Origin of the sequence: Pelotomaculum propionicicum, from assembly GCF_048984525.1 — a bacterium.
Classification (GTDB): Bacteria; Bacillota; Desulfotomaculia; order Desulfotomaculales; family Pelotomaculaceae; genus Syntrophopropionicum; species Syntrophopropionicum propionicicum_A.
The window spans coordinates 57,672-115,342 of record NZ_JBMGJC010000009.1; the positions used below are offsets into that span (position 1 = coordinate 57,672).

46 protein-coding genes, 1 pseudogene and 1 riboswitch (2 of these 48 cut by a window edge) are annotated in these 57,671 nt (G+C 51.3%); of the genes and pseudogenes, 22 read left to right on the top strand and 25 right to left on the bottom strand.

Features of this window, described 5'->3' with window-relative positions:
- Nucleotides 1-1,352, bottom strand: the 5' portion of a protein-coding gene (locus ACOBQJ_RS11240) for a PAS domain S-box protein (RefSeq protein ID WP_421071861.1). Its footprint begins 2,689 nt before the window's first position; the window shows 1,352 of its 4,041 coding nt (coding positions 1-1,352); its start codon is at nt 1,350-1,352; its stop codon lies off the left edge, out of view.
- Nucleotides 1,353-1,986: 634 nt separating this feature from the next.
- On the opposite strand from ACOBQJ_RS11240, the gene ACOBQJ_RS11245 reads away from it, so the two are divergent.
- The 3 genes from ACOBQJ_RS11245 to ACOBQJ_RS11255 are packed head-to-tail and all read left to right on the top strand — an operon-like array spanning nt 1,987 to nt 4,150.
- The gene (locus ACOBQJ_RS11245) at nt 1,987-2,766 is read left to right on the top strand and encodes an ATP-binding cassette domain-containing protein (protein WP_421071862.1); all 780 of its coding nucleotides are present in this window, start codon (nt 1,987-1,989) and stop codon (nt 2,764-2,766) included.
- 24 nt (nt 2,767-2,790) lie between these two features.
- Nucleotides 2,791-3,501, top strand: coding sequence for a GTP-binding protein (locus ACOBQJ_RS11250; protein ID WP_421071863.1), 711 nt, complete (start codon nt 2,791-2,793; stop codon nt 3,499-3,501).
- A 1-nt stretch (nt 3,502) separates the two neighbouring features.
- Nucleotides 3,503-4,150 (top strand): (Fe-S)-binding protein, encoded by a 648-nt coding sequence (locus ACOBQJ_RS11255; RefSeq protein WP_421071864.1) that lies wholly within the window; start codon nt 3,503-3,505, stop codon nt 4,148-4,150.
- A gap of 65 nt (nt 4,151-4,215) precedes the next feature.
- Here ACOBQJ_RS11255 and ACOBQJ_RS11260 read toward each other — a convergent pair whose 3' ends face one another.
- On the bottom strand, nt 4,216-5,109 hold the full coding sequence (locus ACOBQJ_RS11260) for a YitT family protein (RefSeq protein ID WP_421071865.1): 894 nt from the start codon (nt 5,107-5,109) through the stop codon (nt 4,216-4,218).
- Between the two features lie 208 nt (nt 5,110-5,317).
- Here ACOBQJ_RS11260 and ACOBQJ_RS11265 point away from each other — a divergent pair, with 208 nt between their 5' ends.
- The 8 genes from ACOBQJ_RS11265 (at nt 5,318) to ACOBQJ_RS11300 (ending at nt 11,959) form a co-directional block, all read left to right on the top strand.
- Nucleotides 5,318-6,097 (top strand): hypothetical protein, encoded by a 780-nt coding sequence (locus ACOBQJ_RS11265; RefSeq protein WP_421071866.1) that lies wholly within the window; start codon nt 5,318-5,320, stop codon nt 6,095-6,097.
- A gap of 4 nt (nt 6,098-6,101) precedes the next feature.
- Nucleotides 6,102-6,485 carry a GntR family transcriptional regulator gene (locus tag ACOBQJ_RS11270; protein ID WP_421071867.1) on the top strand — a complete coding sequence of 128 codons (384 nt, stop codon included), beginning with the start codon at nt 6,102-6,104 and terminating at the stop codon, nt 6,483-6,485.
- A gap of 2 nt (nt 6,486-6,487) precedes the next feature.
- Nucleotides 6,488-7,192 (top strand): ABC transporter ATP-binding protein, encoded by a 705-nt coding sequence (locus ACOBQJ_RS11275; protein ID WP_421071868.1) that lies wholly within the window; start codon nt 6,488-6,490, stop codon nt 7,190-7,192.
- A gap of 239 nt (nt 7,193-7,431) precedes the next feature.
- Nucleotides 7,432-9,033 carry a vanadium-dependent haloperoxidase gene (locus ACOBQJ_RS11280; protein WP_421071869.1) on the top strand — a complete coding sequence of 534 codons (1,602 nt, stop codon included), beginning with the start codon at nt 7,432-7,434 and terminating at the stop codon, nt 9,031-9,033.
- A 210-nt stretch (nt 9,034-9,243) separates the two neighbouring features.
- Nucleotides 9,244-9,636 carry a MarR family winged helix-turn-helix transcriptional regulator gene (locus ACOBQJ_RS11285; RefSeq protein WP_421071870.1) on the top strand — a complete coding sequence of 131 codons (393 nt, stop codon included), beginning with the start codon at nt 9,244-9,246 and terminating at the stop codon, nt 9,634-9,636.
- 50 nt (nt 9,637-9,686) lie between these two features.
- Nucleotides 9,687-10,814 (top strand): mercury methylation corrinoid protein HgcA, encoded by a 1,128-nt coding sequence (gene hgcA, locus ACOBQJ_RS11290; protein ID WP_421071956.1) that lies wholly within the window; start codon nt 9,687-9,689, stop codon nt 10,812-10,814.
- Nucleotides 10,815-10,830: 16 nt separating this feature from the next.
- Nucleotides 10,831-11,091, top strand: coding sequence for a mercury methylation ferredoxin HgcB (gene hgcB / locus ACOBQJ_RS11295; RefSeq protein ID WP_421071871.1), 261 nt, complete (start codon nt 10,831-10,833; stop codon nt 11,089-11,091).
- Between the two features lie 214 nt (nt 11,092-11,305).
- Complete coding sequence (locus ACOBQJ_RS11300) at nt 11,306-11,959, top strand: hypothetical protein (RefSeq protein ID WP_421071872.1); 654 nt, start codon at nt 11,306-11,308, stop codon at nt 11,957-11,959.
- Nucleotides 11,960-12,250: 291 nt separating this feature from the next.
- On the opposite strand, the gene ACOBQJ_RS11305 is transcribed toward ACOBQJ_RS11300, so the two are convergent.
- The 8 genes from ACOBQJ_RS11305 to ACOBQJ_RS11340 all read right to left on the bottom strand — a co-directional run bounded on the left by ACOBQJ_RS11305 (nt 12,251) and on the right by ACOBQJ_RS11340 (nt 22,184).
- Complete coding sequence (locus ACOBQJ_RS11305) at nt 12,251-12,811, bottom strand: TetR/AcrR family transcriptional regulator (protein WP_421071873.1); 561 nt, start codon at nt 12,809-12,811, stop codon at nt 12,251-12,253.
- Nucleotides 12,812-12,870: 59 nt separating this feature from the next.
- The gene (locus ACOBQJ_RS11310) at nt 12,871-13,980 is read right to left on the bottom strand and encodes an ABC transporter permease (protein WP_421071874.1); all 1,110 of its coding nucleotides are present in this window, start codon (nt 13,978-13,980) and stop codon (nt 12,871-12,873) included.
- Nucleotides 13,981-14,901, bottom strand: coding sequence for an ABC transporter ATP-binding protein (locus tag ACOBQJ_RS11315; protein WP_421071875.1), 921 nt, complete (start codon nt 14,899-14,901; stop codon nt 13,981-13,983).
- A gap of 1 nt (nt 14,902) precedes the next feature.
- Nucleotides 14,903-15,796, bottom strand: coding sequence for an ATP-binding cassette domain-containing protein (locus tag ACOBQJ_RS11320; protein ID WP_421071876.1), 894 nt, complete (start codon nt 15,794-15,796; stop codon nt 14,903-14,905).
- Between the two features lie 13 nt (nt 15,797-15,809).
- Nucleotides 15,810-16,787 carry an HlyD family secretion protein gene (locus ACOBQJ_RS11325; RefSeq protein WP_421071877.1) on the bottom strand — a complete coding sequence of 326 codons (978 nt, stop codon included), beginning with the start codon at nt 16,785-16,787 and terminating at the stop codon, nt 15,810-15,812.
- A gap of 229 nt (nt 16,788-17,016) precedes the next feature.
- Nucleotides 17,017-19,719, bottom strand: coding sequence for a calcium-translocating P-type ATPase, SERCA-type (locus ACOBQJ_RS11330; RefSeq protein WP_421071878.1), 2,703 nt, complete (start codon nt 19,717-19,719; stop codon nt 17,017-17,019).
- Between the two features lie 146 nt (nt 19,720-19,865).
- Nucleotides 19,866-20,255 carry a hypothetical protein gene (locus ACOBQJ_RS11335; protein ID WP_421071879.1) on the bottom strand — a complete coding sequence of 130 codons (390 nt, stop codon included), beginning with the start codon at nt 20,253-20,255 and terminating at the stop codon, nt 19,866-19,868.
- A gap of 246 nt (nt 20,256-20,501) precedes the next feature.
- Nucleotides 20,502-22,184, bottom strand: a complete 1,683-nt coding sequence (locus ACOBQJ_RS11340; RefSeq protein ID WP_421071880.1) for a stalk domain-containing protein — start codon at nt 22,182-22,184, stop codon at nt 20,502-20,504.
- Between the two features lie 274 nt (nt 22,185-22,458).
- Here ACOBQJ_RS11340 and ACOBQJ_RS11345 point away from each other — a divergent pair, with 274 nt between their 5' ends.
- Nucleotides 22,459-23,220, top strand: a complete 762-nt coding sequence (locus ACOBQJ_RS11345) for a tRNA threonylcarbamoyladenosine dehydratase (RefSeq protein WP_421071881.1) — start codon at nt 22,459-22,461, stop codon at nt 23,218-23,220.
- Here the strand turns inward: ACOBQJ_RS11345 and ACOBQJ_RS11350 are convergent.
- Both ACOBQJ_RS11350 and ACOBQJ_RS11355 read right to left on the bottom strand, forming a co-directional pair.
- Complete coding sequence (locus ACOBQJ_RS11350) at nt 23,207-24,691, bottom strand: phytoene desaturase family protein (protein WP_421071882.1); 1,485 nt, start codon at nt 24,689-24,691, stop codon at nt 23,207-23,209. The genes ACOBQJ_RS11345 and ACOBQJ_RS11350 overlap by 14 nt on opposite strands.
- Nucleotides 24,692-24,843: 152 nt before the next feature.
- A complete protein-coding gene (locus ACOBQJ_RS11355; protein WP_421071883.1) occupies nt 24,844-26,154 on the bottom strand; it encodes a DUF1343 domain-containing protein in 1,311 nt (436 codons plus the stop codon).
- A gap of 223 nt (nt 26,155-26,377) precedes the next feature.
- Between ACOBQJ_RS11355 and ACOBQJ_RS11360 the strand changes: the two genes are divergently transcribed.
- On the top strand, nt 26,378-26,923 hold the full coding sequence (locus tag ACOBQJ_RS11360; protein WP_421071884.1) for a hypothetical protein: 546 nt from the start codon (nt 26,378-26,380) through the stop codon (nt 26,921-26,923).
- Between the two features lie 15 nt (nt 26,924-26,938).
- Here ACOBQJ_RS11360 and ACOBQJ_RS11365 read toward each other — a convergent pair whose 3' ends face one another.
- From ACOBQJ_RS11365 to ACOBQJ_RS11375, 3 genes are all read right to left on the bottom strand, one after another.
- Complete coding sequence (locus ACOBQJ_RS11365) at nt 26,939-27,439, bottom strand: hypothetical protein (RefSeq protein ID WP_421071885.1); 501 nt, start codon at nt 27,437-27,439, stop codon at nt 26,939-26,941.
- 34 nt (nt 27,440-27,473) lie between these two features.
- Nucleotides 27,474-28,295 carry a radical SAM protein gene (locus tag ACOBQJ_RS11370; protein WP_421071886.1) on the bottom strand — a complete coding sequence of 274 codons (822 nt, stop codon included), beginning with the start codon at nt 28,293-28,295 and terminating at the stop codon, nt 27,474-27,476.
- A 97-nt stretch (nt 28,296-28,392) separates the two neighbouring features.
- A complete protein-coding gene (locus tag ACOBQJ_RS11375) occupies nt 28,393-28,869 on the bottom strand; it encodes a DedA family protein (protein ID WP_421071887.1) in 477 nt (158 codons plus the stop codon).
- 134 nt (nt 28,870-29,003) lie between these two features.
- Here ACOBQJ_RS11375 and hisF point away from each other — a divergent pair, with 134 nt between their 5' ends.
- The 3 genes from hisF to ACOBQJ_RS11390 all read left to right on the top strand — a co-directional run bounded on the left by hisF (nt 29,004) and on the right by ACOBQJ_RS11390 (nt 32,190).
- Nucleotides 29,004-29,771: an imidazole glycerol phosphate synthase subunit HisF gene (hisF, locus tag ACOBQJ_RS11380; RefSeq protein ID WP_421071888.1), complete on the top strand. Its 768-nt coding sequence runs from the start codon at nt 29,004-29,006 to the stop codon at nt 29,769-29,771.
- A gap of 275 nt (nt 29,772-30,046) precedes the next feature.
- Nucleotides 30,047-30,580, top strand: a complete 534-nt coding sequence (locus ACOBQJ_RS11385; protein ID WP_421071889.1) for an RNA polymerase sigma factor — start codon at nt 30,047-30,049, stop codon at nt 30,578-30,580.
- Nucleotides 30,581-30,597: 17 nt separating this feature from the next.
- Nucleotides 30,598-32,190, top strand: coding sequence for a LolA family protein (locus ACOBQJ_RS11390; protein ID WP_421071890.1), 1,593 nt, complete (start codon nt 30,598-30,600; stop codon nt 32,188-32,190).
- Between the two features lie 263 nt (nt 32,191-32,453).
- On the opposite strand, the gene ACOBQJ_RS11395 is transcribed toward ACOBQJ_RS11390, so the two are convergent.
- The 6 genes from ACOBQJ_RS11395 to ACOBQJ_RS11420 form a co-directional block, all read right to left on the bottom strand.
- The gene (locus tag ACOBQJ_RS11395; protein WP_421071891.1) at nt 32,454-33,293 is read right to left on the bottom strand and encodes an aminotransferase class IV; all 840 of its coding nucleotides are present in this window, start codon (nt 33,291-33,293) and stop codon (nt 32,454-32,456) included.
- 7 nt (nt 33,294-33,300) lie between these two features.
- On the bottom strand, nt 33,301-34,161 hold the full coding sequence (locus ACOBQJ_RS11400) for an ankyrin repeat domain-containing protein (RefSeq protein WP_421071892.1): 861 nt from the start codon (nt 34,159-34,161) through the stop codon (nt 33,301-33,303).
- 254 nt (nt 34,162-34,415) lie between these two features.
- Nucleotides 34,416-35,423: an electron transfer flavoprotein subunit alpha/FixB family protein gene (locus ACOBQJ_RS11405; protein ID WP_421071893.1), complete on the bottom strand. Its 1,008-nt coding sequence runs from the start codon at nt 35,421-35,423 to the stop codon at nt 34,416-34,418.
- A 15-nt stretch (nt 35,424-35,438) separates the two neighbouring features.
- Nucleotides 35,439-36,233, bottom strand: coding sequence for an electron transfer flavoprotein subunit beta/FixA family protein (locus ACOBQJ_RS11410; RefSeq protein ID WP_421071894.1), 795 nt, complete (start codon nt 36,231-36,233; stop codon nt 35,439-35,441).
- A gap of 24 nt (nt 36,234-36,257) precedes the next feature.
- Complete coding sequence (locus tag ACOBQJ_RS11415; protein ID WP_421071895.1) at nt 36,258-37,397, bottom strand: acyl-CoA dehydrogenase family protein; 1,140 nt, start codon at nt 37,395-37,397, stop codon at nt 36,258-36,260.
- Between the two features lie 109 nt (nt 37,398-37,506).
- On the bottom strand, nt 37,507-37,656 hold the full coding sequence (locus tag ACOBQJ_RS11420) for a hypothetical protein (protein WP_421071896.1): 150 nt from the start codon (nt 37,654-37,656) through the stop codon (nt 37,507-37,509).
- A 163-nt stretch (nt 37,657-37,819) separates the two neighbouring features.
- Between ACOBQJ_RS11420 and ACOBQJ_RS11425 the strand changes: the two genes are divergently transcribed.
- Nucleotides 37,820-39,985, top strand: coding sequence for a Tex family protein (locus ACOBQJ_RS11425; protein ID WP_421071897.1), 2,166 nt, complete (start codon nt 37,820-37,822; stop codon nt 39,983-39,985).
- A gap of 242 nt (nt 39,986-40,227) precedes the next feature.
- Nucleotides 40,228-40,530: pseudogene (locus tag ACOBQJ_RS11430) on the top strand (arsenate reductase family protein); the annotation flags it as partial.
- A gap of 222 nt (nt 40,531-40,752) precedes the next feature.
- On the opposite strand, the gene ACOBQJ_RS11435 reads toward ACOBQJ_RS11430, so the two are convergent.
- The 3 genes from ACOBQJ_RS11435 to ACOBQJ_RS11445 all read right to left on the bottom strand — a co-directional run bounded on the left by ACOBQJ_RS11435 (nt 40,753) and on the right by ACOBQJ_RS11445 (nt 48,068).
- Nucleotides 40,753-45,531 carry a DUF4132 domain-containing protein gene (locus tag ACOBQJ_RS11435; protein ID WP_421071898.1) on the bottom strand — a complete coding sequence of 1,593 codons (4,779 nt, stop codon included), beginning with the start codon at nt 45,529-45,531 and terminating at the stop codon, nt 40,753-40,755.
- A 162-nt stretch (nt 45,532-45,693) separates the two neighbouring features.
- Nucleotides 45,694-46,113 carry a hypothetical protein gene (locus ACOBQJ_RS11440; RefSeq protein ID WP_421071899.1) on the bottom strand — a complete coding sequence of 140 codons (420 nt, stop codon included), beginning with the start codon at nt 46,111-46,113 and terminating at the stop codon, nt 45,694-45,696.
- A 215-nt stretch (nt 46,114-46,328) separates the two neighbouring features.
- Nucleotides 46,329-48,068, bottom strand: a complete 1,740-nt coding sequence (locus tag ACOBQJ_RS11445) for a stalk domain-containing protein (protein ID WP_421071900.1) — start codon at nt 48,066-48,068, stop codon at nt 46,329-46,331.
- 174 nt (nt 48,069-48,242) lie between these two features.
- Nucleotides 48,243-48,340: riboswitch (cyclic di-GMP riboswitch) on the top strand.
- Between the two features lie 92 nt (nt 48,341-48,432).
- Between ACOBQJ_RS11445 and ACOBQJ_RS11450 the strand changes: the two genes are divergently transcribed.
- The gene (locus ACOBQJ_RS11450; RefSeq protein WP_421071901.1) at nt 48,433-53,589 is read left to right on the top strand and encodes an OmpL47-type beta-barrel domain-containing protein; all 5,157 of its coding nucleotides are present in this window, start codon (nt 48,433-48,435) and stop codon (nt 53,587-53,589) included.
- Nucleotides 53,590-53,835: 246 nt separating this feature from the next.
- Nucleotides 53,836-55,698 (top strand): molecular chaperone HtpG, encoded by a 1,863-nt coding sequence (gene htpG, locus ACOBQJ_RS11455; protein WP_421071902.1) that lies wholly within the window; start codon nt 53,836-53,838, stop codon nt 55,696-55,698.
- Nucleotides 55,699-56,025: 327 nt separating this feature from the next.
- Here htpG and ACOBQJ_RS11460 read toward each other — a convergent pair whose 3' ends face one another.
- On the bottom strand, nt 56,026-56,277 hold the full coding sequence (locus tag ACOBQJ_RS11460; protein ID WP_421071903.1) for a hypothetical protein: 252 nt from the start codon (nt 56,275-56,277) through the stop codon (nt 56,026-56,028).
- Here ACOBQJ_RS11460 and ACOBQJ_RS11465 point away from each other — a divergent pair.
- Both ACOBQJ_RS11465 and ACOBQJ_RS11470 read left to right on the top strand, forming a co-directional pair.
- A complete protein-coding gene (locus tag ACOBQJ_RS11465; RefSeq protein ID WP_421071904.1) occupies nt 56,276-56,779 on the top strand; it encodes a CPBP family intramembrane glutamic endopeptidase in 504 nt (167 codons plus the stop codon). The genes ACOBQJ_RS11460 and ACOBQJ_RS11465 overlap by 2 nt on opposite strands.
- Before the next feature lie 111 nt (nt 56,780-56,890).
- Nucleotides 56,891-57,671, top strand: the start of a protein-coding gene (locus ACOBQJ_RS11470; RefSeq protein WP_421071905.1) for a DUF2339 domain-containing protein. It continues 2,687 nt past the right edge of the window; only the first 781 of its 3,468 coding nucleotides appear in the window; the start codon lies at nt 56,891-56,893; its stop codon lies off the right edge, out of view.

The following is a 57,671-nucleotide window of genomic DNA, read 5'->3' on the forward strand; positions in this document are numbered from 1 at the left end:
TGGATGGCAAGCGCATAAATATTTGATAGTTTTTCTGCAATTTCGAGGTCCGTGTCGGTATAGTCGCATCCGGAGTTGGCCAGGGCGACCTCCCCGACAAGTTTTTCGCCGATCATAGCGGGGACGGCGAGAAAACGTTCAATGGGTATATGCCCCTGCGGTGTACCTCTGTAGCGGGGGTCGTCCGCGGGTGAATTTGTCAGGATGGCCTTCTTATTATTTAATACCCAGCCCCACAAACCGGTAAAATTTTCAAAAACAAATGTCTTGTCCCGGACCTGGCAGGTATCCCACATTTCCCGGCTTAAAGTGATGAAAACCACATGTCCCGTTACTTCATCCAAATACCCGACAAAACCATACCTGCTGCCGGTGAGACGCTTGGCCTCGTCCAAAACAAGCTGGGATATTTCCTCAAATGATTCCGTCAGTAAAAGCTTGGCTGACAAATCGGCCAGCGCGTCGCTGACTTCCAATTCTCTGGCGAGAGATTCCCGGCTTTTGCTTAAATCGGTTTCAGCTTTAAACCTGGTAATTACCGAGCCTATCTGGGCGGCTATACCTTCGATCATATTCCTGCTTGGCAGAGAGAATTCTTTTATCTTATGTGAAGCAATGTTCAGGTCGGCAATAACCTTGCCATCATGCAGAACAGGGACCGCGGCAAAGGCCTGGAGCCCTTCTTTTTTTACCCTTCTGCTAAAAAATACTCCATCTGAATGATTTGCGTATAAGGGTATTCCTTCCATTACTAAAAGTGCTTGAGGCGTATTATACTCATAAAAGGAAACAATCCGGACAAAATCATCAGCTATTCCTTTATGGGCCGCCAGGTCGAGATTTCCTGTCAGCGGGTCAACCAGGTAAATCCCCCCGCAGTCTACTCCATCAACCTTAAAAGCCGCCTCAAGGATAAGGTTAAAAGCATCCGGCAGGCAGCTGCACGAAATTAAATCCTGGCTGAGATTGCGCTGCACGCGCAAAAGGTCCTCAGTCTGCTTGCGCATGCTGATATTTACACACTGTACTAATATGGCGGGATTTCCGTTTAATTCTATGCGGGCAAAGTGGCCCAGCACGTAAACTGGTCCAGCATTTTTAGTTAAAGCTCTGAACTCAATGCTTTGATTTATTTCAATACCGGAATAACAATTTATTATGTTTTTTTTCACATATAGCCTGTCGTCCTGGTGAATTAGCTCACCAGGATCGATCTTTTCCAGTTCCTGTACTGTGTAACCGGTTACTTCAGTAAATTTGCCATTAGCAAATTTGATCTGCATATCCTGAAAGATAAAACTGGGAATGGGAATTGAGGAGATTATCTTTACATAATCAGCCAGCTGCAGCATTAAATCACCTTTTCAAAATATTTAAGAAAAAACTATAAAATGCAGAGGCGTGATAAAACTCTGCAATGACACTACTATGTCCTTCTATTAGCTATATCGGTTAAATTTTTATACATATTTAAATATTCCTGCTTATATATGTAAAATAATTATTAAAAAATAAAAATATTTTTGAATATTTAATATACATAATACATAATACCATTTTGTCACTAATTTTATGATTATCATTTTTTTATTAAATACTTATTGTTACATAAATATTTAACGCAGGTTTTTTTTCATGAATACAAGAACTATTAATCATATTTTGCTTCTGTATGATCAAAAACCTCACTATTCTGCTCACTTTGCATATGTCAGCGCCACTATACCACCAGTTATTTAAAATATTGAGATCAGATGGGCGAAATTCACACTTATTTATAGGTAGAAGATAATGTAAATATATTAATTTTATGTTTGCTGACATTAATGGCAAATAAATGAAATTAAACTAATTATATAAATGATTTGATATTTGCAAAATATATATACTATAGAATAAATTGGCTTTCCAAATATTCGTTTATCAGGTGACATTTGTTTAAAAAAAACATATTTTACAGAAGTAAGTAATACAGGGGGCGATATTTTGATCACAGAATTAACCATTCTGCCAGGTTTAAATAAGGCAGGTGTGAGAGAAAGTTTTTCAGATATCACATTATCTGCCGGGGAAACTGTCTCAATTGTGGGGCCCACCGGCAGCGGCAAGACCGCGTTTATTACAGACATTGAACTCCTGGCCCAGGAAGATACGGCAACTAAGCGCAGGGTGCTGGTCAACGGGCTTGTCCCTGATGATGAAGTCCGGTGCAACCCCTGCCTGAAACCAATCGCCATGATTACCCAGAACACAAAATGCTTCGCGGACCTTTCATCAGAGGAATTTTTGCGGATACACGCGCGCGCCCGCGGCATAAAGGACAATAACGTTATTGACGATACCATTGAGCTGGCCAATAAATTCACCGGGGAAAAAATCAAGAAGAGCTCCAGGGTTACTGTGCTTTCCGGCGGACAGACCCGCTCCCTGCTGGTCGCAGACGCCATTTTAATCGGCGCGTCACCGGTAATCCTCCTGGATGAGATTGAAAACGCCGGCATTTTCAAGCAGGAAGTAGTGAGAATTATTCAGAGCACGGGAAAAATAATTGTTTTTGTAACCCATGACCCGGTAATAGCGCTTCTGACTAAAAAGAGGATCATCATGCAGAACGGGGCGGTGAAAAAAGTCATCATACGCAGCGACCTTGAGGTAACAGCTGCTTACAACCTGCTGGAATATGACAAAAAGGTGAGTATTATCAGGGAAAGGTTGAGAGCCGGCAAGATGATTACCAAGGAATTAGTTACCGCAAGCCTTGCTTAAGACAAAAAACAGGTGGTGTTATAAATGAAACTCCTTGTTATAGCAGGCCCTCCATCTTCCGGTAAGACTTCTTTAGTCAAACAGATAGTTAAAAAAATGAAAAACGAAATGAAAATAGCTTTCTTTAAGATAGATGTCGTAAAAGCTTTCGAAGACATAGAATTGAATAAGGAATTCGGCATACTAACCCGGAAATTTTGTTCCGGGGACCTCTGCCCTGACCATGCGGGCGTAATGGTCCTCGGTGACGCTGTGGAATGGGCCGAAAAAAACGGGGCTGAGCTTTTTATCGTTGAAAGCGCCGGGCTCTGCCTCCGCTGTTCCCCCTATTTAAACCAGGGACTCGGGATCATAGTGCTAAGCTCAATAGCCGGCATACACGCTCCGGAAAAGATGGGGTCCATGGTTACCCTGGCCGATATCGCCGTGGTAACAAAAATCGACCTGGTAAGCCAGGCCGAAAGGGAAGTCCTGGTGCAAAAAATAAAAGAAACTCACTCAAGTTTAATCCTGATGGAGACCAACGCGCTCCAGGGCACGTCGCTGCACCGTTTATACGAGATAATCAGAAATTCAGACGATATCGACGCCGAAACACTGTCTTTGAAGGGAAATCCGCCCCTCGGCACCTGCACGATCTGTGTCGGCAAAAAAGAAATAGGCTGGAAGCATCACTTTGGCGTGATTCAAAAACTGGACGGCCAGACCGGTGAATACCTGTACAGGGGTGAGTAAAATGTCCCAGAAACTGTCGTGGCTTCCACCGGGCAAAAACTGCGGCCAGTGCGGCGAGAAAAATTGCAGAAGCTTCCTGCGGATGGTGGAGTCAAAAAATAAAAATTTTCAAGACTGTCCTTTCTACAGAGAAAACATAGTCGATCCTTGCGACTATGATCTAAACACAACAGCTTATTCCGGCAAAGACGTGCTGGGACACCCCTACGATTTTGTCCTCTGCCCGCTGCCTGGTGAAATATCCGCCCGCAAAATCGTCCTCCCGTTTCGTTCGGACATGGTGGAAAAAATGGATATAAAAAAAGGTGATATCGTCCTTGGAAGGCCTATGGGAGCGGGTTGCCCCATTCCGCACGTGCTGCGGGTAATCAAAGCGGAACAGCAAACGGGGCTGCTGTACACCTGGGTGGTAGGCCCCGAGTATTCCCGCGGCAGGGAAGTAAAAGATGTAACAGCCTATCACATGGTCGGCTTTGAGGGCATCGCCCAGGAAATATCCAAAGAACCTGCCTTCGGCTGCCGGGTAACTTTCCTGCCGGGTTTTTGCATGATGTCTATAAACCATACCGGACTTGTAAACATGGTCCTTGAAAAAAGCTGCGGCCTGCACTTGCGGATTGAAGATATCCGCATCCTGGCCGGCAAATAAAATCTTGCTGTATTATTAACTTTGTAACTTTTAAACAAATGAGTCAGGGTATCCCCTGACTCATTTTACATTGTAAATCCCTTACCCATCACTTCCACCGTTTCCGTAATAAAAATAAACGCGTCCCTGTCCACATCAAGTACAATCTCCTTAAGTTTGGCTATCTCATAATGGCTGACGACACAGTTTATAAGCCGTTTGGGTTCACCGGTATAAGCCCCTTGCCCTTCCAGATAGGTAACACCCCTGTCAATTTCATTCATTATCCGTTCCGCTATTTCACTGCTCCTGTCGGATATAATTGTAACTGACTTGTTGCGGTTGAACCCTTCAATTACGGAGTCGGTAATCCTTGCTCCAACCCACATGCTGATAGCGGTGTACAGCGCTATTTTCAAATCGAAGAAGAAAGTTGAGAGCGCCAGCACCGCGATGTTGCAGTAAAAATTGGTGGCACCCACTGAGATGTTCCTCTTCTTTTTCATAATAATGGCCGCTATGTCCGTACCGCCGGCAGAAGCACCCAGCTTGAAAATAATGCCGCTGCCGATCCCGCCCACAACACCGGAAAAGACAGATGCCAGAAAGAGGTCCAGGGCGGGCACCGGGATGTAAGGCGCCGACAGGGGCAGCGCCGCGATTACAACGGCCGTCCCCACCCCGCTGTACAGCATTAATTTCCATTGGAGCTCCTTCAGGCCCCACAGGAATATAGGTATATTTAAAACAAATATGCCCAGGTAAACCGGAAACTTGTACAGGTAACTCCCCATTAACGCCAGGCCGGAAACACCGCCCGACAGCAGCCCGTAAGGTATGACGAAAGCGTTAAAAGCGACGGCTATAAGAGCGGCCCCGGCGGAAATGCCGAGGAGCTTCTTGATTATTTTAAAAGCGGTCCTCAGCATGGCGGCAAAGTTTGTCCCTGTTTTCCCGGTTTCCTTCATAATCTCAGGCATTATTGATTCTAACCTTCCAAATAATAAATGAAAATTAAACTGCTCCCTGGAAAAGGGAGCAGTTTAATCAGGCCATTAATTACAGTCCCACCACAATATTACTACCCTGGCATTAAATTTTCAATAAAAAAATATTGACAGTAATAGTGATATAGTGTACTATCTAACTAATACAGTATTACAATACTTCTTAGGAGGTTTGAACAAAATGAGCGCCTGGCTGAACCTGCTTCAAAAAGAAATCAGAATGACCCGAAATTCCGCACTCCTGACGCTGGCCATACTTTTGGCCGGAGGCCTCTGGCTGGTCTACCTTTCTTTCAGCCGCAGCATTGGGATTATATTCGTTCCGGCGGCTATGCTCCTGGTGGTCCTGCTGTTTTACCCGGCCATATATATGTTGAAAAGCCTGGCCTGGGAATTTAAAGTCGCACCCCACCTCTGGCTGCACTGCCCCCAGCCGGCCTGGATGCTGATCACGGCCAAGCTGGCTGTCGCCATGGCCCAGATGCTGGCGATAATAATCATAGCGGCGGGAATGCTGCTGCTTGGGGTTATCATTAACCCTCAACCGGAACAGCTGGCAGGTATTGACTTTTCGACCCTGCTGCTGTTCATCATGGAGGCTGGTACTTACGCCGCTGTTTTCACCGTCGCAGCCAGCATTTACATCGGGGCCTGGGGCGCCCTGATCGCGGTTGCGTTCGCTATAGCCGGTAATTACCTGGGCAGGTTCCGCTGGTTGGCCGGTATCGCTGTATTCATCGCGGCAACAGCCGGTTTCAGCCGGCTGCAGGAAACCTGGCTTTACAAACAGATAACCGACTGGGGAGCGATTAATATCGGAATTCAAAACCTTCCCCTGGTATCTCCAACGCATATTAACGCGGCCCAAATCTTCGCGGGCGACATACTGGTTTACTCTCTCCTGACTGTGGGTCTATTCGCCCTTTCGGCCTGGCTGATAGACCATAAAGTTGAGGTGTAGTGTTATGAGTGAGGCATATAACAACACCCAGCCAATATACCTGCAAATACTGCAGCGTGTCTGCCGGCAAGTGGTACGGGGCGAGATCAAAGCCGGGGACAGACTTCCTTCGGTGCGGGAGATGGCCGTGCACAGCGGGGTGAACCCCAATACCGTGCAGAGGGTTTACAGTGAGCTTGAACGCCTGGAGATTGCCGAAACCAGGCGCGGGCTGGGCTCTTTCATCACGGAAAATGAATCCCGGCTGAGACTGCTGCGGGAAGAATTGAAAAGCGAACAAATCGGCAGTTTTATCAAAGATATGCGGGAAACAGGCTTCAGCCCGGAAGAGATCCAGGAAGGGGTCCGCAAAGAACTGTTAAAAACCAATGGCGTGAGAGGAGAATAATAATGTCCGATAATGTTGTAAACTTTACTAACGTGACCAAGAAGTACCTGGCACAGGCTGCTGTTAATAATATAAGCTTTGACCTGCCGCGGGGTAAAATTACTGCCCTGGTGGGTCCAAACGGCAGCGGTAAATCCACTATTCTAAAAATGATCGCCGGCCTGGCACATCCCAGTCAGGGCTCCGTAAGAGTAAACGGCAAATCCGCGACCCGCCGCATCGCCGGGGAAGTGGCCTACCTCTCTGAAAAGGACGTCCTGTATCCTTTCTTCACCGTGCAGGAAACCATAAAATTCAACGCCGGCCTTTTCGAGGATTTCGACATGCAAAAAGCCGGGGAGATATTGAGCTTTATGGGGCTAGAGCCTGATAAAAAAGTAAGGCACCTTTCCAAGGGGAACCTCGGCCGGTTAAAGATCCTTCTGGTCCTGTCGCGCCGGTCGCCGCTGATCCTGATGGATGAACCACTGGCAGGGCTCGACCCCCTGGCGCGGGACTCCATTATCAAGTCCATGATTTCTTACCTGGACCTGCAGGAGCAGACGGTTTTTATTTCAACACACGAGGTGTCTGAAGTTGAGCCGGTGCTGGACATGGTGATGTCTCTGCATAACGGAGGGGTCAAGGGATTCGAGGAAGTTGAAAAAATCCGGGAAAAATACGGCCTGAGCCTTTTGGACTGGATGAAAGAAACCCTGGCAAACTGATTTGTGCCGCACATTTCTCACGTCTCAACGAGCAGATGGTTTCAACACCATGGTCTCTGCAGTATTATTTTGCCTACAGCCTGTGGCCACTCTTAATAGAGTGGCTTTTTAATTTTGTCATTTTTTAACCCTATTAACACCACCGTGAGGATGAGTCTTTAAAGATCATGAACAAATATAAAATAATGACATAATATGTGGATATGATAACAATTTCTACCTGTAGGAGTGACGCCTTTATGGTTGACAACTTATTGCCGGACAAAAATAATTCAGTCAGTCTGGATGGCCGGGCAAAATTAAAACTTAAACACAGGGTATCGTGTTTAATTGGACCGCTTAAAGGACGGGAGCGCCTTCAGAAGGCATACCGTATTCGTTTGGAAGCGGCCCGGTTCCAAAGGGACCTTCCTCTGACTCGCCACAAGTGCAACGGAGATGAAAATCTATATCCCAATAAAATAGGCAGTTTTTCAAAGGCACTGCCGCACGATAATCTCGGCGAGGTCAGCCTCAGCGCATACTACTCTTTGATCAGGGCTTTGTCGAGCGGTGACCCGGAAGAATTCGAATCCATACCATTGGGGGGGCCCGCCAAACTGGTTAATCCCCAGGCCGCCTATGCTTATGAACTGGCCGGGCCGGATTCTCATCATCTGAGCATGCCGCCGGCGCCGGCTTTGAGCAGCGCTGAGACAGCCGGTGAAATGGCAGAGTGTTATTGGCAGGCGCTGGCCCGCGACGTCCCTTTCACAGAATATGAAACTGACCCCCTTACTGTGGCGGCAGCCTCAGACCTGTCTGGTTTTTCGGTTTTCCGCGGGCCTAAGGAATGCGGAGCGGTCACCCCGGGCACCCTTTTTCGCGGGGATACGCCAGGAGACCTGGAGGGGCCTTATATATCACAATTTCTCTGGCAGGACATACCCTTCGGAGCCAGGACCGTCACCCAGCGATATCACGCCGCGGCTGCCGGCGCAGACTATATGACCTCGTATAAGGGATGGCTGAAAATCCAAAACGGTCTGGCTCCATCATCTCAAAACGTGTACAGCACGGTGCCCCGCTATATCTGCAACGGGCGTGACATGTGCGAATGGGTGCACAAAGATTTCTCCTTCCAGGGGCCTCTGGCCGCCTGCTTGATCCTCCTTGGATACGGTCCGGAGGCTCTGGCCCAGTCCAACCCCTACCTGCGCTCCGCCACTCAGTTCGGGTTTCCCACCTTCGGTTCCGCCCACATACTTGATTTTACAGCCCATGCGGTAAGGGCTGCGCTGGAGGCCGCCTGGTTCCAGAAATGGCTGGTGCACCGCCGGCTCCGTCCCGAAGAATTCGGCGGTCTGGTCGAGAAGCAAATGACAGGCAGAGCCAGCTACCCAATCAATTCGGAACTGCTTAATTCCCAGGTTTTATCCGAAGTGTACAGCAGATATGGCTCCTACTTGCTGCCCCAGGCCTATCCGGAAGGCTGTCCCGCCCACCCGTCCTACCCCTCCGGCCACGCCACCTATACCGGGGCGGGAGTTACCATGCTGAAGGCGTTCTTTAAGGAGTCTTTCATTATACCCAACCCGGTTGTATCCAGCTATGACGGCCTTTCAATGCTTCCCTACACAGGGCCGCCCCTTACGGTGGGCGGGGAATTGAACAAACTTGCCGCCAACGTCGCCCTAAGCCGCGATTTCGCAGGCATACACTGGCGCAGCGACGGGATCGAAGGAATAAAACTGGGTGAAGCGGTGGCCATCGGAATCCTGCGGGATTACAGGAATGCCTTTAATGAAGACTTTGCCGGCTTCTCCTTTACCAGGTTCGACGGGAGCAAAATTGCAATTTAGTCAGTTGTTTAAACCGGCGGTAAATATAAAATTTCAAGTGGTAGAAGGGAACTGTTCTCTTGTACCATTTTTTTATTTATCAATAAAAAATAAATATATTATTGTTGCATTTTACAACTGTTGTAGCATACAATATATACTAAAGGGGTGGTTAAAATTTATAAAAATAAAACAGACGACCTGTCCCGGATGCGGGAGTGTATCCGGATATTGACAAGAAAACTGGGGCTGCTGGAAAAAAACGAAGCTTCCTGCTGTGGAGTATCCTTAACCCAGTGCCATGTTATTGTAGAGATAGGGAGAGCCGCCAGCCTCTCCGTCAACAACCTGGCAAAAATACTGGGGTTGGACAAAAGCACCATGAGCAGGACGGTAAACAACCTGGTGGAACAGGGCCTGGTCTCGCGCGAACCGGACCCTGAAGACAGGAGATACATGAGTATCAGCCTTACTGAAAAAGGGCGGGTGTCATTTTTAAACATAGAAAACGGCATGGAGCAGTATTACCAGGTGGCCTATGCTTCGCTGCCGGCTGATAAAAGGGAACGGGTACTTGAAAGCTTGGAAATACTGGTAAAGAGCCTGCCGGAACATTGCTGCTGATTAAAAGATCCTAATCACAGTTGATTATAATCTGCATATCAAGGGAGTGGATTGTTTTGCCGGAAAAGAAAATTGAGTGCGGCTGCCGGCCGGATGCGTGCTGCGGCGGTTATTCCAGCGCAAGTGAAGACGACAATTTTATTGATGAGAGCGGTGCCGGCTGGGTCACAGGCAGGAAGAAGACCCCCGCGGGAGATATACCGCGGGTATCGACAAGTTTAACCAGTGAAGATATCATCGGTTCCTGGAAAGCCCGCTGGGGTACAAACAGGCATAATTATAAAATAAAACCGGGTGTATACTGTGTAGGTGAGCCAACTGACAGATCCCCTGTCTTGGTAACAGCCAACTATAAATTGACGTTTGACGCTTTAAGAAAAGAACTGGCGGATCTTGACGCCTGGATAATGGTTCTCGACACAAAAGGCATTAACGTTTGGTGCGCCGCCGGCAAAGGCACGTTCGGCACCGGAGAGATAATCAGGAGGATTGAGACCACCGGCCTGGCCAGGATCGTTTCCCACAGGACCCTGGTCCTGCCTCAGTTGGGCGCGCCGGGAGTCGCCGCCCACGAAGTACTGAAAAAATCCGGCTTCCGTGTTGTCTACGGTCCTGTACGGGCAGCGGACATTAAGGAATTTATAAGCGCGGGGATGAAAGCGACAAAAAATATGCGCAGCGTAGAATTTACGTTTGCAGACAGGATAACACTAATACCAATCGAACTTGTGCAGGTGATATTACCTTTTGCAATACTGGTTGCAGTGCTGGCAGCGCTGAACCTGGCCGGCATCAGGCTGCTCAGCTCCCCCGGCGGCATTATACCCTACCTGGGGGCAGTCCTTGCCGGGTGCGTCGTAACACCCGCACTGCTTCCCTGGATCCCGGGAAGAGCGTTTGCGCTGAAGGGCTGGCTGACGGGATTCCTCTGGGCTTTGATCGTGGACGCGTACTGTTTTTGGTCCGCGCCTCCTTCATTCAGCGTTTCGCTTGGTTTATTCTTTCTCTTTTGCCTGCCTGCAATTTCATCATACCTGGCCTTAAACTTTACGGGAGCGTCCACATACACTTCGTTGTCCGGCGTCAAAAAAGAAATAAAAACGTGGCTGCCCGTGCTGATCGGTTCAGCCGGAACTGGAGCAGCCATGATCATAATTGGGTTGTTTTTTAAGTTTTGATCGGAGGTGACTATAGATGAAGCTTAAATACTTGAAAAATGTCGTGACACTTGAAATGGACCGTGGTAAATGCACAGGATGCGGAATGTGCGTTGAAGTTTGCCCCCATGAAGTTTTTAGGATTGAATACAAAAAAGCACTAATTGGCGACAGGGACGCCTGCATGGAGTGCGGCGCCTGCGCTAAAAATTGTCCGGCGTCAGCCGTCTCGGTTCAGGCCGGCGTCGGGTGCGCCAACGCTGTCTTAAGCAAAACAGGCGACTGCTGCTGCGGGTGATTTAATTTATCCCGTCTATCATCTCTTGCCGACAGCCAGCCGTGAAAGCGCGGCTCGCCGATAATCGTGTCAAGAGAACCGTCCCCTTGACACGATCGTGTCAAGGGGACGGTTCTCTTGACACGATTGTTACGTCACCAGCGTCTTGTCCTGTATTAAAAATAAAGCTGTGGATATTTTAATCCATGGCAAAACTAAATTTAAGGAGGATCCGATGAAAAAAATTCCTGTTCTGATACGAGCTTTTTTTGTGATTGTTTTGATGGCGGCCGCTCTCACCGGATGCTCAAAAAGCACTGTTCAAACACCACTGCCGGGAAGTTCTGATAAAGCCCCCGGCGCCCCGGTTCAACCCGCGCAAAAAGCCGGAAACTATTTCCCCCTGACCGTGGGCAGCAGCTGGCAGTACCTCGGGGAAGGAAACGAATATGCTTCCTTTAACAGGCTTGTCTTATTTGCTAAAGGAAACCGGGCCCAGGTTAAATCGGACAACGGCGGCACGGTCTCGGCGATGGTATTTGAGACAACTGATACTGCGGTAACCCGTGTCTACATGAAGGGGGAGGAATACGGCGGCGCTAATTTCCTCGATGCCGAACCTAATGAAAACATAATGATACTAAAAACGCCCCTTGAAACAGGGACAAAATGGGAGGATTCCAACGGAGGGACCCGGGAAATTGTGGATGTCAACGCCGCCCTGGACACTCCGGCCGGCAGGTTTGAAAAGTGCGTCAAGGTTAAAATAACGGGCCAGAACTCAACTATTTACGAGTACTACAAGGAAGGAGTCGGCCTGGTCAGAAGTGAATTTTTATCAGGTGACACCAGCGTAACCTCAACCCTGGAAAAGTACGATATCAAGTAATATAATGACATTCCCCGGTCATTAGAAGCGGGTTTTAATCCGCCATTCCAATCGGGGACATTAATTGAGTCGTGGGTCGTGATACGTTGGACGTGGGGTAATTGAGTCGTGGGTTGTGAGTCGTGAGTCGTGAGTATATCCTGCATTTCTTCGAGGTCTTAAAACCCTTTAAAATGTCATGCATTCTCACGTCTCTTTTGTACGTCTCATGTCTCAATTCTCACGTCTCAAAGGGTGTGTCCTCTTTCCGCTGTAAAAATGCGACAGTGAGAGCCGTCCCCCCTGTCGCGCTTATTTCTTTACGATGCCGTACAGGAATATGTTGAATAACGATTGTATAGCGTCCTCCATGTGCATCTTATTTTCTATGATAAACATGGGGTTGATGACTGCCCGGATGCTTGTCAGCAAGGCCGTGGTGAAAACTTTGGGATCAACTTCCCGGAAGCAGTCCTGCCCGGAGCCGGCAAGGAACCTTTCAAACACCTGCTGGATTCTTTCTGCTCGGAACTGTTCAATTCTTTCCCACAGGTGGGGGTAATATTTATGCAGGTCGTACAGGAACAGCGGCTCAACAAGCTTGATATTGCCGATGATTACCCTGACCACGTTAAATATTTGCTCCACGGGGCCGGCAGCCGAATCCTGCGCAGCCTCGATCTTTCGCTCCATATCTCTGAGAAAATCAACAACCACGGACTCCACAATCTCGTCTTTACTGCTGAAATAACGGTATATAGTCCTCTTGCTGATCCCGGTCAACTCCACCAGGTCGTCCATGGTCACCCTGGAAAACCCCCGCTTGGCGGCCTGCTCCCTGTATGCCGCTATTATCCTTTCCCTGTAGTCCATTACTCCAAATCACCCGCTTAAATAATCATCTTAAAAACACTGCGCAAATAGGACTGTACCTAAGCAATTTTCTTCTTGAACTTGATTATGCTGATCGTAACCAGCACAATGGAAAATACCAGCAGCGCCGCCACCTGCGAGACCAGGTAGGGAAATCCAATCCCCTTCAAAACGATGCCCCGGATGATAACCAGGTAATAAGTTAAGGGAATAACATTGCCGATGTATTGTATAATGAGCGGCATGGCTTCCCTGGGAAAGAGGAAGCCGGACAGCATAATGCTGGGGAGCAGGACGAAAAACGACATCTGGAAGGCCTGCATCTGCGTCTTGGCGATATTCGAGATAAGGATGCCGAGACCAAGCGAGGCTGTAATAAAAAACAGTGTCAGTCCGTAAAGCTCCAGCAGGCTGCCCCGGATCGGCACCTGGAACACCAGCGATCCCACCAGCAGGGCAACGGTTATTTGCAGGTAGCCGAGTCCGATGTAGGGAACAATTTTGCCGATCATCAACTCATAGGACCGGATCGGGGTCACCATCAGCTGCTCCAGGGTGCCCTTTTCTCTCTCCCTGACAATAGCCACCGCGGTCATCATCACCATGGTCATCGTCACGATGATCCCAAGGATGGCCGGGACCATGTAGTAGGCAGTAATGCCGTCGGGGTTGTACCAGGGGCGCACCCTTATTTCATATGGGATATTGCTGACCTGTGCTTTCTGGATAAAAATTTTCTGCGACTTTAAGAGGCCAATGGCGTTGGCCGTGGCAATGGCCGTGTTCGACGACATGTTGTCGCTGGCGTCAACCAGCACCTGCACTGTGGCCGTGTCGCCCTTTTTGAGGTTTTCGCTGAAATCGGGCGGGAATATGATGCCCACCTTGGCCCTGCCGCTGTCGATCATATTCGTAATCTCGGCGTAACCGGTGGCCGAGTAATAAACGTCAAAATACCCGGAGGCGCTGAAAGCATCCATCATGTCCCTGCTCTCTGCGGAAAGGGACTGGTCGAACACGGCGGTGGGGATGTGCTTCACCTCGGTTTGTATGGCATAACCGAACAAAAGCAACTGGAACAAAGGCAGCGCGAAGACCATGCCCAGGGTCAGCCGGTCGCGGCGCATCTGCAAAAATTCTTTTTTCAGGATAGCCAGGATTCTGCTCACTTAAGACACCTGCCTTCTGTTCTGCTTGGCCAGGGAGACAAAAACATCCTCCAGGGAAGGCCTGATAATTTTAGCCTGGACTCCCGTGTAGCTGTTAAGCGCCGGGATCGCACTTTCGGATTCGAGCAGGACGTGCAGCACCGGCCCGTGGTTGGAACATTCCTTGACGAAAGGCAGCTTTTCAAGATCATCTATAATGTACAGCGCGTTGGGGTGGATAACTTCAGCCAGGGTGCCTTTAATCACGTTGTTTTTCAGGTTCTCCGGGGTGTCGTCGGCAATCAGGGTCCCCTCGGAGATAAAGGCGATGCGGTAGCAGCGCTCGGCTTCGTCCATAAAGTGCGTGGTTACCATGACAGTGGTGTTTTCGTTGGCCAGCCGCTGGATTATTTTAAAAAACGCGCGCCTGCTGGTAGGGCTGACCCCGCTGGTGGGCTCGTCCAGAAAAAGGATCGAGGGGCGGGAGATTATGGCGCAGCCCAGCGCCAGCCTCTGCTTCCAGCCGCCGCTGAGGTTGGCTGCAAGTTCATCCTCCCTGCCCTTTAAAAGGGCCATGTCGATCATTTCACCGATCCTTTTTCTCCGCTCCCGGTGCGGTATGCTGTACAGACCCGCGTAGAAGTCCAGGTTTTCATAAACTGTCAGGTCATCATAAAGGCTGAACTTCTGCGACATGTAGCCGATCCTGCGCTTGATTTTTTCTGATTCGCGGGCCAGGTCGTAGCCGAGCACGGTGCCGGAACCGGAAGTGGGCTCCAGGATGCCGCAGAGCATCCTGATCGTGGTCGACTTGCCCGAGCCGTTGGGCCCCAAAAATCCGTATATTTCTCCCTGCCCGACCTCGATGGAGACCTTGTTGACAGCGGTAAAAGATCCGAAAGTCCTGGTCAGATCGCGGGTGGTTATCACGGCATCGCCCACTTTAGACCACCTCTTTTTCCGTCAGGGATACAAAGACATCTTCCATGGAAGGAGTGATCTCTTCCATAATGGAAATTGATATGCCTTTTTCAGTAAGCAGCCTGGATATCGATACCTTCGCCGGCTCAACCTCGGTGACGGCCACGTGGTACCTGTCTCCGTAAAAGCTCGCGTCATCGACTTCTGGAAGCTCGCCCAGGAAGTCGAGGTCCTTCGCGTCTGCTTTAATTTCTATAATTTTATTCTTGATCTGCTTTTTAAGCTGGTCAGGCGTGCCGGCAGCCACAATCTTCCCCCGGTCCAGGAGGGCCACCTTTTTACATAGGTCCGCCTCGTCCATGTATGGCGTGGACACGAATATAGTCATCCCGTCCCGGTTGAGCATGTATAATATCTTCCAGAATTCCTTGCGGAACTCCGGGTCCACCCCAAACGTCGGCTCATCCAGGATCAGCATTTCCGGCCGGATTACCAACGCGCAGGTCAGGGCAAGCTTTTGTTTCATCCCGCCGGACAGGGCGTCCGCGAACCGTGATTTAAACGGCGAAAGTTTCGTCAGCTCCAAAATCTCGCCGGCCCGCTCCCTGATCGTCTTTTTGTCGATCTTGTAGAGGGAGCCGAAAAAATCTATGTTTTCCATCACCGTCAGGTCGCCGCAAAGGCTGAACCGCTGGGGCATGTAGCCAAAACTGCCGGCGTCCTTCTTCCCGCCAAAAAGGGTGACCCGGCCGCTGGTGGGGTTGATCAGGCCGCAGGCCATCCGCAGCAGCGTTGTTTTGCCGGCCCCGTCCGGGCCCACCAGGCCGAAAATGTCCCCCTTTTCAACCTTCAGGGATACTTCACTGACTGCCGTAATATTTCCAAAAACCCGGGTGAGGTCCACCATCTCGATCATCTAAAATCCACCTCTAATCAAGGACGACGTCGGCAGGCATACCCGGTTTCAAAACATTGTTTTCGTTGTTGAACCTGATTTTCACAGCGTAAACTATGTTGGTGCGTTCTTTTTTGGTCTGGACAGTTTTCGGCGTGTATTCACCCTGGGAGGCTATTTCCTCAATAATACCCGTGTGCTCCTCGGCGCTGCCGCTGACAGTGAATTTAACCTGCTGGCCCAGTTTGATTTTGGGCAGGTCGTCGGTAGGGATGTAGACCTTGATCCACATGTCGTTTAAGTTGGCGACCGTCGCCACGGAAGCGCCCGCCTGGACCACTTCCCCGTCTTCAAAATTCCTGGTGAGGACTGTCCCGTTGATGGGGCAGGTAATTTTAGTGTCTTCAATAAAGGCCTCCGACGCCTTTAATACGGCGATGTTGCGTTCCAGCTCAACCCTGGCCGCTTCGACCTGCTCCGGCCGGCTGCCGTCTAAAAGCAGGTCCAGCCTGATCTTTGCCGATTCCATGGCATACTGCGACTGTTTGAAAGCTGTTTCCGTCCTTTCCATCTCGGAGTCGGATATGACATTTTCCTTATACAAAAGAGAAGACCGGTCATAGTCCTTCGCAGCCTTGTCATAATTTAGCCGGGCGGTATCCACAGCGATCTGCGCTTCCCTTATTTCCTGCTCCCTGGCGCCCGAGGTCAGGTCGTCCAGCAGAGCCTGCGCCTTCGCCACGGAGAGGGCGTCCCTTTCCCTTTGGGCCGCCAGATCGTTGCGTACAATTTCCGCCACCAGCTGGTCCTTCGCCACGGCATCGCCGGCCGATACCGTCAGCCCCCGCAGGGTGCCGGCCACTTTCGCCCTTAATTCCACCTGCGTCGCCTCGATGGTCCCCGTAGCCTCCAGACTGTCTGACTGCTTGTCCCCGATGTACCTGTCATAGCCCAGGTAACCCAGAGAACATAGTACAACCACCAGGAGCAAACCCGCGATCCTTTTTTTCATAAGTACCCCACCCATATCAAATCGTTTGTTAGTAAACTAATTATAATATATTATTCTACCTGGGTTCATCATAGCACTTGTTCCGCTTATTAACAATCCTTTTTTTAGAAGAATCAAAACGTGTCAAGGGGACGGTTCTTCTGACACGATTCGGTGAGACAAAGGATGGTTCTCCCGCCTCGCTATTGTATGTACAAACCGCCTTGCTGCAGGGAAGTGTTACACAATGTTATTTTTCTGCAGTTGTGCCAGCCCTCAGGACCATTTTACTGACCTCAACCAAAACCAGCGGTATGACACTCAGGCCGAGCACAACCGCCCAGTCGGACGGACGCAGTAAAACGGTCTCAAAAACGCCTCTCAGGAAAGGAACGAAAACAACTATCAAAAGCGCCGAAGCAGATATGATGAAAGCAAATATTAAACTGCGGTTGGTGCCAAGGCCTATGGTAAACAGGGAGTGTTCTATACTCCGGACGTTGAAAGAATGTACAATCTGCGACATGGCCATGGTGATAAAAGTCATGGTATGCGCTTCCTCCAGGGTCCGGTCCCAGCGCAGGGCAAGCCAATACGCGGTTAGCGACAGGAGCCCGATCATAATACCCTGCCACAGTATCCTGGCGCCCACGCCTCCGGCGAACAGGCTTTCCTGGGGCTTGCGGGGCGGCATGTCCATAATGCCCTTCTGGGGAGGTTCCAGGCCAAGGGCGAGGGCTGGCGGGCCGTCCGTAACCAGGTTCAGCCAAAGTATCTGAATCGGGTTCAGTGGGCTGCCCAGGCCCAGCAGCAGCGCTGTAAAGATAGCAGCGATTTCCCCCGTGTTGCATGACAGCAGGTACTGCACGGAGCCGCGGATGTTATTGTATATGGTCCGGCCTTCCTCCACCGCCCTGACAATGGTGGCGAAATTGTCGTCCTGCAGGACCATGTCCGAAGCTTCCTTGGCGACCTCGGTGCCGCTGATACCCATGGCCGCGCCTATGTCCGCCCTTTTAAGAGCCGGAGCGTCGTTGACTCCGTCACCGGTCATGGCCACCACATGTCCGTGGTGCTTCAAAGCCTCGACAATACGCAGCTTGTGCTCGGGAGAAACCCTGGCGTAGACAGCCACACCGTTCACTGCATCTCTCAATTCATCGTCATCCATTTGTTCCAGCTGCTCACCGGTCAGGCTTTCATCACCCGGCTGCAGTATATCCAGCTCCCTGGCTATGGCCGCGGCAGTCTCCCGGTGGTCGCCGGTGATCATTACCGTCCGTATCCCGGCCCTGCGGCAAAGAGCCACCGCTTCCTTGGCTTCGGGCCGTGGCGGGTCCTGAATGGCAAAAAATCCGATAAATGTAAGATCTTTTTCCACGGTTTCCGGTGTAAGGGATTCCGGCATTCCGGACCAGCCGCGGAATGCCAGCGCCAGTACTCTCTGTCCTTCTGAAGCCAGGCGCGTATTAACTTCCAGAAGACTTTTACGGGTATCTTCACTAATGGTAACGCTGCCCTCTTGCGAGAATACAGCGGTACAGCGCCCCAGGATCACATCCGGCGCTCCCTTGGTGAAGGACTTTGTTAATCCGTCAACATTATGAAAGGTGGTCATCATCTTGCGTTCAGAATCAAAGGGGATTTCGTTCAGGCGGGGGCTTTTCGCACCGGCTTCCTCCCTTTTCAGCCCTGCTTTAGCCGCGGCGACCACCAGTGCGCCCTCGGTGGGATCCCCGAGGACGCGGTAACCTTTTTCCGTTTCTTCCAGCCTGGCGTCACAGTTCAGCAGACCCCCGTACAATAACAGGGCGAGGTTTTTGTCATCCAGGGCTGAAACTTCATTGCCGTTTTGCTCTGTAAATTTACCCTCCGGCTCGTAACCGGCGCCGGAAACCTCAAAAAAATTGCCCGCTGCATATACACGGGTAACAGTCATTTCATTTTTGGTAAGGGTGCCTGTTTTGTCCGAACAAATTACGGTAGCCGTACCCAGCGTCTCAACCGCCGTGAGCTTCCTGATAATAGCCCGCCGGCGGCTCATCCTGGTCACGCCCAGGGCCAGCACGATGGTCACAACCGCGGGCAGCCCCTCGGGCACCGCCGCCACGGCGAGGCTGATAGCCACCATGAACATCTCCAGCAGGTCTTCGCCACGCGTGAGCCCTATCAAAAATACCAGCACTACGATGGCCACAGCGGCAATACCCAGTACTTTCCCCAGCCGGCCCAACCTCTGCTGCAGGGGTGTCGTCTCCGGAACTGAGTCGTCCAGCAGCCGGGCAATCTGTCCCAGCTGCGTGTTCATCCCTGTTTCCACTACAATGGCCCGGCCGCGCCCGCTGGTTATGGTGGTCCCCATAAACAGCATGTTCTTCCGGTCACCTACCGGGAGTTGATCAGAGTATATTACAGACGGGTTTTTTTCCACCGGTACGGACTCGCCGGTAAGCGCCGACTCGTTGGACTGCAGGGAAGCAGCCTCAACCAGCCTGGCGTCCGCCGGAACCGAATCGCCGGCGTCCAGCATGATTAAATCACCGGGAACTACTTCCTCCGCACTAATCTGTATTGCTCTTGCGCCTCTTACCACTTTTGCTGAAGGCTTGGTCATGTCCTTCAAAGCCTTGAGGGCGTTTTCGGCCTTGTTCTCCTGAAAAACGCCGATTACAGCGTTTAGGACCACGATGATAAGGATGACAATAGCGTCCTCCCACTCGCCCAGAAACGCCGAAATAACTGCTGCGACAATCAGGATCAGCACCAGGATTTCTTTCAGCTGCCCTGCAAAAATAGACAAAATGCCACGAGGCGGCTTTTCCTGCAGGACATTCGGTCCATATTCACTTAAGCGCCCGGCCGCTTCTGTTATATCAAGTCCCGACCCGGCGCTCGTGCCCAGGTCCCGGCACAATTCATCCGTGTCTATTGAATACCACTTTTTCTCTTCCATTTATCCTCCACATTCGACTAGAAATGCGACAGGGGGGGACGGTTCTCGCTGTCGCAAAATGATCTTATACAGTCATTGTTCAATTCATTGCCACCGCAGGCAAACAGTTCTCTTTTAGCATTCAAAGGAGAACCTCTCCACCTGTATCATTTCTCAATATGCAATTCAATATTATAAAAACCGCGTTCTACAGCCCAGCCTCTTACTTTTGGAAACGGGACATCGTTTTTCAGGTGTTTATATTTTATATAAGGCTTTTCATTGTTCCGCAGGTCATCGAACACCTTTATATTATCCTCATAAGCCACATGCGTGGTCTCGGTTCCATTGTCAGCAAAAGTTATAATATATTTTGCCCCGGTGTTCAATTTTTCTATATTTAACTCAAGAATCTCCGCTTTATTCCATGGGAGTTTTGCAGTTGTCTTATCGGTAAATTCAGCAAAAAGTTTTTTTGACTTAAAATAGCCAATAATGCCAAAAGCAACAATGGCAAGAAATACAACTGCTCCCGCGATAATTAAAAAAATTTTCATGTGCCCTCCTAATAAAACCAGGTTATTTACTATCGATTTCCAATTAGTATGAATATATACTTCTCCTCAGAGAAGTTAATCCCTTCACAAAATCGGTGTTGGATTCCATGGAGACCAAAAGAACGCCTCTTGTCTCCCCTTGTTCTAAGGACTTTATGAGAACCGTGTCAGGATAACCGTCTCTGTAAACACGTTTATAAAAAAAGCAGGCCAGAGGACTCTCTGACCCGCCTTACACTGACTTTTTTATGAACCTGTTTTGATTATTACACTGTTGGTCTCGGCCTTCCATTCCACGTCCAGTCCAAGGTTTTCGGAGATAAACCTTACCGGCAGCATCGTCCGGCCGTTAATGATCACGGGGGCCACATCGGTTGTCTTGGCTTCGCCGTTGACCATGGTATTGAGGCTGCCGATCCACATCAACACGGTCTTGTCGCCGCAGGTCACGGTGACTTTCTTCTCCGCGGCATCCCAGCCAACTGTTCCCCCCATCGACTCAATTATAGCCCTTACCGGCAGCAGGGTCCTACCCTCCATGATAACAGGCGACGTCCCTTTGCCCGGGTCTATCTCTTGGGTCACCCCGTTTATAGTCATATTGGGGCTGCCGATCTGCAGCACTGTCTGAAGTTTTAAATTCTGGAGAACCCCCTCTTTAATTGTAAGGTTCCCCGGAGCCAGAGGAGTTGCCGCAGGCGTAGTCACTTTAAAATACGGCAAGTCCGCGGACCTGGTTTTACTTGTATCGTTATAGGCGTATATCGTGTACTCGTATTCAGTGCCGGGTTTGAGGCCCGTGTCGGTATAGCTGCTGCTATCGGCTGGCAGGGCTATCGGCAAATATTCATTCAATCCGTGACGCCATATCTTATAACTGGTCTCAATCTTTGACCTGTCCTCCCAGGTTATCTTTACTGTACTGCTTGATTCGGCCTTTAGCACCAGATTTATCGGTTCATGCGGCGGGGAAAACCAGTGGCACACTTCCGAATAAGGAGATTTTTGGCCATCAGGCCCGATGGCCTTGACCCGGAACATGTAATGCTCATCCAGGTCCAGAGGATTTTCCAGGTACTGCACGGTGTTCGCGGGCAGGTTGTAGGTATAAACGTAGTCATTTCCGGCAAATGCCTTTTCCAAAACATAGCCTGTCTCATAATTGCAGTTGTCCGTCCACTGCACGGCAAACCCAGTCGTGCCCGGGAAATAGCTCACAAAGACGCCCGTGGGCTGGGGCATAAATTTGACGCTTACCACGTTGGATCCATCGGAATAGTCATTTGCGCTGCCGGCCATTACCATGTAAGTATATTTGATATTGGGCAGGACGGCGGTATCCTCGTATCGGGTGCTTTCTCCAGTCAGGCTGATCTGCTCAATTTTAGTTTGCTCAGCATAGGTGGTCTTCTGAATGACATAGAATGCATGTTTATTGTTGCCGTCCCAGTTAAGGTCGATATGCTGGGCAAGCTCATCTACCACAGCTGTCAGGTTTGTAGGATTGTTGGGGCCGGTAGTCCACTCTGCCACGTTGGAATAAGCCGAATTTGAAATTGGGCCGTTGGCACGCACCCTGTAGCTGTAAGCCGTGTCACGAATAACATCATAGTCCACGTATTCCTTGACATTGGCATCTACCGTGGTTAAATTCAGGAAATCTCCACCCTCAGCGCTGCGCTCGATAGTAAACCCTGTTTCGTTGATGGAGTTGTCCTCCCACCGCAGGCCGACATAAAGAGCGCCGGGAAAACAATCTGCTTTCAGGTCTGAAGGCGCTGGCGGAGTGGATGTAATAACAATAGGTGGCCTGGTTATAATATCGGTGTCTCCTATCGAAGGACCGACAGATGTGGCCGCCCACCCCGCTGCAGCCAGGCTGAAAGATAAAATGACGAGGAATAGGCCCAGGTACTTTGCTCTTTTCATTTTTTACTCCCTCCGTGATAAATCGTTTTTAGACATACGCCAATTTAAGGCTGCACTGGAAAACATGTGTGATACGTTAATTCGCTTTACTTCATAGCAATCCTCCAGAAAACAGCTCCAATTTGCCGAAATATGAAAATTTTGTATCACACCTCAAAACGACAGCCATAGCTGGAATCATAAGTAACGTATGTTATAATAGCGGTAATTGCAGAATAAATGAAAAACACCGGGATACGGCACATTAAATAATCGACTCAGGGTGTGTGTACATATGCTTAACGAGTTTTCAAGGACAGAGATGCTGATAGGAAAAGCGGCGCTTGAGAAGCTGGCGCGCAGCAGGGTCGCCGTTTTTGGCATCGGCGGGGTAGGATCATTTGTGGTTGAAGGGCTGGCCAGAGCCGGTGTCGGCGGGTTTGTGCTGGTGGACGACGACTGCGTCAGCCTCACCAACATCAACAGGCAGATCCATGCCACCAGAAAAACACTGGGAAAGCCCAAGGTAGAGGTCATGCGGGACAGGGTCCTCGATATCAATCCCAGGGCTGAAGTAATATTACACAAGACGTTCTATATGCCCGAAAATGCCCGGGAGTTGGTCAGGACGGATTACAGCTACATCGTCGACGCGGTCGACACAGTAACCGCCAAGATAGACCTGGTTGTAAGCGCCAAGCGGCTGGGCATCCCGGTAATCAGCTCCATGGGGGCCGGCAACAAACTGGACCCGACAAAATTTGAAATAGCTGATTTATACGAAACCTCGATCTGTCCCCTGGCCAGGGTGATGCGAAGGGAATTAAGAAAACGGGGAGTAAAGGATTTAAAAGTCGTTTACTCGAAGGAGGAGCCGCTGAAGCCCCTGGAAACTGAAGATGCCGGCTGTGAAACAATTTTGCTCTCCGAAAGCGCGGCAGACGGACCTGAGGTTGTCCGCCGCCAGGTCCCCGGCAGCATTTCATTCGTCCCCTCAGTGGCCGGCCTGCTGATAGCGGCCGAGGTCGTAAAAGACCTGCTGTCTAAGCAGACCTGAACTTCTTCCCGTCGTTTTTGCATATAGACTTCATCAAAGTCCGGCCCGACAGCGCGTTTGCAAACAGAGCGCCGGCCGACGTAACCCATACGCCCACCAGGTGGAAGTTGGAAAGGCCCGGCAGTGTCGTCTCCAGCCCCCTGCTGAACAGGCTTCCGGAGATGCTGAACTTTTTCACCGGCATGTTGGCGAACCCATGCGTCCCCCCCATGTATCTCTCCCAGGTCATCAAGGTGGGCACATCCACCGCCTCCACCTGGCTCTTAATGCCGGGAAAGCGTTTTTCCAGCAGGCTGATTACTGTTTCGGCCACCTTTTCTTTTTCCTCTCCGTAAAGGGCCCTGTCGCTGTAAAGCTTTTTCCAGTATGAATAGCTGGAAACAAGCTCGACCTTGATCACACCCTTGCCCGCGGGCGCCATGGTTTTGTCAAACCCGTAAAACTGCATCTCGATACTCTCGTTCACATGGCCCGCGATCTCCACCGGCTCATCCAGCAGCATGACCAGGGAAGAAGGCTCGCCGGACAGGTCCCTGTCCACCCCGAGAAAAACGTGGACCGCCCAGTTGGTTTCATCCTGGGGCTCCCCGCAGTAAGCCCTTACCCGGTCGTTCAGGTAACGCCCTCCCAGCATGTCCATAATTGTCTTGCGCCCATCCGCGTTGGAGATTACCAAATCCGCCCTGTGCTCGCTGCCGTCGGCAGTTTGTACCCCTACAGCCCTGTCGTTCTCAGTTATAATTTTAACTACTTTCTGCTGGTAGAAGACCTCTCCTCCCAGCTCCCTGTAGCGCCTCTCGATAGACCTGGCAAACTCGAACGCTCCGCCGGCTGGCCAGGCGATGTCCTTGTTGTAGCCATAGGCGTGCTTGGCCAGGTGTATGAAAAATGGCAGATTAGGCTCGGAGTATTCCAGCAGGGGGAAAGCCTTTTTCAGGAAAGGGTCGGTAAACCGTTCCGCATACTGCCGCATACTGGTCTTAAACCACTTGCCGGAGGACAACATAAACGGGATCACGCTGATCATGCTCCAGGTGCTCCCTAGCATCATCTTGCCCCACATATCGCTTTTCGAAAAAGCCGCTATGGCCCTGGTGTATTCGTCTATGACCTTCGCATCACCCGGCGACAGCTCCTTCAAGTGCTGTTCCAGCCTCTCCAAATCATAGTAGTCGATAAACATTTTACCGTTAGGAGAAGAAACGCTTACACATTCTTTCGTATAAACCAGCTCCCTCGGCATGGCGCCGAGCTCACGCCAGAGCATGTTTATTTTCGACTGGGGCGAACAGCCAAATAGGTGGTGGATGCAGACATCAAAAGTATACCCCTTGCGCTTGTATGCCGCGCACTGTCCGCCGGGGACTGAGTGCATTTCAAATATCCTGGTCTTGTAACCGTTGAGCTGGCCGTAGATACCGGAGGCCAGGCCGCCCATGCCGGCCCCAATTATTATGATGGATTTTCCCATAACCATATACTCCTTTTCGGTTTAATACGTAACAGTATTTTACCACCTCTGCCGCAGTTTATTTTCAAAAGAAAAAAAATTTAGCCGGCAGTAACGCCGGCTATAATAAACTTTTGGTAATGCGACAGCGATAACCGTCCCCCCTGCCGCACTTAATATATAAGGTATTTTTCCCGCTCCGCTTTGAACCGGTCCAAAGCGGGGGTGTAATTTGCTTCTATCTGCTGCGGGCTGAGGCCCTGCTCCAGGTATTGGCCGATTTTATCGCTACCCATAATCTTGTCGAACATTACTACGGCCTCGCCGCTTTTCGGAACGGTGAAATTATTCAGCGAGTGGGCGTAGGCCAGGGCATAGATGCCTGTTTTGGCCGGGTTAAAAGATTGATAGTCGTGGATCTTCAAACGGACCCCGCCTGCTTCCCCCCGCACCTCGGGAATAAAGGCCACGCCCGGGAGCCCCGCGTTGTTAAGAAGGTCTGCGAACTTCTGCGCGTCGATGCCTTTGCCGCCGATCCACTTGAACTTGTCAGCCTGCGCGATACCCGTCCCTTCGCCCAGGCCGGTGGCCATGTAACCGAAAACCGAGTCGAGGTCCGGGATGTTCGGTGACGTTTGCACCCACGACAGCCCGGTATCCTGGTAGATCATCTCCCTGGAATAGCCTTCCATGGGGATCACTTTGAGGTCCGCGCCGATCTTGCGGTTGAAGAACTTCGCCAGCTCACCGGCCGTCATGCCGTGGGCCATCGGCAGGTTGTCCACACCGACAAAGGTTATATAAGGGTCTTCCAGCACCGGCCCCTCCACAATAAGGCCTCCTACCGGGTTGGGACGGTCGAGCACCAGCACCGGCTTGCCGTATTTTTGGGCCGCCGCCATGCAGTAATTCAGGGTGGACATGTAGGTATAAGACCTCGCCCCTATGTCCTGGATATCAAACACAAGGACGTCGATATTTTCCAGCATTGCCGCGGTGGGCATCCTGGTGCTCCCGTACAGGCTGTACACGGGAATGCCAAGTACGGGATGCGTGTAAGACTCCACGTACTCTCCGGCGCTGGCGGTGCCGTCAATGCCATGCTCGGGTCCGTAAAGAGCATTCAGCTGCAGCGATTTATCACTTGCCAGAAGGTCTATAGTGCTTTGGCCCCGGCTGTTCACACCGCTTTGGTTGGTAACAAGCCCTACTTTCTTTCCTTCCACCAGGTAATGGTACTTGCTCATCAGCAGTTCATCGCCCAGTTTAAAGCTCGTGGTTTCCCCGCTAGTTTCGGCAGCGGAGCCCGGTTCCTGTGATACTTGATCCTGGCTTTCTCCGGCTGGGCCGGCCTCTGTTCCCAAGCCCTCCCCCGGCTGATGGGCCACCTGCGGACCTCCCGTATTGACAACGTTATTTTCACTGCATCCCGCCAAAAACAATACCAGAATAATAACCACCAAGAGCGGCATTATTTTTTTCAACTTATTTCACCTCGCCCAGCATATTTTACCTAACTGGTTAGACGTTTCTAATAGCCGTTTAGTTGCGAAAATTTTTGCAGCAGAGTAAATTGAGCCCGCCAACCCGAGCAATTAATAACAAGATTTAAAACAACTCCGGAGCGAAAGGTGTTTTTCTTTAATAAATTTTATATAAAAGATAAAAATAAAAGATAATATACCCGGGTTTAAGGAGGGCAAGAACATGTTAGAACAAATCAAAGAAATTACGGACCGGATCAGGGTTACCCGGGAAGGGCTGGAAAACCTATCGGATAAAGTAGAGCATACCGAGAGGTACATTTTAGATGAGGCGCTCAAAATGGCGTTTGAAATAATCGCATTCGAGCCAATAGCATCGAGCGCATCGTACCACAACTGCGCCAACTGCGAACACGAAACCCACTATACATACAGCGATAAAAGAGGCATCCGCCTGGCAAGCTCCGGCGGCAACAAGCTTGATCCTGACGGAGAAAATATTGAGGAAAAAGAATTATGGTACCTGGATACAGGCGAATTTATCACAACCTACCGCAAGGGTTACAAGAGCAGCCGTGAGAACGAGTGGTGGAGCTGGTCAAGGCAGCTGTTAAAAAACGACGTTGATCCCGTGGAGGCCGATTACGACGTAAAGGAAATCCTCCGGAACCTTGTCAGCCACCTGGAGGAGAGGCTTGGTGACTTAAGCAGCCACATCAGGATGAAACAGGACCGGATCGATGACCTGCACAGATTAGACCTGCACTAAAACCACAAGATACCATCACAGCGATTTTTTCTCTTTCCTGAGCTTTAGCACGGTAAAAATATAGATTACAAAACCAAGCGCAAGCGTCCCGTATTCGCCAATATTAACCCCTGCCTGAGAGCTGTACAGGCCGAGCCCAACTTCCGGCGAACCATTGAAAAGGAGCGGCATGCCGCTATCTGAAGGGAACGCAAAACTCATCGGTTTTGCAATAAAGTCCACCACCCAGTGGCTGAAAACAAGGATCCCGAATATAACACCGGTACTGGTGCTGCGGCTGATGAGCCTGGCCATCAACGCGGCGCCAACCGACCAGATCACTGACATGAACAGCCCGTGTGACCACGGGGCCGCGGAATTAATACTTGCCCCCGGGTATTGTTCGACACCCGCGAAATAGAAAACTCCCCATATGATATCGATAACATAAGCACCTATCAATAAAACCGCCACCGGTATTTGGGGGGCGGCCCGCTTGGCCGCCAGACCCACACCCATGTGTGCCAATCCTGCCATAATTGACCTCCTTATTGTCCAGTAACCGGCTCAATCAAATCAGTGACATGCTGCAGCCATACTGGATTGAAATTGTGTTTAGTTTCTTTCTCACACTGTCACGGTACAGCCCCCGGTCAGAAGAACACAGTTCGAGGTCCATCAATGCCGCGGGAAATTTCTCCCGGTATATTTTCTTGAGCCGCTGGATTACCGCGGGATAAGGATTTAAGGTATCTGCCAGGACTTCTTTGACCCCGGCTTTCTTTAATTCTCTAAAGAGTGCGGAAAGGGCGTCTCCGCCGTCCCCCACTCCGGGCAGCACCGGCGCGATAAAGACCCATACAGGTATCCCCGCCTCAACCAGCTGCCTCGCAGCCGCCAGCCGCAGGCCAGGCGGCGGTGCGCCCGGTTCAAATACCCGCGCCGCTTTTGCATCCACAGTGGTAATGCTAAAGCCCACCGTGCAGCCCGGGAGCTTGGCAAGAAGGGATATATCCCTGACCACCAGAGCTGACTTGGTAAGTATCTGAACATCCAGCGACGGGTACCGGACCAGCGCTTCAAGGCAGGAGCGGGTCAGCCTGTAATAGGCTTCAGCCTGCTGGTAGGCGTCGGTGACGCTGCCTATGATAAGACGTCCCTCCGGGGCGCGCCTGGAGTCTAGCTGTTTCTCCAAAACCCGGGCAATGTTCACCTTGGCGTCTACGAACGTCCCCCAGGGCTCCTTGTGGCCGGAAAAACGGCACATGAAAGAAGCGTAGCAATATATACAATTGTGAGCGCACCCCACGTAGGGGTTCAGGCAATATTTAAAACCGGGAATGCCGGTTTTGGTGAGGGCGTTTTTGCAGGTTATTTCTTTAGCCAAAGGCATGTCGGACAATGGATCAGTTCCTCCAGTACTTTCTCCGGGGAGAGATTAAGGATAAATTTTTATACAATTGAGTCAGAGTACCTTCCCGTGCTAGCTTTTATCGCCAGTTTTCCTGTATTAGCCGCCCGATATAAGTAAAAGTGACTACCCAGAGGAAAGCCCCGATGGCTGAAAAGGATATCACCTTCAGGAATGACAGCCTGGAGATACCGCAGAGGTACGGTGTGACGTGCCTCAGGCCCGGGATAAAATAGGCGAAAACAATGAACGGCGCTCCATATCTGCTGAACCATTTCCCGGCTTTCAATAATTTTTCAGGGGTTATACGTAAGCGCCGGCCGTATTTTTCAGCGGCGGGGTGAAGAATATTCCTGCCGACGGCAAAGCTCACCGAAACGCCGGTCAAGCTTCCCAGCACCGCTGCAGCCACAACGTGAGTGGAACTGAAAACCCCTTTGCCGATTAAATAACCGATCAGGGCAAGGATTGATTTTGAAGGAAGCAGCACCCCCAGCGTATCAATAATGAAATATATATACAGGCCCAGGTAACCGTAGTTTGTAACCAGCTGCAATAACTGTTCGCTGAAACTCAGGCCAACGCATCTCCCTTCATACCAATAATTATAACTGGTTTGATAGAGGAATTTAAAGGTTTTACCTGGAATTTAATAAAGCCTCGGCATCATCTTGGCAATGGAAAGGAGATATGATATTGAGCAAGGTCCTGATAATGCCCTGCCTGGACATGAAGGGCGGAAGAGTGGTTAAAGGGGTTCATTTTGTAAATCTCAGGGACGCCGGCGACCCTGTCGAATGTGCCAGGATTTACTGCCAGAACGGAGCTGACGAACTGGCTTTTCTGGACATCACCGCTACCATCGAGCAACGGAAAACAACTTTAGACGCAGTGCGGCGGGTAGCCCGGGTCGCCACCGTGCCTTTCACCGTAGGCGGAGGCATAGCTTCCGTGGCAGGGGCCGGAGAAGTCCTGGAAGCCGGGGCTGACCGGGTTTCCATCAGCAGCGCGGCCTTCCGCAACCCCGGCCTGATAGACCAGGCCGCCGCGGAATTCGGCTCCGCCAAACTGGTGGTGGCGATTGACGTTGACCGGAACCCGGCCCTCCCCTCCGGTTACGAGGTCTACATTGACGGCGGCAACACCCCCACGGGGAAGGACGCCATAGAATGGGCCAAAGAGGCGGAAGCCAGGGGCGCGGGCTACATACTGCCCACCAGCAAGGCCTGTGACGGGGCAAAAACCGGTTATGACATCCCCCTGATCCGCGGCATTAAAGAAGTGGTAAAGGTCCCGGTCATCGCCTCCGGCGGGGCCGGCACGATGGAACATTTCTTGGAGGCTGCCCGGGGCGGGAAGGCAGACATCCTGCTCGCGGCATCCGTCTTCCACTTTGGCGAGATCAATATTTTGGAACTCAAAAGATACCTGGGTGACAACGGTGTTAAAACCAAGTAAATCTTAGAATCCGGGGGGCGGGATAATTCTCACCCCCCCCTATTTTGATCATGCCGCTAGTCCCCTGGAGCGCCTAGAATAAACATATAAAACAAACAAATACTATGGAAAGATTTATAAGAAATAAACCAAGCTCCAGCAGGATTGACCATCCCCTTGGAGTTTTTTTATTAAGCATAAAATCAGGTCAGTGGCAGGATTTTCATGTAACAACAGCCCCCGCAAAAACGTTATTATTGGTAGAAACCCGGCCGGGAGAGAAGGTGTTGGAACCTGTGAACGATTGTAATGAACATAAAAAGGCTGGAAAAGGCGACCTCAAATCAATTGAACAGCTCTGCCTTGCTACCTGGGAACCCCTATACCGTTTTATATACTACAGAGTCCAGAACCGCGAGGAAGCTGAGGACATCACCCAGGAAACCTATGCCAGGAGCCTGCCCTACCTGCGGGAGAATAAAGTACCCTCGCAAAATTTCCCGGGTTTTATGCGGAACGTCGCCCTGAATGTGCTGCGTGACCGCTGGCGGCAGAAAAAACGCCGGGGCACGCCGGTCAATATTGAGGAAGCAGATCTTGCAGCAGCGGCTGAGATGGACTGTCAAAATACCGTCGCCCAGCGCCTGCGGGTGGAAAACGCCTTAGCCGGACTGGGCAAGGACCAGCGGGCCGTACTGGATTTAAGGATTATCAAAGGGTACACGGTTGCCGAGACCGCGAGGCTCCTGGGAAAAACGGAAGCCGCTGTCCGCACGTCTCAATACCGGGCTTTACAGACCCTGGCGCGGCTCCTGGACGACAACGACTGATAAGGAGGGATTAAAAAATGAATAATCCCGAAGAAAGGCTTTCCGCATATATAGACGCCCTGAACGAAGAGCGCGACCCGGAAAAACGCCTTGGGTCCGCGGATAATCCCGGGCTGGAAAAACTCCAGTCGGCGGCCAGGCTGGTCCGGTCTCTCAAGGAACCGGCGCTGCCCGCTCCAGGGTACCCAGAAAGGCTGGCCAAGGCGGTGGCCGTCACAATACAAAAAAACAACGTTGTCAGCATTGGCCGGCAGGGTCGGCCAGACAACGCACGGGTAAACCGGGCCAATAAAGACGCGGCCGGACACACCCGCCGCAGGTGGTATCTCCCCTCAGCCGCGGCAGTGGCAGCGGGTATAATCCTGTGCGCGGCTCTGGCGGGCTGGTCACTCTTATCCGGCCGTGACGCGGTTTACGCGATGGATAAAGCGGTCTCAAAACTGTCCAGCTACCACGGCGTCCTCGAAATGCGCTCCCGCAACGCTGCCGGCGAGGAATGGATAGTCCGCCGGGTGGAAATCTGGAATGAAGGCGACAAGTACGCCGCCCGGCAGGAGGACGGCACCCTCACTGTAAATAACGGGGAGCAAAAGTGGCAGGTCCTCGAACAAAGCAGGGAAGTAGCCCTGCTGCCGCCGGCGCCGGACCCCACCCGGCACAGTTTTGACCTGCGGGACGAGGCCCGGCGGGCCAAACAGTACCCGCATACAGCTGCCGGGACGGAAATAATAACGGGCCGCCAGGCTGAAAAACTTGAAATTTCACCACCGGGAGGCCTGCCCTACTATTTGTGGATCGACACGGAAACATCCCTGCCCGTCCAGCTGCAGACAGCGATGCAGAACGCCCTGCAGACGACGTACACTTTTGTGAGCTTTGAACCCAACACTCAAATCAATCCTGAAATATTCACCTACCAGGCGCCGGAGGGATATAAGGTGGTGGAAAAGGACCCCGGACAGCTGGCCGTTACAGTGGAAGAAGCAGCCGCTATCAGCGGGCTGGCTCCGCTGCTGCCGAAGGAAGCGCCGGACCGCATCATTGCCTACCGGGGCCGCATCGTCCTGGATTACAGTGATACCACCGTTGTCGAAACTGCCGCCGCAGGTTCTTTTGAGCCGGAGCCGGGCGCCGCGCTCGGCACCGCGGCCGGAGGCCCGCTGGAGGTATGGCAGGAACGGCTGCGCTGGCGGCAGGACGGTCTGGAAATCGTGGTTGAAGGCGCCAGGCGGGCTGAACTGGCCGGCCAGATCGCCGCAGACCTGGCCCTCCCTGACGGCAGCGGGGGCCTGGCGGAAAAAGCCATGGTCAAGGTCCCGGTGGACATGGAGATCGCCAGGGCCGACCAGCGCCAGGTGGACGGCGGGCACAGCCCCTGGCAGCTTGACCCCCTGCAGGTGTCACTTACCTTCGTCAACCTCAAGGTAACGCCGGAAGGAATCAACGGTGAACCGCAAATACCGATGCCGTCTTTCAGGCTGGCAGCCAACAACGGTGCTGAGGCCGTGGTGGAAGTATCCACCGGCCCGGTAAAGCAGGTTTACCTGGAGCGGCTGGTCCGACAGGACGAAACCGGCATCTGGTCGGTTACCGGCTACGACCCGCGCTGACAAAAACACTGAACCGGTCCCCATTGCACGTGGGACCGGTCCATTTTTTCTCTTGATCATACATCAGGCAGGGCACCTTTCAGCAATTATATAGTCTTCGAGCCAGGGAATCCCCAGTACGAAAAACAAAGTAATCAAAACGGCAACCATTTGTTCCATGTTTATCCCCCCATTAATGTATATTCACCGCGTAAGTTTTTTTGTCATTATACTGGGAGAACATTAACTAAATGTTTCTTATTTATTAATAAATTATAAAACTATCATTTATGAAGTGATGCAAAACCTTTATGAATGCGGGCTGTCAGCGGGCCGGGCCTGCCGCCGCCGATAATCTTCCCGTCCACATTTACCACCGGTACTATCTCAGCCACCGTGCCGGTAATAAAAACCTCTTCCGCCTTCATTAAATCTGAAATATTAAAAGGTTCCTCCATGGCCTTTACACCGAGGGTTCCGGCCACCTTGAGGACAAAGTGCCGTATAACACCCGCGAGGACCCTGTTGTCCGCAGGGTGAGTTATTAGAGCACCGTCTCCAACTATAAATATATTACTGGAAGCGCCCTCTGTAACCGTCCCGTCCGGAAGCACAAAAAAAGCCTCTGCCGCCCCGGCCCGCTCAGCCCTGCGCTTGGCCAGCACACTGGCCTGCAGCGATATTGATTTTACGCTGCACATCTGCCACCGGAACTCGGGCATGGTTATTGCCTTTACCCCCTCACTGTACAGTGACGGGGGTATGTCAGGCATATTCCGGACGGTTACCAGCAGGTTGGGCCGCATTTCTTCTTCAGGCACGTGGCCTCTGGGGGCCGTGCCGCGGGTCACCTGGATATATATCAACGCATCCTTGATACCGCTTTCGCCAAGGGTTTCCACTATTATATTTTTCAGCCGGGCCGGTGCCCAGGGCAGGTCGATTTCCACAGCGGCCGCGCTTAAGGCAAGCCGGGCCAGGTGCTCTTCCAGAGCGAACATCACCCCGTTATATGCCCGCACCACTTCGTACACGCCGTCGCCAAAGTTATAGCCCCGGTCGTTTACTGAAACGCGGGCCTCTTCGAGAGAGCCCACCCAGCCGTTAAAATACGCCAACTCCATAAATTCCCTATCCTCCGGCACTTTGAATTAAGTTTATGATATTGCTGTGGCCGTTCTTTTGGGCCAGAGTCAGCGCCGTGTCACCCATGTCAGTTTTAAAACTGACATCGGCGCCCCGCTCCAACAGTATTTTCACCATATCTTCACGGCCGGTTTCCACCGCGGCCATCAAAGCGCTCCACCCTTCTTTGCCCCTGTCGTTCACCCTGGCCCCGTGGTCCAGCAGGGTCCTGACCACCCTGTAATGGCCGTTGAAAGCGGCCCATATCAGGGGAGTCTCCTGGTCTTCGTTGCTGGCGTTCACGTCCGCGCCGCCTTTTATCATTTCGTTCAGCCAGCTCACATCGCCGGTCCTGGCCGCGTAAATCAGGTCGGCATTTTTAAAAGAACCCGCCTGGTGCAGGACCTGTAAGAGCCTGTTGTTACCTTTCTGCTTGGCCAGGTCGAGGGCTGTCCAGCCTTTGGCGTTTTTAACGGCGACATCGGCCCCTTTTTCAAGCAAATACAGCGTCATCTCATTGCTGTCGTTGTATATGGCGGTCATGAGCGGAGTCAGGCCCTGCCCGTCACAGGCGTTGACATCAGCCCCCCTGTCAATCAGCAGCCTGGAGATATTCTCATTTTCGGCTTTCTGCAGGGCAGCCAGCAGGACGGTAACCCCGCTATGCCCCTTTGCGTTAACGTTTGCCCCGAGGTCCAGCAGCTCTTTCACCACATCTTCATGTCCGAAAAACGCGGCATAGATCAAAGGGCTCATGCCGTTTTCATCCTGGACGTCCACATCCATGCCTTTTTCCCTGACCAGGTACCTGATCTTTTCCGGCGGGTCCCCGCTGCCGGCCGCTTTGATAAGTTTATTAACTGCCAAACCTATACCCCTCTTCCCTTTAACATAACCATACATTATTACCAAAACACTGATAATGTCAACCTGCAAACAGGCTTTATATCTGCCAACCGCATTATTTTTCGACATAATATAAAATTTTACCATGGCTTTGAGTTAAAGTAACCTACCCGAAGACGCTGATGGGCCAGGGAGGATTATAGAAGGAAACAGGGGGACGTTCTTTTCGTTTCCCCCTGTTTCTTTTCTGCTCTCTTATTTTTCCTTGCGTTCTCTTATTTTTCTTTGTGCTCTCTTATTCTCTCCAGCAGCAGCGGGAGAAATTTTTTGGCGTCGGCGACAACCCCGTAGTCCGACACCTGGAAGACAGGCGCGCCGGGGTCTGTGTTGATATTTATAATTATTCCGCTGTCCTTCATGCCGACAACGTGGTGGGTGGTCCCCGAAATCCCGAACCCGATGTATGCCCGCGGCCGAACTGTTTTACCGCTGGTGCCGATCAGGGCGTGTTCTCCTTTGGCCCAACCCTCATCCAGGGCAGGCCTGGTGCAGCCGACCGCGCCTGACAGCTCCGCGGCAAGCTGTTCCAGGTAAGGCCAGGCTTCCGCTCCCACTCCCCAGCCGCCCGCCACCACAGTCTCAGCTTTCTCCAGCGGCAGTTCAGACGGCTCTCTCCGGACGGTACCCACAACCTTCAAGGAAGAAGTATAACCATTTAGCACAGCCGCCTCTTCCTTGATGACCTCGCCGGTGCGCCCGGTGTCTCTTTCCGGTTTCTGAAAGACGCCGGGTTTGACGCTGGCCATCTGCGGCCGTGACCCGGGGCATAAAATATCGCCGAGGACCATCCCGCCGAAAGCGGGGACAACCTGTACCAAATCCCCCCGGCTGTTAATATAAAGGTCGACGCAGTGTGCCGCCAGGCCTGTCCCCAGCCTGGCCGCCACCGTTGCCGAAAGTTCGCTGCCGTTGAATGAGGAGCTGCAGAGCACTGTTTCAGGCCGGTACTTTTTGATCAGGTATTCCAGCACCAGGGCATATGTGTTATTAACGTAATTCTCCAACCGGTGGTCCTCAACTATATAGACCCGGTCCGCGCCGCCGGCGACCAGCTCTTCCGCCAAATGTCCGACACCGCTTCCCATGATCACGGCCGAGGTCCGCGAGCCGCCTCCATGGGCCGCGAGCTCACGCGCTTTGCCCAATAGTTCGAAGGAAACTTCAGCAGGCCTGCCGCCGGTTTGTTCCACTACTACCCATACCTCACCGGGCTGTTCACCCATGCTTAAACTCCCCCTCTAGGCCAGCACGCCTGCGGAGCGCAGGATTGCTAAAATTTTTTCAGCAACATCGCCGGGTTCCCCCGCCAGCATTTCCGATTTTCTCCCGTGGCTGGGCATATGCAGCTCACCGGGCCTGGTCGGGGAACCGGCCAGGCCGACGCAAGCGGGGTCTAGCCCCAGGTCGTCGATACCCCAGAGCGTGAAGGGTTTTTTCCCGGCGGTTACCACCCCCATCAGCGAAGTATAGCGGGGGGTGTTTATCTCCCTCGCCACCCCCAGGACCATGGGCAGGCTGCCCTCGTATTCAGCGTAACCGTTTTCGATCCTGGACTTCATACGCAGGGTGGAAGCTTCCAGCTGAATTTCCGTAAGACAGTTCAAATGGTCGCAACCCATCAGCTCACCCAGCTGGGAAGGTATATGGCTGGTCCCGCTGTCGGCGCTTTCAGAGCCGGTCAGGACCAGGTCATGACTTCCGATTTTCTTAAGCCCGGCGGCGAGGACCCTGGCCGTGGCAAGGGTGTCTGACCCAACAAAGGCGCGGTCGCTCAGGAGAAAAGCCTCGTCCGCACCCATGGCCAGCCCTTCTGTCAGCGTCTCCCTGGCAGACGGGGGGGCCATGCTGAGCAGCACGACCTTGCCGCCAAACTGCTCCTTTAACTGGAGGGCGGCCTCAATGGCGTTTTTGTCAGCCGGGTTTATTACCGTCGGCGCCCCCTGCCGGTTGAGCAGCTTGGTTTCAGGGTCAATGGTTATTTTGTCATAGTGTTTGGGATCCGGGACAGGCTTAACGCAGACCGCGATGTTCATGACTTCTGATCCCCCCTGAATAAATTACTTTCTCAGTTCACCGCCCGCGATGATTATCTGCATAATATGCGACGTGCCGCACCCGGGAATAGTGGCCACCGCGTCTCTCAGGTAGCGGCTGACCGGGTAGTCGGTCACCACCCCGTAACCTCCCATCAGGTCCATCGTCCGCTTGGCGGCGTTGACGGCAGCTTCCGCGGCAAAGAACTTGGCCATGGCAATTTCAGAAGAACACGGTTTGCCGGCGTCTTTTGTGCCTACAGCGTTATAGGTTAACAGGCGGGCGGCCTCGTAGTCGGTGCGGTTCTGGGCGATTGCAAACTGTATGTTGGTCAGGTTTGACAGGGGCTTTCCATATATGATACGTTCTTTCGCGTATTTCACCGACTCTTCCAGGCACCCGCGCAGTATGCCCAGGGCCACCGCGGCCGTCCCGCCCCGGCCTATCTCTCCTAAAGTGCCCAGGCTGATTTTTGCCCCGTCGCCCTGCTTGCCGAGCAAACTGTCCTGGGGCAGCCGCACGTTGTCCAGGATGATGTCCCCGGTAAAGGATCCCCTGAGCCCCGCCTTTTTTTCCTTGCGGCCCGCCGTATGGCCCGGCGCGCCGCCTTCAACTATGAAAGCCGAAAGCTGCGGGCGCCCTTTAGCATCTTCACCTGTGCGCACAGACACCACGTTGACTCCCATGCAGTGCGAATTGGTGATGAAGCACTTGCGGCCGTTTAAAACCCATTCGTTGTCAACCAGCTGGCCGGTTGATTTTTGTCCCATGAAGTCAGAACCGCCTCCCGGCTCGGTAACGGAAAGTCCCCCGTATGACCCCGAGCAGACCATGGGCAGGTACTTCTGTTTTTGCTCTTCAGTGCCCCAGGTCATGATAGCGTAAACAGCCATGTAATGGGTTACCAGGCCCATGCCAAAACCCGCGGCGTGCCGTGCTATCTCTTCAACGATAATGGCCATTTCCGTGTAGCCCAGACCAGCTCCGCCGTAGTTCACAGGCACGAAAACACCGTTGAACCCGAGCTGGGCCGTTTTCTTGAACAGCTCAACAGGGCAGGTGTCCTCCTCGTCAATTTTCTGCGCTATTGGCGCTATTTCATTTTCAACAAATTCCCTGACCACTTTCCTCAGTAATTCCTGCTGCTCAGAAAGCTTTAACACTTTTTATCAGCCACCCTTTCTGTTTTATCATTTCCGGCTAACACAATCTTTTTATCAAAGTACCATAATTCACAGCCTGATCATAGTAGTTAAAAGAAAATTCAATATATTATTTATCAAAAATTATTGCTATGGCACACCCACAGGCGATGCCATCAATCATCTTCATCGCCCCGGGCAACTGCACATTTTCCTGTAACCCTGAGTGTTCCATGGCCTTTACATCCAGACTGGAACCGTATCTAGCCGCCTCAAGCATCTCCCGGAGGCTGCTTAGGTTTATCAGCAAAAACCATTGCTCAGGATATACAAATAAGGGATATATACTTGTGGCTGTTTCAAAGTTTAGGTAGAATAAGGATTGTCCCGAAGATTAATAGTAATTATGAAACAAGCAGAAACTAACAAAAAGGTGATCAATATTGAATACAAATGTGGTTGATATTATCGCGGTCATAGCAAAAGAAACCGGTATTCCACGGCATAAAGTGGAGCATACGGTTAATCTTTTAGCCGACAACACCATCCCTTTTATTGCCCGATACCGTAAAGAGCAGACTGGCGAACTGGACGAAGAACAAATCCGCAATATCGACGAACTGCACAAGCACTACACAGCCCTGGAACAGCGGAAAGCAGAAATAATCCGCCTCATTGACGGGCAGGGCAAGCTCACCGAAGAGCTTCAGGCCAAAATCATCAGCTGCACCAAACTGTCTAAACTGGAAGATTTATACCTGCCCTACAAACCCAAACGCAAAACCAGGGCCAGCGTGGCCAGGGAAAATGGTCTTGAACCTCTAGCCGCATACCTTTTGTCCTTCCCCAGGTCAGGCAGCCCGGAGGAGGAGGCCTTGTCCTATATCTCTGAAGCAGTCCCCACAGTTGAAGATGCCCTGCAAGGAGCTTGTGACATAGTTGCCGAGAATGTCGCCGAGGACGCCGACGTGCGCAGTTGGGTGCGCGACCAGACCCGGCGGTCGGGGTGGCTGGTCACCAGCGGCCGCAACACGGCAGAAGACAAGACGTACCGCAACTATTACGATTATAGGGAACCGGTAAGCAGGATAGTACCGCACCGGGTGCTGGCCATAAACAGGGGAGAGCGGGAAGAAGTGCTGAGTGTCTCCGTTGAAGTGGATGAAAGCCCTATTATCAGGTGGATAAGCGGCAAATTCGTAAAAGACGGGACTGCGACCACGGCTTATGTTGACAGGGCGATCAGGGATGGGTACAAGAGGCTGATTGCTCCCGCAGTGGCGCGGGATATCCGGAATGAATTGACTGAAAAGGCGGAAGCCCAGGCGATCAAGGTATTCTCCAAAAACCTGCGCAGCTTGCTGCTCCAACCGCCGGTGCGGGGCAGGGTTGTCCTGGGTATAGACCCGGCCTACCGGACGGGCTGTAAATGGTGTGTCATAGACACCACAGGGAAGTTTTTGGAGGCAGGAGTCTTCTACCCCACTCCCCCTCAGAAAAAAATCAGGGAATCCGAAAAAGTCTTAGCAGACCTGGTAGAGAAGTATAGGGTTACCGCAATCGTTATTGGCAATGGCACTGCCTCCAGGGATACGGAGGTTTTTGTGGCGGAATTTATCAAGTCTTATAACAAGCCGGGGCTTTCTTATACTATCGTCAGCGAGGCCGGCGCCAGCGTTTATTCAGCCTCCAAGCTGGCTAAGAAAGAATTCCCCGATCTGGACGTGTCAGAACGCGGCGCTGTTTCAATAGCCCGCCGAATTCAGGACCCATTATCAGAGCTTGTAAAGATTGAGCCCAAAGCAGTAGGTGTGGGGCAGTACCAGCACGACCTGCCGCCCAAACATCTTGATGAAAAGCTGTCTGAGGTTGTAGAATCAGTCGTCAACTATGTGGGGGTTGATCTCAACACGGCATCAGCCCAACTATTGGGGTACGTAGCCGGGATCAAACCGACAGTTGCCGAAAATATTGTACATTACCGTGATGAGAACGGTGGTTTTAAGAACCGCCGGGAGTTATCCAAGGTGACCAGAATGGGGCCCAAGACACTTGAGCAGTGTGTGGGGTTTTTGCGTATCAACAACGGAGAAAACCTCCTGGACGCAACAGCAATACACCCGGAGTCATACGACCTGGCCTACCGCTTCCTTGGCCTTATCGGTTCCGGTCTGAATGAAATAGGCACCTCTGACGTCAGGTCCAGGATTGCCAGGGCCAATGTTGAGGAAATCGCGGCGCAGCTTGACGCCGGCGTCCCGACCCTGAGGGATATTGCAGACTCCCTGGCCCGGCCGGGCAGGGACCCCAGGGAGGACCTGCCAGTGCCAGTATTCCGCACCGACGTTTTAAGCCTTGAAGATTTAAAGCCGGGCATGGAACTTACCGGCACCGTCCGGAATGTGGTGGATTTCGGAGCGTTCGTGGATATTGGCATTAAAAGTGACGGGCTGGTACACATTTCGGAACTATCGGACACCCGTGTTCAGCACCCCCTGAACCTGGTTTCAGTAGGGGACGTGGTCAAGGTATGGGTGCTGGCGGTAGATATGGAGAGAGGCAGGGTCTCACTTTCCATGAAAAACAAGGGCGCTTTTTCAAGTTTATAAAGTCATTTGCCTGACAGGGGCTGCGGTAGTTTATCGCAGCCCTGTTTTATTAAAATGGGTACTATAATTTTATATAAACATATTAATAAGGAATCTCTTCCCCTGTTCAGATTAAGGGCTGCATGCTAATATGTAGAAAAAGTAGTTATAAAAGAATTTTATGGATCATTAAACTACGATAAAGGAGGAGAATACACATGCTGAAATTTTATTGTTTCCCAACCTGAACGAACTGCCGGAAAGCGAAAGCGTGGCTTTCGGAAAAGGGTGCGGAATATACTTACCGGGACATAGTCAAAGAGCCGCCCACTGCCGCGGAGCTGTTTGAGCTGGCGGAACTGGGCGGTATAAAAGTTAACAGCCTGCTTAATGAGAAGAGCACAAATTATAAACAGGCCAAAATAAATGCCAGGGACTTGTCCGAAAGCGAGATTGCGGATTTTTTAGCCTCCAACCCCAAGGCAATGTACCGTCCCCTGCTCACCAACGGCAAAAAACTGGTGGTGGGGTTCGAACCGGAGCAGATGGAGGCAATTCTAGGGTAAAGGGAAACAAGGGATTCTTTTTGTCTCGTTTATTGGCGCAAGAATACATTTATCCTGTTTCTCAGCTGCATACAAATCCAAAAGTGCGACAAGGATCGTACAATAGTCGAACTTGTTGTACTTTGGCTACTCGCTGCGGTTTAAAAAAACGTTCAAGCAAGATCGCTAAATATCAATGGGCGAATTGAGACATAAGAACGTCCACCTGTCTCCCAGGCCTGTTTATGCCTTTATCTGATCCAGGATAGTCGGATCCTTTATTTTGCTGTCTTCAGCCAGGAAAACTATCTTCGATATGATCTCCGCGGTTTTCGGGTCGTCATCCACAAAAGGAAGGAAAATACGGCCCCTGTGCTGTGAGTGCACGGGCAGGATGTGCAAAGCCCCGCTGGCCATTTTGTGTGCGACTCCGCTGCCGAGGTGCACGGTGTATTCCCCAAGGGTACCGCCGATAAACGCGTGAGATCCTTTCAGCTCAACATTGGCCAGCTTCAGCAGCCGCAGCATTTCGGTAATAATTGCGGCCCTCATTTCCACAGTCGACAGGCTTGCTTCCGGGTCAACGCCTCCCACATGCGCCACGCTGACCACCAGATCAACATCGCGCATAATTTCGGAGAAGATTACTTCAGGAACGTCGGTAAACGGTACCAGCTTGTCAGTTTTTCTGTCAATAAAGACGACTCCTTCCAAAGTAGGCGCCTCAACGTCAGCGGGAGAGAACCAGTCAGCCATCGCATATATTTGGGCGATAATGTTTTCCTTGTAATATACTTTTTGCAGCCCTTCACCATAGCTGGCCGTCCATCCCCTGCCTTTGAGCAGGGCCGCCGCCTTCTTAGGCTGAATCTGGTGCCCGTCGTACCTGCGCGATATGGTGCGGGCCGCAAGTTCGTCGGCATTGGGCCGGTAGAGTTCCCTGAACACCTGTTTGAACGGCTGGACGATTTTTTTATCATATATGTCCCTCTGGTATGCCGCCCATTCCCCGCTTTCGTATAGGTGCACCGGGTGGGCGATAACGCATTTGTCCTCCGGTCCCATATCAAATTTTTGGTCCCCGGCGCCGACAAGCACATTGTTTTTAAAATAGCCCAGCCTGCTGCCGCTCTTGAAAACGAGGTTTTGCAGCAAGGGGTAGATCACGAGGTTTTGAGAAAGGCTGTCAAGCTCTCCGGCAGTGAACACGTCCCCTGATTCCATCGCCTTTTCCAGTGTCGCGCGGGCCCGCGAGTACTGGTCCTTTAATGATTTCTGGACGGCTTTTATTTCCCTGACATAGTCGTTTTTCTTTAACCTGGACGGGATATCCCTAAGGGCCTTTCCTCCTTTTGTCACAATAACCGACGTCCTGCCGAGTTCGTCTATGCCGATATGTATATCAATATCCTCAACCGAAACAGGTTTAAGGTAACGTTCGATAGAGCGTATTTTTTCGGTTTCCATATTCCACGTGAAGCGGGTAACATCCGAGAACCCGGCGTTCCTGGCCAAATTCTCCAGGGCAATGGAGACCGCTTTCGCTTCGCTTTCACGGCGCTGCGCTCCGAATTGCTTGCTCTCTTTCAGGAAGCCGTGCAAAAATTCATACCTGTGCAGCATGTCTCTCTTATCGCCGCCGAGCGGGATGAGACCGTAGCAGAGTACATAATCCTTGTTGCGCTTTTCATTAATTTTCTTCTCAGCCTGTTCAATGTCGATTTTGCCCCGCACCGCGTCCGCAAAAAGCTGTGAGCGCTTGTGCAGCCCACCGCCGGCAATATATTTGGCGCTGTCGTAGACTGTTTTGAAACGCTTTTCGCCAAGCTCTGAGCAGGCCTCGTTGAACCATTCTATATCGAACGCTCCGTCTTTTAAATCCTGCGGGGAAACAGGCGAATAACGGGCCACCAATGTTTCCCTGTCATCTGAAAAGTTCTGGTTCAAATGAGCATGGAAATACCAGCCTGCGGATTTTAGTCCGGGCCAGTTCAAATATTTTTCTACCAGGTCAAGCCACCGCGGTGCATACATGGCCGCGTCAACCAATTGCTTCTCAGTGACTTTTTTATTCTTCAACAATTCCCCCAGGGTGTTCTCATCCTCACCGTCAGCCGGCAGGCAGTGTTTCAGCAGGTGGCTGAAAATCTGCTTTTTAGTGGTGTTATCGCCGACGAAATTATAACCCCGCACATACGTGTCCTTTTCAGCGCCGACCAGTATATCGACAAAGAAGCGGGCTCCCGAGCATTTGAATATTCTTGACGCGAGATGGCTGACCTCCGTGGTCATATCTCCCCGCTTCAGCTCGATACCGACAACTCGGTCAACAACTATCCCGCAAACTTCATTCAGCTTCCGGCAGGATGACAGATTTTTACTATGATAATCAGTATCTGTGAGGCTTCTTAAATTCTCGGCGCTTAAGGGCCGGCCGCACAGCTCGGCGTACAGCTCGTTCTCATCTGCCAGCCCCATGTCGAATGCCTTTTCAAAATCCTCCAGCCGCAGGCTGGCGTGAGATTTATACTCTGATGCCCGGTAAAAGGCGTACCCCGTCTGGAAGTATTCTTTAAAGCTTTGGTCATCATATATATTCTCTCTCATTCCGTCTAACCAAAATAAAATCTCTTTTGCGTTTACCAGGATGTAATTATGGCCTCCGAAATAATGACCGGGCTGATCCCTTTTTACAATACCTTCTGTAAAACGTTTGGCCGGAACCTTATTAAATATGAAGCATGACATATTACGGCACAGCGAAAATACTTCCGGTTTAGGCCATTCATTCAACAATGCCCTAAAAATTCTGGCAATATGGTAAGAATACGGCAATTTTTTAACCATTACACTAAATTCTTTATGGTTAACAGGAAATAGATCTGCTAAAAGCGCATCGTACCATCCTTGTGTTTTCATGTAATACCATTGAAAGAAATTATAATAAAATAATATTTCCAACAGCTGTTTGGCTTCGAGGTTGTGCTCTTTGGCAGCTCCCCTCCAGACCTCCGGCAGCGGAAAATAATCAATGGTAATAGATAAGTCCCCCCAGGCACTTTTTTTGGTTGTCCTGAGATGGTTTTCCGCCCCCAGGATTACTTTCTGATAAGTCCCATTCCAGTCTTCCGCCTCATATTCATAATCCTTGTGTTTATCGAAAAGTCTGCTGAAAACCAGCATTGTTTTTTTAATCTGATCATATGAAGAAGACAGCACATCCCTGGCGGAAAAACCTTTAGGGCATGATAATCTGATGAGGGGTATTTCCTGGCCCGGGCTAAAAAGTCCAAAACCGTCCGCGGCGGAGAAATGAGCCGCTTCTTTATTAATAATTTTTTCTGACAGGATCCTGGTTTTCTGAGAAGTCTCAGCAAGCACGGCCGCTATCCGCCGGCACTCATGCGATATGCCCGCGTATTTCGGCTTGTTTTCAACTGATGAAATAATATCGAGGGCTGCCAGGTGCTTATTCTCATCTCCAGCTTCCAGCAAACGCTTGACACTGCCCAACAGCGCTTCGGGAGGCTGCAGCAGCAATATAGAGATGGCGTTTTTTCGCAGATCGCCGGCTTTATACTGCAGTAAATCTTCAATTATTCTATAGTCATCAGGCGAGAGCTTGAGCTTTTCAACAATTCCCAATACGGTGGAACGCACATAAGGGCTCTTGTCTCCCAATAACTCAACAATCGCGGTTTTTTGTTTTCTCGTTCTTGGGTCATACAGAAAGGCATTAACGAACTCCCTGCGGGTATCGACGTTCATTTTGTCCCGGTAATCCAGCAGCAGCTCCACGTCGCTGTCCGCTGCTTTACCAGCCATGGCCAGCAGCATTTTAAGTATAATTTCATCACATGATACCGTTAGCTGCAGCCACGGAAATATGCTTTCCCTGAAGGTAACTTCCTTTTTGGGCATACTGTCCAGCATTTTTTTAAGTTTTTCAAGCAGCTCCTGCCGGCTGCAGACGCCCTTAATTTTATTATATTTTTCTAGTTCGTCCTGGAATTCGGGCCTTAAGGTTATGTAATTTGTATCGGCAAAGAGGTTGACCAGGGCCCAGCTTTTGACCTCCAGGTCCGGATCGTCCAGGAGCTGTACTGCCAAACTGTGCTGATAAGTTGGAAATTGGGTCTGGGCCAGAAAATAAAGGGCTGCCATCCTTTTATATTTATCATTTGCGGACAAAAGGGTTTTAATCTTATCCTCGGTCATGGCGATGTCCTCATAGGCCATCGCCCAGAGCCCCATAAATATAAGCATTGCGTCGCTGCTCTCCAGGCAGGCGCAGGCATAACCGCTCTCGGTAAGGCACCTGTAGCCTGTTTCAAGGCATTTTTGTACAACAGCCGGCTTTTGCGCCGATATGCCAAGACCTGTCCAGACATCAAGCGCCCGGACCACGGATGAAAACCTGACCAGGTCGTGGTCAAGTATTATTTTCAATATATGGAGAAAGCCTTCCTTTGACCCCTCGTCCACGCACTCGACAATAACCTGGCGCAGCCCCTCCTGCAGCCTGGCGGCAAGCAGGAGGTCGCCCGCCCACTTATGCGCCTCACCGCTGCGGCTCATCAGGAGCCCCTTTATTATTTCGCGGGAGACCAGGCCTGTATTGTTGTCTCCATAAACAATATCACGGACCTTGTTGATCACCGCCTCATTGCCTTCGTCCATTTCCAGCGCCAGCAGGTCCGAAATAACAGGGATGTTTTGAAAAGTGTTGTTTTCCCGGGAAAAGTATTTATTATATGTGAAATCATTTGCCGCCAGGTAAACCATGTCTAGAAGCTTTGATACTCCTGAAGCAAGGTACAGCGCTTCATTTGTTTTTGCCCGGTAGGAACGTCGCGCGAGTCCTGTTGAGTAAGTATAATTAGTACTCCTGTCCCATATTTTTTTAAATTTTCCCGCCCATTCCTCGCCAATAAGCCTCACCAACACCTTATATTCAGAGCCGGAAAAGACGCCGGCTATTTTATCCCCGGTCCACAAGGTGTTATACAGTCCGATTAGCATTTTGTTCTGTTCAGTATAGTTATATGACCCTGTTGATAAACAAGACAGAACCGCGTTTAATATTTTTTTATTTCTTCCGAACCATAAAATTGTTTTTCCTCTAACCATTGAGATATGCTTTTGTAATTCTTCGTTGCTAATATAGTTATATATCATCGCACCTCACCACATTCTGCCTGCGAGCATGGTGAAACGGATAAAGGTCAGCAGGCCGTTTTCATTTATTTCAAGCGGTTCATCAAGAGATGAAATCTCATTTTCACCTATGAACACTCTGTAGATGCCGTCCTCAAAGGCAAGTACCGCAGTTTCTATTGCTCTATAGACATCAGCCTGTTCATGGCTGCGGCGCTCACCAAAACCAACTTTGCCGGTTTCAGCCTGGTCCTCTATTTCCGCCGGTGAAAGGTATTTGATGATCAGGGGTCCGGCTGTTTTGTTGTTGTATGCGGTTACATTGATACGAACAACTTCTGTAATAAGGCCCCTTAAGTTTAAAGGAGCGTTCTCCAGTATCAATTCTTTTTTTGTTATATATTCTTTTCGTTTGCCTGCTTGCTTTACAGAAACATATACTTTCATCGGCGCCACCTCAAAATATTCCAAACTGCGACATTATGCGATATATGTTAATAATAGCAATTTTTTCTAAAAAAATAAACCCGAGATTATTCTAAAATCCCGGGTATTTTGCGTCTGTTCGTCGTGTCAAGGGAATGCGTGTCAAGGGGACGGGGTTGTTGACACATTCTCATAGGCAAAGGGAAACAAAACGAACGTCCACCTGTCTCCACAGCTTACTCTGTGATATCTACGCGGCCGCCGCGGCCGGAGGCGGTCCACTCTACTTGCGCGCCCAGGGCCTCGCTGACAAAGCGCAGAGGCACCATGTTCCTGCCGTTAACCAGCTCAACCGCCACATCCATCGTGTAAATCCGGCTGTCCACATATACTTCCCTGCTGCCGGAGTGCAGCATTATCACCCTGTTCCCTTTATTAATCACAATCTTTTGCTCTTCCTGCACCCACTCCACATCAGCGCCAAGAGCTTCCGAAACAAAGCGCAGGGGCACGTATACCCTGCCCGCGGAGGTGTCGAGGTAGGGTTGCTGGTCCGGGAACGACACAGGGTCGCCGTTTACAAACACACTCACATAATAGTTAACGGGTGGCTTGTCCGGCATGCTGGCCGGTTCAATCTGCTTGCCGCCCGTGAGGGAGTCAATAAAAGTCATCCCGTTTCTCCTGGTCAGGGACAGGTCCGTCACGGCAACCCTGTTCAGCACGGCTTTACCTATGGAGCCGTCGGAATTTATTTCACCGTACGAGGTGATATCGTGGATCACGTAATGCAGCCCGTTGTGTTCTCCCAGGTAGAGCATCTCGTGGGTGGGGGTATGCAATGAGGCCCCCGGCAGCAGTGAGGCAACCAGCCCATAGCGCTGCTCCGTGCCGAGCGACTCAAAGCTCGCCGTCCTGCCCGCCGACCGCTCCTGCTCGTCGCCGTTCCTCGGCAGCATCAGGCCGAAACTTTTATAGACGTCCATAACAAAGGCGGAACAGTCCCTGCCGTTGAACATGCCGCCCCAGCCGTACCGCTCACCCAGGATCTTAAAAGCCTGCCTGATGATATTCGCCCGGGTGTACCGCATATACCCGACTGACACATCACTGCCGGCCGGAATCGAGGCAGCCTCCACCAGCAGTTCACCATTATCCCCGCGCACGGGCAGCTTAACGGAGTAAGCGCCGCTTGATTCTTTACCCTCACCGGCCAGCGGGACTCTGGCGCCCATGGTGAGCTCGACCAGTTCAGCCGCGAAATTATCCTGTCTAAAGTAAATCCCGACCTTGTTGCCTGTCACCACCAGGTAATTTTCCGGCCGTACATATTCAAGCCAGATGTCTTTATCTTCGGCCACGGCCAGGTCTGCGGCGGGCATCCATCCGTTATAATTGTATATCTGCACAAAGCACCAGCTGCCGTCCAGGCTGCGGTGCAGGACCAGCACCGGTTCAGCCGGGCTCACCGCCGTCTCCTGGAACAGGTCAAACTCTATGTCGTCAGGCGCTTCCAGCGACTCATCATAGGTTGGGAAAGTCCTGATATTGCTCCGTCTGACCGTGACCGCCCAGGCGACCTTGTTGCTCTCCCCTATTCCGGGCAGGTTCATCTGTCTCAGCAGGTTGTCGTAATAAGCCCTTTCAACCAGCCAGCCGTTGCAGTACCTTTCCTCATCGACCGGAAAGGGGCGGTTGGTGACCAAATTTGACAGCACACTCCCGCTTATTGACGATGGATAGTCAGTTAAATCAAACACGAGGCCGGGCTGCGCCTGGATAATATCACGGTTGAAAGCTGATATCTCCCCCTGGCTCATGATCACGCTGTCCGGATCTGAGAGCTTGCCGATCCAGAAATCCGCTGTCTCCATCTCCGGCGTGACGTTTGGCACGCTCCCGGCGGCGGCAGCTGTCACAGATGCCAGGAGCACTACCAAAAACAGGACTGCCAGCCATGTTTTCTTCTTCGGCATTAAATAATACCCCCACTAAAATATTTCGTTTTACTCTTATATTTTATCATCTCACACGTAATTATGGGTGATCGGATCTTAGTACCACTGAAAGCAGGACCTTTGTCGTATATAAATGGGATCTGTGTCCCATATACAACCCGGGAAACTATGATACAATTTAGTTTAAAAACCAAGTGAAAAGGGCAAATCACGGGAAACCGTGAGACGCAAAGCCAAGGGCCTGTACCACGGGAGAATGTACATTTCGTGGATGGCAGCCGGTTGCCACAAGGAACATAGAAAATTGCCTATGAGCCTTGTTTGAGGTTCATTTTTTTTGAACCTTACCGCCTTTTCACATAAAAAGGGAGGGACCATGGTCATGGGTAAAGTTCTTTACAGAAAGATCTCCTTTCTAGTGACGATGCTGCTAGTGTTACAGCTGGTGTTCCCAGTGTATAACACTTTCGCATCGTCCACCGGCAATGATGTGCTGCCCCCGAGCAACCTTGCCTACCAAATGCAGTCCCCTGATGACGTAAAACTAACGTGGAGTCCGGTTACCGGTTCTGTCAGTTATCATGTGTATGAAATAACTGACGGGCGATTAATATCGCTGGATTCAACAACATCGACCTCCTACACTATCAATGACCTTGAAGAAGGCTCCTACAGGTATGTCGTGACGACGTTGAGCGCTTACGGTGAGTCGGGTCCGTGCGCACCAGTTACCGTAGACATTGTCTATCCGGGTATGGCGGCGCCGGCCTTAACGAAAACGTTTAAAAACGGCAACGACATCGTCCTGAGCTGGGGAGCGTCCCTGTATGCCGAGAAGTATAATCTTTACCAGATCGGTTCAGACGGGCGAGAGACACTGCTCGATTCGCTGACGGTACAAACGCACACCGTTACCAACGCGCCTGAGGGAACTTACACCTACGCGGTTTCCGCCGAGAATTCCCTGTACGGGGAGTCCCCTCTTTCCACTCCTTTACAGGTAGAGGTTGTCCACCCCGTGATGACGGCCCCGGGTAACTTTACGTGTACCGTGACAAACGGCAATGACCTGACCCTGAAATGGAATGCCGTCAGCTACCCGACAGGCTACAATATCTACCGGATTATCGACGGGAAAACAGTCCTGCAAGACACTGTGACGGGTACTTCTAAAACTTACACCAACATGCCTCCCGGCGACTATATCTACGAAGTCCGCTCCTACTCCGACCGCTTCGGCGAGTCAGCGGAGGGCAGCCGGGCGTCCCTCACCCTGGACACGGTGACTTTGGCAGCGCCGGCTAACTTTACCTACAAGATCCAAAATGCCAATGACGTCGTATTAACCTGGAGTTCCGCAACAAACGCTACCGGCTACAGAGTCTACCAGGTCATAGACGGGCAAAAGGTACTGAAAAGCTCCCCGACCGGCACCTCCGTCACCTATGCCAAACAGCCGGAAGGTAATTATATCTACGAGGTCCACTCCTACAGCGACCGCTTCGGCGAGTCAGCGGAGGGTAGCCAGCTCTCCTTCACTATTGGAGATTTGACTATGACCGCTCCGGCAAACTTCACCTACAGAATCCAGAACGTCAATGACGTAGTTTTAACCTGGGATGCCGTACCAAACGCGACCAAATATAAAGTCTACCAGGTTATAGACGGGCAGAAAAACCTGAAAAGCTCTCCGACCGGCACCTCCGTCACCTACACCAAACTGCCGGCTGGTGATTACATCTACGAGGTCCACTCCTACAACGATCGCTTCGGCGAATCGGCGGAGGGCAGCCAGGTGGCCTTCACCATAAGTTTCGAGACACTGGCCGCGCCGGCAAACTTAGCATATACGGTTCAAAACGGCAATGACGTAATTTTAACCTGGACAACCGTGACAGGCGCGAACGGCTACAGGATCTACCTGGTCAAAGACGGGCTAAAAGAACTGAAAACCCCGATAAACACCGGAACCGTGACGTCAGTCAAATACACCAACCGGCCGGAAGGTGATTACACCTACGAGGTCCACTCCTACAGCGACCGCTTCGGCGAGTCGGCGGAAGGCAGCCTGATTTCCTTCTCAATTGATTTCCCCGAAATGCAGCCACCGTCTAATTTGATCCAGACGATCAACAGCGCTACAAGTTTTACTTTGACCTGGGACATATCCCTTAATGCGACCGATTATAAAATCTACCAGATCGTTAACGGGCAAAAAAACCTGAAATACACGGTGACCGGTACCGCTAAAGCTTTCACCAACATGCCGCCGGGTGAATACACATACGAGATCTACTCATACTCCGACCGCTTCGGCGAGTCGCTGCAAGGAAGCCGGCTAACAGTGACCCTGACCGGGCAGACGATGGAAACCCCGGCCAACCTGACCTACAGTATTGCCAACGGCAATGACATCACCCTGAAGTGGAACAAAACCACCTACGCGACGGGCTATAATGTCTACCAGGTCGTTGACGGGCAAAAAAACCTGATAACCCCGGTGACCGGTACCGGTCCCATTATCAGTAAAACTTTTACCAACAAGCCGGCTGGGGATTACTATTACATTGTCCACTCTTACTCAACGCTCCTTGGTGAATCGCCGGAAGGAGCGGAGATCACGTTCTCCCTGGTCCATCCCGTGATGGCGGCGCCGTCTAATGTCACTTACACAATCAAGAACGGCAATGATATTGTGCTGACCTGGACTGGGGTTGATTACACCAACAAATTCAACGTTTACGAGTTGGTTGACGGGCAAAAAGAACTGAAAACTCCAACCCCGGTAGCGGCCCTGACCACGACAATCACCAGGGTGCCGTACGGCGAACACACTTATGTCGTCCATTCGGTAAGCGACCGTTTTGGTCAATCGCCGGAAGGACGCCAGGTTTCCCTGACTTTGCAGGAGCAGATCATGAAAGCTCCGGCCAACCTGATCCAGACCATTACAAACGGCAATAACATCACCCTGAAGTGGGACCGATCCACCAACGCGTCAGGATATAAAGTCTTCCAGATGGTTAACGGGGAAAAGATACTGAAAGATACTTTGACCGGCATCGACAACACCACCATCACTTACCCCAACATGCCGGAAGGCGATTATGTCTACGAGGTCTACTCCTACAGCAGCCGCTTCGGTGAATCGCCGGAGGGCAGTACAGTATCATTTACCCTGGTCTTTCCAACGATGCAGCCGCCGGCCAACCTGATCAAGAGCATTACAGCCGGCAATGACATCAACCTGGGTTGGGACAAGGTTCTCTACGCGGCGGGCTATAATGTCTACCAGGTAGTTAACGGGGAAAAGATACTGGCAAAAACTTTGACCGGTTTCAACAGCAACGCAGTCACATTTAAAAACATGCCGGAAGGCGATTACATTTACGAGGTCCACTCGTACAGCAACCGCTTTGGTGAATCGCCGGCAGGCAGCACGGTAAGCTTCACCCTGGTCTGGCCGGTGGTGCAGCCGCCGGTCTTGACATGGAGCATTTACAACGTCAACAACATTACCCTGTACTGGCAGAAGGTAACCTGGGCAAATGAATACCGCGTCTACGAAGTAACGGGCAGCGGCAGGCAGTTGCTCTATAACGGAAAGGATCTGACTTACATACTCAATAACCTGTCGGAAGCGGTTCACAGTTTTGAAGTAACCGCGTACAGCACGGAATTCGGCGAGTCGGCGCCATCCAGCAGGTTAACCGAGAACATAATTTATCCCACAATGCAGCCTCCGGAAGCCAGCGTGAAGCTGTTGAGTAAAACCAGCGCCCAGATCTACTGGGACTTCATCACTTACGCGAACGGTTATAACGTGTATGAAATCATAGACGGTAAAATCGTACCGGTTACGAAAAACGTGAACGACCTGTACTATATTATCGACAACCTCTCGTATAAGGACCATGAATTTTATGTAACCTCGTACAGCAACTCGTTCGGCGAATCGGCTCCGTCAAATACAGTTATCGCGAAACTGATCGTTGACACTGAAGCGCCGGAAACAACCGCTGAGGCGCCAACCGGCTGGGTTAATCAAAGCGCGTCAGTAACCCTGAGCGCGACCGACAACGAAACCGGTGTTGCAAAAACTTACTACTCTGTAAACGGCAGCGCATTCGCCGAGGGCACCTCCTTTATAGTCGATACGGAAGGCGTAAGCAGCATCTCTTTCTACTCGGTTGACAATGTGGGCAATATCGAGCAGACACAAACTGTTGAAGTGAAAATCGACCGGACAGCCCCGGTCACCACATCCAACGTTCCGGCAGCCTGGTCCAAGGAGGATGCAGTAAGGCTGACCGCGGCAGACAGTTTAAGCGGTGTTGCAAACACCTACTACTCCGTGAACGGAGGCGCGTTCACCGGGGGCGCCTCCTTTACAGTCGATACGGAAGGCGTTAATAGCATCTCTTTCTACTCGGTTGACAACGCGGGCAATATCGAGCAGACACAAACTGTTGAAGTGAAAATCGACCGGACAGCCCCGGTCACCACATCCAACGTTCCGGCAGCCTGGTCCAAGGAGGATGCAGTAAGGCTGACCGCGGCAGACAGTTTAAGCGGTGTTGCAAACACCTACTACTCCGTGAACGGAGGCGCGTTCACCGGGGGCGCCTCCTTTACAGTCGATACGGAAGGCGTTAATAGCATCTCTTTCTACTCGGTTGACAACGCGGGCAATATCGAGCAGACACAAACTGTTGAAGTGAAAATCGACCGGACAGCCCCGGTCACCACATCCAACGTTCCGGCAGCCTGGTCCAAGGAGGATGTGGTCGTAACCCTGGCCGCAGATGACACATTGAGCGGCGTGGCAAAAACCTTCTATGCGGTTAACGGATCAGGCTATGCGGAGGGGACCACCTTTACAGTAAGTAAAGAAGGATTCAACCAGGTCTCCTACTACTCGGTTGATAACGCTGGAAACGTTGAAGCGGTTAATGCGGTTGAAGTGAAGATAGACAAGACAGCGCCTGTGGTCACAATGGACCTGAACGACGAATACCCGCTTGGCGCCTCGCTGCAGCTGACTTACTCGGCAGATGACAGCATTTCGGGCATCGCTTCCGAAACAATGACGGTTTTCAAACCGGGTGAAGCCGCCGGGAGCCTGTATGCAAATGGCGCGACTATCGTACTGGACAAACCGGGCGTCTACAATGTCACCGTAACCGTGACTGATGCCGCAGGTCTGAGCGCCACGGTCCAGGAACAGTTCACTGTTTACATCCCGGGAACTATCGAAGTAACACCAAAGGTCATGAATGACACCAAGGGCGTTTTCACCGTCCGTGTAAACCTGCCGGCGGGCTTCCGCACCCAGGGCTTTGACCTGAACACCGCCAGGCTCAACGGCGTGAGCGCGCTTACCAGCAACAAGGGCTACTACAACCAGGCGAAAATCGGCCAGTTTAACTTCGAACGTTCCGACTTCAAATGGACCCCATCTGAAGTGACAGTTGAGTTCCGCGGTTATGTCAACGGCACTCTGGTTATAGGCCAGACCACCGTAAAAGTGCAGAAATAACGCTTTATAATAACTCTTGGTGCGACAGGAACAATCCTGTCGCACTTTTTTTATCTGCAACAGGGGCTGTTTTCTGTATGCTTCTTGAAATGCGGCAGAGAAGAACCGCCCCCTTATTATAAAGCGGGTAGCTTCTGCTCTTTTAAAATTTAATCGAACCGACTCTTGACACATGAAAAAACCAATTTTATACTTATAGTCAGCAAAGGTCAAATCGGATAATAATGTTATGGAGGTGTTTAACTTATGCCGGATGCTTCCCCCAAGGAGCAATTTGAAAACAGGGAATTTCAAACTGAAGTCAAAAAGCTGCTGGATATTGTGATCAACTCCCTCTACACCGACAGGGAAATCTTCCTGCGGGAACTCATCTCCAACAGCGCCGACGCCCTGGAAAAGCTGCGTTACGAGTCCGTGGTTAACAAGGAGGTCACCGGTCCGGACGTCCTGCCGCTGGAAATCTCCATTGAACTTGACGACAAGGAACATACAATTACCGTCGCCGATACCGGCATTGGCATGACCAGGGACGAGCTGGTGGAAAACCTGGGCACCATCGCCCACTCGGGCTCGAAAAAATTCATCCAGCAGCTAAACGATTCCGACAAAAAGGACTTCAACCTCATCGGACAGTTTGGCGTGGGGTTTTACTCCGCCTTCATGGTGGCCAAAAAGATACGGGTGCTCACACAGTCGTACCTCCCCGGCGAGCCGGGCTGCGAGTGGGTTTCAGAAGGCGCCGGCAGTTACGATGTGCGGACGGCGGAAGGTCTGCAGAGAGGCACAAAAATTGTCCTGGAACTAAAAGAGGACGCCTATGAATTCTCAGAGGCGGCAAGGGTCAAGGAAATCATCAGGCAGTACTCCAGCTTTGTCCCTTTTCCGATCAAGGTGGACAGGGATCAGGTTAACACCATCCAGGCCATCTGGACGCGCAATAAGAGCGAAGTGACCGAGGAAGAGTACAAAGAGTTTTACAAATTTATCGCCAACGCCTTTGACGAGCCGCTCTACCACCTGCATTTTACCGCAGACGCGCCCCTGGCGATCAACGCCCTCCTGTTTGTGCCGGAAAACAACTTTGAACGTTACGGCTTCGGCAGGATGGAACCGGGGACAAACCTATACAGCCGGAGAGTCTTAATCCAGCCCAATTCGGAAACTATACTTCCCGAATGGCTGCGCTTTGTCAGGGGCGTGGTGGACAGCGAGGACATCCCGCTCAACATCTCCCGCGAAACCGCGCAGGACAGCGCGCTGATAGCAAAGCTGCAGAAGGTGATAACCGGCCGTTTTCTCAAGTTCCTGGACAAAGAGTCACAGGACGACCCTGAAAAGTACGCTCAATTTTGGAACACTTTCGGGATGTTCATAAAAGAGGGAGCTATGGCGGATTTTGCCTACCGGAAAGAACTGGCCAAACTGCTGCGGTTCGAGTCATCGGCGGCAGAACCCGGCAAGCTGGTCTCACTGGCTGATTACACGGGGCGGATGAAGGAAGAGCAAATGGACATTTATTTCATAAACGGGCCCAGCAGGGAAGCCATCGAAGCCGGTCCCTACGTCGAGGCTTTTCGGGCCGGCGGCTACGAGGTTATTTACACCTACGAGCCTATAGACGACTTCGTTTTAAGCAACCTCGGCGAATATGAAGGCAAAAAGCTTGTTTCCGCCGACAGCACCGGCCTGGAACTTCCCGGCCCCGGGGACAAACCCGGCGAAGAGCCCCTTGACAGCGATAATACAACTTCCCTGACTGCCTGGCTCAAGGAAATCCTGGGGGATAAAGTTAGTGAGGTTAACAGTTCCAGCCGCCTGGTGGACAGCCCGGCCATCATTTTAAACTTAAACCCCATGATGACCAGCAGCATGCAGCGGGTAATGCAGGCGGCGAACAGGGACTTCGGCGCCCTGGGTCAAAAAGCCCTGGAGATCAACACCCGGCACAAGCTGATCAAGCGGCTGAACGAACTGCGCGAAGAGGACCCGGAATTTGCCCGGGTTGTGGCCGAGCAGGTCTTTGACAACGCGCTCATTTCGGCAGGCCTGGTTGTCAATCCGCGCGCCATGGTCGAGCGCATCAACCAGATCCTGGAGAAGACATTGTAACCGGGGACGCGGGTGCGACAACGTGGACGTGCGATCAGCGGGGACGGTTCTGGCTGTCACATTTAAGCGGTACAAGGAAAATTTGCTTCCTGTACCGCTTTTGCATGCAGTTAAAATACAAGACGGTTTTAATTTTACCGTTTTTGCACACAATACTTTCGGTTCCATTTCTTTGGTTTTCATGTAAATAATGAAGTTCAGCCTGTTCCATATAGCTAAACCTTCACGAATACAAGGGTTACGCGGGGTTCTTTAGAAAGGAGAAACAACCATAAAAATTAAAGAATTTATTGAACGCCGCCCTGTTGCCATCTATTTTATATTGGCCTATACGATCTCCTGGGCAAGCATTAGCCTGGCAGCCGCACCAAAGTTCTTACGGGGGGAAACCCTGCAGTTAACGGATGCAATGCTTATGTTCCTGTCGATGCTGGCCGGGCCCAGCATCGCTGGTATTGTCATGACAGCTGTCACAAAGGGAAAAAACGGCCTGCGGGAACTGCTCTCCCGCATGGGCCGGTGGCGGGTTGGTTTACGCTGGTACGCGGCGGCAATTCTGATACCCCCGGTCCTCATCATGGCGGTCCTCCTGACTCTAAGCACCCTTGTATCCCCGGACTTCGCGCCAGGTTTTAATGCACTGGGCATCATAATCGGCCTTGTGGCCGGTTTTTTTGAGGAAATAGGCTGGACCGGGTTCGCTCTCCCCAGGCTGCAGCAGAAATACAGCGCCTTGGGCGCCGCTCTCCTGCTCGGGGTGCTCTGGTCATCGTGGCACTTGTTGGCTGACTACCTTGGCTCTTCCGTTACTCTCGGAGCGCTCTGGCTGCCTCACTTTTTCGCAATGATGATTTTGGCCATGACCGCCATGAGAGTGCTCATCGCCTGGGTCTATAACAACACCAGCAGTGTGCTGCTGGCCCAGCTGATGCACGCAAGCTCTACAGGATTCCTGGCCGCCCTGGGCCCTTCTCCCATATCGCCTGCAAACGACACACTCTGGTACGCTATCTATGCGTTAGTCCTCTGGGCTGCCGTCGCCTCGGTTGTTGCCTCACACGGGAAAAAATTACATAGATAAACGAACAGGCAGGAGCGCCCCCGCTGCATAAATAATCTATAAATAAAATATCTTGGTAAAACTTGTCTAATTATGATAAAATATAGTAAAAATTTCTAGGAGGCGCAATTAATGACTCCTATTATATTTATCCTGCTATTATTACTTGCCTTACTAATATGGTTACCTATATATGCCCTTAATTTGGGGTCTTCTGTAAAAGAACTAAAAAATAAAATTGAAAGCCTTTCATCAAGAATAAATGAGCTTGAAGCCAGGTTAGCAGCAACAGCCACCAAGGATACTGCTCCGGCAGTTAATGCGGAACTAATCTCTAAACCCGCAGCAGCGTTGACAGATTTCAAAACTACTCCTGTTACTGACGGTACAGTACCATCAAGCCAGGAGGCTGGCCCGGCAGAAAAAGCGGAAATGATATCTAAACCTGCAGCGGAGACAGGTATTAAAATTCATCCTGTTAAGACCGGTACTATAACAGACAGCCAAACGACTGCCCCGGCAGAAAAGACTGAACTGATCGCTAAACCCGCGTTGGAAACAAATATCCAGAACCCTCCTGATACTGCCGTTGTGGAGCCTTTAACAGCTGTAACACAAGTTGCAGAGGAAAGTCCGGAAATTCAGGTGTCTTCTCCTTATGACGGTATACAGAAACCCGTGAAGAGTAGAGAACCTCAAAAGAACTGGCTAGATACCCTTATATTTACTACCCGGACAAAAGAGGAATGGGAGGAGTTGGTCGGCGGAAAACTCTTAAACCGCATTGGCGCGCTCGCCCTTATTATCGGCATCGGGTTCTTTCTTAAATATTCATTTGATAATAACTGGATTTCGGAAACAGCAAGAGTCCTTATAGGCTTTCTGGCAGGAGTAGCAATCCTTTACAGCGGAG

Excerpts from the sequence above, each read along its gene's own strand:
- ACOBQJ_RS11270 (WP_421071867.1), top strand. The coding sequence starts at position 6,102 with ATGAGTGAGGCATATAACAACACCCAGCCAATATACCTGCAAATACTG.
- ACOBQJ_RS11305 (WP_421071873.1), bottom strand. The coding sequence starts at position 12,811 with ATGGACTACAGGGAAAGGATAATAGCGGCATACAGGGAGCAGGCCGCC.
- ACOBQJ_RS11365 (WP_421071885.1), bottom strand. The coding sequence starts at position 27,439 with ATGGCAGGATTGGCACACATGGGTGTGGGTCTGGCGGCCAAGCGGGCC.
- htpG (WP_421071902.1), top strand. The coding sequence starts at position 53,836 with ATGCCGGATGCTTCCCCCAAGGAGCAATTTGAAAACAGGGAATTTCAA.
- ACOBQJ_RS11395 (WP_421071891.1), bottom strand. The coding sequence starts at position 33,293 with ATGGAGTTGGCGTATTTTAACGGCTGGGTGGGCTCTCTCGAAGAGGCC.
- ACOBQJ_RS11460 (WP_421071903.1), bottom strand. The coding sequence starts at position 56,277 with ATGATGAGGACCGGGGGTATCAGAATTGCCGCCGCGTACCAGCGTAAA.
- ACOBQJ_RS11335 (WP_421071879.1), bottom strand. The coding sequence starts at position 20,255 with ATGAAAATTTTTTTAATTATCGCGGGAGCAGTTGTATTTCTTGCCATT.
- ACOBQJ_RS11300 (WP_421071872.1), top strand. The coding sequence starts at position 11,306 with ATGAAAAAAATTCCTGTTCTGATACGAGCTTTTTTTGTGATTGTTTTG.
- ACOBQJ_RS11265 (WP_421071866.1), top strand. The coding sequence starts at position 5,318 with ATGAGCGCCTGGCTGAACCTGCTTCAAAAAGAAATCAGAATGACCCGA.
- ACOBQJ_RS11410 (WP_421071894.1), bottom strand. The coding sequence starts at position 36,233 with ATGAACATCGCGGTCTGCGTTAAGCCTGTCCCGGATCCCAAACACTAT.
- ACOBQJ_RS11325 (WP_421071877.1), bottom strand. The coding sequence starts at position 16,787 with ATGAAAAAAAGGATCGCGGGTTTGCTCCTGGTGGTTGTACTATGTTCT.
- ACOBQJ_RS11360 (WP_421071884.1), top strand. The coding sequence starts at position 26,378 with ATGTTAGAACAAATCAAAGAAATTACGGACCGGATCAGGGTTACCCGG.
- ACOBQJ_RS11275 (WP_421071868.1), top strand. The coding sequence starts at position 6,488 with ATGTCCGATAATGTTGTAAACTTTACTAACGTGACCAAGAAGTACCTG.
- ACOBQJ_RS11255 (WP_421071864.1), top strand. The coding sequence starts at position 3,503 with ATGTCCCAGAAACTGTCGTGGCTTCCACCGGGCAAAAACTGCGGCCAG.
- ACOBQJ_RS11280 (WP_421071869.1), top strand. The coding sequence starts at position 7,432 with ATGGTTGACAACTTATTGCCGGACAAAAATAATTCAGTCAGTCTGGAT.
- ACOBQJ_RS11350 (WP_421071882.1), bottom strand. The coding sequence starts at position 24,691 with ATGGGAAAATCCATCATAATAATTGGGGCCGGCATGGGCGGCCTGGCC.
- ACOBQJ_RS11450 (WP_421071901.1), top strand. The coding sequence starts at position 48,433 with ATGGGTAAAGTTCTTTACAGAAAGATCTCCTTTCTAGTGACGATGCTG.
- ACOBQJ_RS11445 (WP_421071900.1), bottom strand. The coding sequence starts at position 48,068 with ATGCCGAAGAAGAAAACATGGCTGGCAGTCCTGTTTTTGGTAGTGCTC.
- ACOBQJ_RS11405 (WP_421071893.1), bottom strand. The coding sequence starts at position 35,423 with ATGGGTGAACAGCCCGGTGAGGTATGGGTAGTAGTGGAACAAACCGGC.
- ACOBQJ_RS11435 (WP_421071898.1), bottom strand. The coding sequence starts at position 45,531 with ATGCTAATCGGACTGTATAACACCTTGTGGACCGGGGATAAAATAGCC.
- ACOBQJ_RS11465 (WP_421071904.1), top strand. The coding sequence starts at position 56,276 with ATGGCGGTCCTCCTGACTCTAAGCACCCTTGTATCCCCGGACTTCGCG.
- hisF (WP_421071888.1), top strand. The coding sequence starts at position 29,004 with ATGATATTGAGCAAGGTCCTGATAATGCCCTGCCTGGACATGAAGGGC.
- hgcB (WP_421071871.1), top strand. The coding sequence starts at position 10,831 with ATGAAGCTTAAATACTTGAAAAATGTCGTGACACTTGAAATGGACCGT.
- ACOBQJ_RS11330 (WP_421071878.1), bottom strand. The coding sequence starts at position 19,719 with ATGGAAGAGAAAAAGTGGTATTCAATAGACACGGATGAATTGTGCCGG.
- ACOBQJ_RS11260 (WP_421071865.1), bottom strand. The coding sequence starts at position 5,109 with ATGCCTGAGATTATGAAGGAAACCGGGAAAACAGGGACAAACTTTGCC.
- ACOBQJ_RS11250 (WP_421071863.1), top strand. The coding sequence starts at position 2,791 with ATGAAACTCCTTGTTATAGCAGGCCCTCCATCTTCCGGTAAGACTTCT.
- ACOBQJ_RS11320 (WP_421071876.1), bottom strand. The coding sequence starts at position 15,796 with ATGATCGAGATGGTGGACCTCACCCGGGTTTTTGGAAATATTACGGCA.
- ACOBQJ_RS11440 (WP_421071899.1), bottom strand. The coding sequence starts at position 46,113 with ATGAAAGTATATGTTTCTGTAAAGCAAGCAGGCAAACGAAAAGAATAT.
- ACOBQJ_RS11345 (WP_421071881.1), top strand. The coding sequence starts at position 22,459 with ATGCTTAACGAGTTTTCAAGGACAGAGATGCTGATAGGAAAAGCGGCG.
- ACOBQJ_RS11390 (WP_421071890.1), top strand. The coding sequence starts at position 30,598 with ATGAATAATCCCGAAGAAAGGCTTTCCGCATATATAGACGCCCTGAAC.
- ACOBQJ_RS11420 (WP_421071896.1), bottom strand. The coding sequence starts at position 37,656 with ATGCTTGAGGCGGCTAGATACGGTTCCAGTCTGGATGTAAAGGCCATG.
- ACOBQJ_RS11340 (WP_421071880.1), bottom strand. The coding sequence starts at position 22,184 with ATGAAAAGAGCAAAGTACCTGGGCCTATTCCTCGTCATTTTATCTTTC.
- ACOBQJ_RS11370 (WP_421071886.1), bottom strand. The coding sequence starts at position 28,295 with ATGCCTTTGGCTAAAGAAATAACCTGCAAAAACGCCCTCACCAAAACC.